The sequence below is a fragment of the Paenibacillus eucommiae genome (assembly GCF_017874215.1).
GTDB classification, from domain to species: domain Bacteria; phylum Bacillota; class Bacilli; order Paenibacillales; family NBRC-103111; genus Paenibacillus_AI; species Paenibacillus_AI eucommiae.
The window spans coordinates 346028-388397 of the sequence record NZ_JAGGLB010000004.1; the positions used below are offsets into that span (position 1 = coordinate 346028).

Below are 42370 nucleotides of genomic sequence, written 5' to 3' on the forward strand. Positions count from 1 at the left end.
TGTCCCACTAACAGTGATAGCATCGCCTGTACAATCATAAATTTCTAGATTGTCAATTGAAATAAATCTTACACCGCCAAAAACGTCTATTCCGCTACCACCTTCATGAGTCCCTCCACTAGAGTAATCATGAGTTAGTCTGTCCCCTTGAATTTTTCCATTTGTAACACGTGAGTAGATCTGATTATTTGCAATTTTTACAATTGCATAACGTTGAAATCCATTATTTCTTATTCTTAAAGTTGACCCATTTAAGTTGAGAGACATAAATTTTTGAGGAACAATAGAGTTTTCTTCATCGATAAGGTAAGTACCTTGAGGTAATATAACTTCAGCATAACCTTGTGTAGAAGCCCATTGAAGGGCTTTATTAATTCCAATTGAGTTATACACTGCATCTGTTTTATTAGAAAAATCAGATGAAGTATTTTTAACTCCCCATCTCTTTAACTCTAATACATAGGATCTGAATGTTTCACCCATTTCAGATTTCCATTCATCCAGTATATTTTTAAGACTTGTATCAGCATCTACATATACCGCTTCTGCAACAGTAACAGGGAAAGCATATTGACCATTAGCATTATCGAATATAGATTTAATTTTCCCCAGCATACTAAACCCTCATTTCTCCGATCATTATTTATTATGGAGTTATCCAGGTTCCTCCAGTTAATATAGCTGCTGGACTTCCTTTGCCGCTACTATCATCAACAACGCTACCTATAAATTGTGTTGTAAAATCGTAATATGCAACTAAATTCCCGTTATTGAATAATTTAACATAGTAAATCGAACCTGCTGCACGTTGCTCTCCACCAGAGTTTGAGAAAATATTTATATCGTCGGTACCCGCGTAAGACAAATTTAATTGCAATATTGTTACCACATCATTCGGGATTGGAATATTTTGATTTATAACACCATTTATATAAATGGAATTCCATCCGGCTCCTATGTTGTCTGAACCATTTGAAGATCTTTCATAGTAAGCATTAGCAATTCCACTCCTTGCATCCACTATAGATACATTACTAGGAACTGGAATGGGTAGGTGAAGAGCAAATTTCAACTCGATAGTTGTGAAAGTGAGTGATGGCAATTTCAAAAAGTCAGTGATTCCATTCATCGCTATTGCTCGATTACCAATTGTTTTTGTAGTTATACTTACGCCTTTAGACCTGTTATTTGAGGTATCTACTGCTTTTATTGAAAAAGTATAAGTGGTATTTGGTAATAATTGCGTTACTTTATATTCTAAAAATTGGAATTTAGAATAAGGGGGGGCTAAAGTAGCCATAATAGTTCCTCCCTTATAAACTTCATACTCACTCACATCTAATGATGCGCTCTGACCCCAATTTAATGTTAAACTTGTTTGCTGTACATTTGATATTGAAATAGTTGCAACCTCTGGATCTAATGGGGGAATATCATCTACAATTTGTACTTGTTGGCCTACTGTCCAATCCTCAAATGAAATTCCACTAATATCTCCACCACCAACAGGACTTCCATTAAATAAAAGAATATTCCCATTGTCACTAAGCTTATCTAACGTGGATTTATTTGCTTGAAGGATAATTGCTTTAATCCAACTCACACACTCATCTCCCTCCTCTAGCCTCACATAAAATCAATGAACTTGTCAGCATCCGCTGGATTCATTTTAGATTTAATCTTATTTATTATATTCAGTACTCTTTCTTTTGGTATGTGCTTTTGTAGGTAGGTCCATATATCTTAGCTTTCTCCCCCTCAATCGAATAATCAACATAAGAATTTTTCTAAGAACTGACCATATGGACAATCCTGAAAAAACAAGATTCCCTTTTCATAGAGAAAAAGGAAAATAACCGCTTGAATAGATCGAACGGCTTTACTGACATCCTTATGAATAAAAGACAAATGAAAAAAACCACCCGAAGATTCGAGTGGCTTTCGTACTTCATCCATGATAGACCCTTGGGCCTAGTCATCGTTAGGACGATTCTTTCTCCATTTATTAAAATCCAAGAACTCCCGAAACTGCTGTTTGTCGACTCCTGATGTCATTGCTTCCTTCACAATGTCGTACCATTCCTGATCAAGGTCACTGTCCTTCGAGACTGTTACATCCTGATCAATCAGCCTATCAACTGGAACTTTTAAAACACCGGCAATTTTTTCGAGAAACTGTATCGAAGGATTTTTCTGTATGTCGCGCTCCAAGTTGCTGATATATGATTTAGCAACACCCGCACGTTCCGCCAGCTCCGTAAGAGACATTCCCTTTTCTTTTCTCAGTTGCAGAACACGTTTACCAATCATTTCAGATCTTCCCTTTTGACAGTTATCTTGTGCATGTATGTTATTATAGCAGATTTCCTTTCAACGAACAATTCGTTATTTATACAGAACAAAAATAAAAATCATAATCGATAAAACCTAATAAGCTTTCTTCACACTTCTTCACATTAACGTGATAAAGCGGATTCACAAAAAAATATGCGCAAAAAATAAAAAAGACCGCTCTCCAATAAGCCCAACAAGGCCCGGGATATGCGATCTTTAAGTGTCAAAGTTACCGTCGCTTCCTAAAAAAAACTATGCCCAATAGAAATATAAAAGCTGCTATTGAATCCAGCACAACATCCCTGCCTGAAGGTGTCCTTCCAGGGACGAAAGACTGCAGCCATTCATCTAATGTGGCGAGAAAGAGCGTACAGAGCCACGCGTACCAAATGGAGCGCTTTCTGATCACCCTATAGAACAGGATGGCCAGAAACCCATAAATAAGTACGTGGGCGGATTTGCGAGCAATCGCATTCATAAGATAAGCGTCGGGTTCATTCAAACCCGTTATTTGCCGGATGACCAAAACAGTGTGTTCACCAGTGAATATCTGAAAAGATGTAAGTATATATACGGCGCCCATTGATATCGCTAACATAATCCACCAGAACCAAGGTTTCAGCAGTTGGGCTTTCTTTGCCTTAGCTCTACTTGGCGTTATCATTATGCCATTTGACAAAATCAATCACAATTTTATATTCATGAATTTGATCCTTTTCAATCCCTGATTGCTTCAAATCATAAATAAATTCCATCCACTCTTTGTCCAAATGATGTTTTACTTCCATTTCCGTGTTGATTTCAAGCAATGTTTTGAGATCTACCTTTAGTACCGCAGCAATTTTTTCCATCACATGAATGGAAGGATTCTGCTTGAGGTTTCTTTCAATATTGCTTAAATAGGATTTGGAAATACCCGTCCTTTCCGAGAGTTCGGACAAGGTCAGTCCTCTTTTTTTCCGAACTGAGGAAATATTAGTTCCAAGCATTATTCTTCAACTCCAAAGTTATACAAAGTTTAGTACACACTGCTAATGTATCACCTCCTTCAACGAAGTATAATGCTTCTGTATACAGTGTTTCTGTAGGTTAAAACTGCTGGAGTATTAGACGGATTAAGCACTAGTGAACTAAGCACTAATGCTTTTCTCCTTAACCCAACATTGCTTCATACAGTCAATAACCCTCATCTGCTCATCTATCGTCATTTGAGTTCCGGAAGGCAAGCATATGCCCTTTTTAAACAATTGCTCGGAAACACTTTCATTGGAACTGTGCGAATAATATTTGGCTCCTTCAAACAAAGGCTGCATATGGAGTGGTTTCCACACAGGACGGGCTTCGATATTTTCTTCCGCCAGTGCTGCCAGCAGTACTCCGATGGATACGCCTGCTTCCTTTTCCTCCAGGGTCAAAGTCGTCAGCCAGCGATTTGAACGTGTATGCTCAAGCTCCGGCATAAAGCGAACTCCCGGTAAATGGGCCATTTCCTGTTCATACCGATTGAATATCGTTCTTTTGACAGCAACGCGATCTTCCAAAATCTGCAGCTGAGCTCTGCCAATCCCAGCTAACACATTGCTCATCCGATAGTTATATCCCAGTTGGCTATGCTGATAATGTGCAGCTTGGTCACGTGCCTGTGTCGCCAAAAAGCGAGCCTGCTTCAAGCCTTCAACATCGTTGGAAATCAGCATCCCACCGCCTGAGGTTGTAATAATCTTATTTCCATTAAATGAATAGATGCCATACTTGCCAAATGACCCGCTTGCTCTCCCTTTGTAAGTGGAACCCAGCGATTCTGCCGCGTCCTCAATGACAGGAACATCAAAGGCTTCACATAGCGCAATAATTTCATCCATTTTTGCACTCTGGCCATATAAGTTAACGACGATAACCGCTTTAGGCAGCTTCCCTTCCTGGTCTGCTGCAAGCAGTGCATTTTTTAAGGCAACTGGTGACATGTTCCAGGTTTCTGGCTCAGAATCAATAAACACCGGTACAGCCCCCGAGTACAAGATCGGATTCGCGCTTGCGATAAATGTAAGGCTTGAACAGAAGACCATGTCCCCTTCTTGAACATCAATCAGCCGCAAAGCCAAATGAATGGCAGCCGTCCCCGAGCTCACTGCAGCAGCATCATTAACTCCGGCATAGGCTGCCAGTTCTTTTTCGAATGCATCGACATGGGGACCTAGAGGGGCAATCCAATTTGTATCAAAGGCATCTTTGATATAGTGAAGCTCATTGCCACTCATATGTGGCGCGGAAAGAAAGATTTTTCTTTTTGGCGTAAACATGCAGGTTTCCCCACTCCTTTTTCATCCTAATTTAGAACCTGAAAATTTCTCCATAGTCACATGATTCCCATGACTAACTCCTTCTGAGCGCAGCACTTTATTGAAGGTTAAAAATAGTATTTTCAAATCGAGAAGGAAGCTCTGATTTTCCACATACCAGACATCAAGCTCGAATTTCTCTTCCCACGAAATCGTATTTCTGCCGTTTATTTGGGCCCATCCCGTAATTCCCGGCTTCACCTCATGCCGCTTTGCTTGCTTTTCCGTATATAACGGCAGGTAATCCACCAACAGAGGTCTCGGCCCTACCAAGCTGATATCGCCTTTTATAACGTTTAGCAGCTGCAGCAGCTCATCCAGACTGTATTTCCGCAGCCGCTGTCCGAATGGAGTCAATCTGATATAGTCGGGCAAAACGTTCCCATCGCGATCTTTTGCATCTTTCATGGTACGGAATTTGTATAGATAAAAGGGCTTGCCATGCAATCCGGGCCGCTCTTGTTTAAACACAACAGGAGCTCCCAGCTTCAACCTGACCAAAACGGCAACGATCAGTATAACCACCGAAAAAAGCACTAATAAACAAATAGAAACCACCAAATCAAAAAGTCGCTTCATTAAATGATCAATCTCCTGTTGATATATTTATCCTCTTCTTCATAGCCATACGGGTTATTCGATTGCCACCGCCATGAATCCCGGCACATCTCTTCGATTCCTTTATCCGCGGACCATCCAAGCTCCTGCTCAGCCTTTGTCGGATCCGCATAGCAAACCCCGATGTCACCTGGCCTTCGATCCGTGATTTTATAGGGAATGGTCTGCCCTGACGCCTTCTCAAATGCAGCAACCATGTCCAACACACTGTATCCCCGCCCAGTCCCAAGGTTGTACGCATCTACGCCGCTGGCAGACATGACCTTCTCCAAAGCCTTTAAATGCCCCAACGCCAGATCGACCACATGGATATAATCTCTTACACCTGTGCCATCCATCGTCGGATAGTCATTCCCATAAATGCTAAGCTCCTTCAGTCTCCCGGCAGCAACCTGTGTCATATAAGGCATTAGATTGTTTGGTATACCATTGGGATCCTCTCCCAGTTGGCCACTTTCATGCCCGCCAATAGGATTAAAGTAACGCAGAAGGGCAATGCTCCATTTGTTGTCGGATTCGTGCAAATCACGCAAAATTTCTTCAATCATCAGCTTGGTACGGCCATAAGGATTCGTTGCATGCAGCTGCAAATCCTCGGAGATAGGTACCCGCTCCGGCGCTCCGTACACCGTGGCGGATGAGCTGAACACCATTTTTTTAACTCTGTATTTCTCCATCACCTTACAAAGCACGAGAGTACCCGAAATATTATTGTGATAATACCAGAGCGGCAAACGAACCGACTCACCGACCGCTTTAAGTCCAGCAAAATGAATCACAGCATCAATCTTAATTTGAGCAAAAACCTTCTCAAGCATTTCCTGGTCTAATAAATCCACTTGATAAAACTTAAAATCCTTACCAGTTATTTCCTTAACTCGTCTAAGCGACTCTACGCTGCTATTAGTCAAATTATCTACAACGACTATTTCATACCCGGCATTCAATAATTCCACACAGGTATGACTTCCGATATAACCGGACCCTCCGGTTACGAGTATGGCCATTTGTTTTTCCTCCCTGGTTTTGTTTGAGATCAACCTATCAACCTATCAAGCGATATAATTTATTGATTTCTTCCTTGTTGCCATAATCCCTAACGCTGCAGTTGTCGGCCAGCTTCTGTCTTAACTCCGCATTTCTATAAAGCTCTTCAATTCCTTCTACTAATCCATCCACAGACAGCTCGCAAATTGTTCCATCCAAACCATCATGAAGCTGACTTTTTGCTGTTGGAAAATTAGTAATGAGAGTAGGCATTCCAATAATTTGCGCTTCTGTAACCGTGACAGCTTTTCCTTCATATCGGGACGGCTGCACATATAAATCACATGCTTTTATGTACGGGTATGGATTCGTCTTTTTACCTAGCAAAATAAAGCTGTCCGTCAAATTATTTTCAGCAATAAGTTGTTTAAGCTTCTCTTCATATCCACCATATCCGATTACATACCACTTCATATTCGTCAGCCCTTTATCATGCAACTTTCTCAATGCCTGGACCGCCATATCAAATCCCTTCACATAAGATAGTCTGCCAACAGAAATCAGCTTAAACACTTCTTCCTTTTTTGCCGTTAACGAGACAGATTCTACAGCCATTTTCTTAATAAATGCTGGTGAGGTAATATTTTCAACCAGAAAGATTTTTTTCTCTAAAGACGGGTACTTAGTTAAAAATGATTTCGTACAAGCATCAGAGATCGATGCGATATAATCAAACTTGCTCCAAGCTTTGAGGTCTAATTCATTATCTATTTCCAATTCACTGTAATCCGTATGGATCCAGGCTATTTTCTTAGCTGCGTCGACCTTATTAGCTATCAAATCATGCGGCCAGGCATAACTGATGGCAAGATCATATTTTTTATGTATTTTAGGTATCAAAAAGGATGTATATTTCGAAACAAGCTGCATTTGAATGTATCCAGGGCCTTCTTTAAGCTTCCTTGCCCTTGCTTTCATACTTGCGATGAATTTGCACATGAGTCTGATGACGGTTATGGAGTAATGTCCCTCTTTAACACATTGCGTAACAGACTTTCTAAAAACCGTATATTTATCAACTTGTGGCAAAATATTGGCTTGGGCTGGAATTAAGCTCATAAAGTCGCCTGTATGATTACATACCAAAACATCTACATCATAGTTGTCGTAATCGAAGCTTTCCAGCATATTAATCAAGCTTCTTTCAATACCGCCGATTTCCATATCATAGACTGAAATTAATACCTGTTTTTTCATAGGACCCTCACAGTTAAATGACTTCCAATTTTTTGGTCGGAGTAGCGAAATCGATACTTTTATTTTCTCTTTTATTTAGAAATAAGGTATCAGCGGGAACATTTCCCTTTACGACACTACCGGCTGCAATCACAGCGTTATCCCCTATGATCGTATCCCTTAAAATTACTACATTGGAACCGATCCATACATTCTCGCCTATGATGACTTGACCGATGATTAAATGGTCGTCTGACTTATCCTTATAGTTATGGTCATGATCATTGATGCATACATTAGGGGCTATTTTAGTATTTCTCCCAATGGAGATCTTGTTTACGCAATTAATATTGCAGTTGTCATTAATAAATACTTTATCTCCAATGTTTAGCTCGCCTTTAAAATCAATTCGGATGCTGGCGTTTTTTCTTATAAATACGAATTTTCCTATAATCATTCTAGAGTTTCTATTAAAAATCTCTATTCTACTGTTTACTTGAAGTGAATAGATCGACGATTTAATATTCTTTGCATAGATGAACTTGTAAAAAAATCCCCTTATGATTCCAACTAAGTGCGAAATATTCATGATTACAGTTAAATAAACGCCTCTAGTTCTGCATTCTGCCCTAAGTGCAGCAACTATTTTTTTCAACATAGCTATCATTGTTATTTCTCCTTAAGAAACGGAATTTCTTTTATACATTTTCCTTAACCTGGCTATATTGTCACCCCCAATAAGCTTGGACAGAGCTAATTTGATTTGGCCCTTCAATCTTGCCTTCGGCGGTAGCCAGCTTTTATAAAAATAGTGCATGGCATAAGTATCTTCAGTTATAAATTTTCTACAGTTTATATAATCATAAGGAGAAAAATAGGTTTGAGGATAAAAGGCTCCTGTTCCCTTAATCTCTTGATATTCTCCATTTGATTGAAGTCCTAACCCTTCCAGAATCTTGGTTATGATAGCTACATTGGTTAAGTCATCATAGGTTCCGTCTGCTTTTATAAACCTTTTTTCTTCGTAAGAATCCAAAAATGTTTGTATTAGCTTGTTTCCTTTAGCTGCTCCTATCGTACTTGTAGCAATAAAGTCCTCCTGCTCAAACCCCCAGAATGAATCGTGATGCAGCAGATCATCGAATGGCTTGAACACTTCAACATCCGTATCCAAATAAATGCCGCCAAAGTGGTACAAAGCATGCACCCGCACATAATCACTGACAAATGCAAACTTTCGCGATTCATAAGCCTCCCTTACATAGGTATTGCAGGTTATATCAAAACTATTTTCATTCCACTCGACGATTTCGTAGTTGGGCAGGTTTTCTTTCCAGCTACTGATACATTTTTTTACTATATCAGGCTTTTCTTTCCCACCAAACCAGCAATAATGAATGATTCGAGGAATCTGTTCCTTCTTGGCCAATGTAATTCCCCTTTCAAAATTTTATATAGTCACTTTGATAATTCATCATTAAACTTATAACATTCTCGTAGAAGTAGTAAATAAAGTAGAAGAATAGTATCGAGTAATAAATGAGTTTCCGTTCTCTTTTGACAAATAAATGTACGATCCACGACATTAACAAAGGGATATATAATCCAAAATAAAAGATGAATCTAGCAAAAATCCAGTTTTGAGTAGATATAATCATAAAGACAAACCCTAGAAGACACATATTGACAATATAATCGCTCTTGGGAAAGAGGCTTCTAAGCTTATGTCTTCCCAAATAGGCCAATAGTATGGGAATTCCGTTTACCACAACCCGAAGTATATTGGCCCCCCCTTCTGAGAAATTTTTATATTCGCCATATTGACTGCTATCCAAAACAGAGAATAACACAGAGGAAAATTGATTAAATCCAATTACAATTAATATGGCAAGACTAAGCAGTGCAGTTGTGCTCCACGACCATGCCTTCCTTCTAACGATAAAATAAATCGGGATTAGAATTAACGCACTTTGGTGTACTTGCGCAGCTAGAATAACAACTAACATGTATCTTTTCCAGTCGCCGTTAAAGATGTATTTAGTTGCCGCAAAAATAATAGCCGCTGCCAAAAATTGCCTTACCCCATTCATCGAGGTTAAAAACATGCCGCTAGTAATATACACATAGATGCTGATTTCAAATAATTTGGAATATTTATATAAATTGATGAAAACAAGGACATTCGTAATTAGTGAAACTACAAAAATAAGTACTTGAGGATCATCCGATAGCTGTTGCAAGAACATTTGAAAAATATTAAAGCCAAGATCCTTCTTACCAGCTATATTTGCCCAGGTATATTCCGTAGTAGCGTATGAATGCATATAAAAGGTAGTATCGCCAACATTTTTACGAAGCCCGGAAACAAGGACCATAGAAAGCAATCCTATAAAAACTAGTAAAAAATTTGTTTGTGGAGGAGCCAGCGGGGATGATGATCTTTTTACAAACCACCTTGACCCCAGTGAGCAAACATATACTATCGTTAAATTAATATAGAAAATGGCCAAGCTACCAAGTCCCTTCATCCCATACAGCTTAATTCTATAAACTTATGTTTTTACAACAGTGGCCTTATTCGTATTTCGAATATACAAATAAAGTAAAATCCCAATAGGTGTAGCTAACAAAGTCGTCCATTTACAAGGTGATTCAAATAAAAACTTGTAATTACCAATCATCAAGTTAGCCGATACATAATGAGCAGATTCACGCAGCCTATCCTTGTAGGTAGGAGCATATCTCATGGCAACCTTCCTGAAAAACAAAAAGCCCCGCGGATTTTTCTTGTATTGCTTAATGATGTTAAGTGATGATCCATCCTCCAAATACTCGACATGACAAAGCACCTCATTCATAATAAGCAGCGGATAACGCTGGTCGATAAGCACGTATTTATAACTTAGCGGACAATACTTTTCTCCTGCAAAAATCGGATACGGCGGACACTCTCGTGTTAATTCAGAGCGATAAACCAGTTTTTTATCACCTTTGATCTTGTGTTTCGCATATAAATCTGTAATTGTAGAGGCTTTAATATGCTCTGGCAGCCTGGTTCCGATAATGTCCCCACCGGGAGTTGCATCTAAACCGACAATCCCCGCATACTGGTCACTGCCGTTTTCCTTCCAGAAAGTGACGATCGTCTCGACCGCGTTGTCCGCCATATAATCGTCTGAATCAATGCAAACATTAAGCTCCGTTTCGATTAATTCGTATGCTGTATTATGGGCACCATGCATGCCTTGATTTTCCTGGTAATGATAACGAATTGGAACGACTCCCTCGGCCATCCAGCCTTGTACCAGCTCTACGGTTTGATCGCTGGATCCATCGTCGATGATCAGCCAGACGAAATCTTTAGAAGTTTGCCTTTTTAAACTTTCGTAGCACAAATGAAGCGTATAAGCACGGTTGAATGTTGGCGTAAAAACAGTTAAAGTAACAGCCATAACAAAACCTCCACCAATCTAAGCTCGTCTTGAATGCATACCATGACCCCGGTAATAATCAGTTAACCATTTGGTCATGGAGCGGGTATCATATCCCTTGTTACGCAATAATTGTGAAGTATCCACGTGCTCGTAAGAGGATGATAAAATTTGATGCGCCCAATTGTCAGGCGATTCATTTAAATTGATAAATTGGATACGGCCCGTCACGTCAGTTTCTGTCGTAATAGTATCCGAAACCACACATTTCAAGCCTGCAGCCTGAGCCTCGATCAATACGACAGGCAACCCTTCAAAAAGGGATGGAAACAGAAATAAGTCCATACCCTGCAACAAATTCGGTATATCTTCCCTTACACCCAAAAATCGTACATGAGGAGTTAAGCCAAGCTTATCTACCTTTTTCTTAATTGCTTCTTGCAGATAACCTTCCCCGACCAGAACAAGCATGGATTCGGGGCATTTTTCATGAACAGCCTGAAAGACATCGATAAGGAAATGGTGGTTTTTCTGCTTGTTAAATCTTCCCACATGCCCCAAAACCAGCTTATTTCCAGCCTGCAGTTCTTCCCTGACCTGCTCCCGAACATCAGGATCATATTTAAAGCTATCCACATGAACAGCGTTATTAAGTACTGTTATGTCCTTGGAAGCAGCGGCTTTCTTCCCAAATAACCACTGACCTGCATGCTTGGAGCATGCAAAATATCGGTTAGGGTTATCCTTCATGGCATACCTGGCGTAGATCCGAAAAGGCAGCTTAAGATCGATACCCAAATCACTTAAGTGACTGTGGGCAATCCTGCAGGGAACGCCCGCTTGCTTGGCTGCTCTTAGGACGAAGCTGCTATTTTCGTTATTATGGGAATGAACCACCTGATACTCAGGGTGCTGGGCAAAAAATTCATCCAACCGATTGAAATATAACCGGTAGTTGCCAGGACGAATTTGGGGCATGGTATAAATCTTTCCCCCTAGCCGCAAAATCTCGTCGTCATAATGCCCTTTTTCTTCCCTGTGTACCATAAAATCAAACTGTATGTCGCTACGATCCATTTGCCGATAATAATTCATTAACATCGTCTCAAGTCCGCCGCGATTCATAATTGTTACTACTTGCAGCACACGCATAGTTTCCAAAGTCACATTCACTCCTATTTAGGCAGCCTTTCTAAGCCGATCAATTGCCAGCAGCATTAAATAAAATCCCAAGACAAAGCGGAATTTGGCACATAAATAAAAGACTTTCCAAACTACTGGAAAATAGGCCATATCCAATTGCCGAAACGAACTTTTCAGATGATTATCGTTCAGTATTGTACTGAGCTTTCTAATCTTTGTGAACACAGGCAGCTTGTTATTTATGCTGATAGTATTCAATCCAAGTCCTAGTGTATTCAAACACTTACGGTTATTTAATGCCAGGTAGAAATCAGACGAAAGCTTCTTATCTGTAATAAAGCCTTCAATAATACTGTAGAGTTGGTACCATTTATCCTTCAAGTCCGGCTTATACCCCGACGTTACGGAACCTGTATTTACCCGCCAGTAATGATAGTAGGGCTTGTTAAGAAAAACAAACGTTTTTGCATGGTAACTGGTATGAATATTAAAAAGGGAGTCTTCATTGGTGCCGACAATTTCAAGATCAATAAAAGCAAGCTCATTTTCTTTAATCATGTCAGCCCTATATAATTTGGACCATACAGTTCCCCACGCATCCAAATATTCAGGCTTGCCAATCTCATCCTTTAAAGGGCCAATAAGGCGCCGGAGCAGCTCGGCCTGCACCTCTTCATCACGGTAGCAAAGCTTCTCAGGCAGATTAAACTTCTTCTCCTTGGAATGCGTGCCAAACTCACGATAGTAGGTACACATTACAATATCAGCTTCTTCATGAATGGCAGTATCATGCATCTCTTTGTACATGTCCTTGTCGACCCAATCATCCGGATCGACAAAACCGATATACGCCCCGTTCGCTGCGCGGATGCCTTCGTTACGTGCTGAGGAGACGCCGCCGTTCTTCTTTTCAATAACGACTATTCGGTTGTCTTTGGCCGCATATTGCTGCAGAATTTCACCGCATGTATCCGTTGAACCATCATTAACGGCTATAATTTCGATGTCTTTCATCGTCTGCTGCAGCAAACTATCCAGGCATCTGCCCAAATAACTTTCGACATTAAATATAGGCACTACTATACTTACCTTCGGTTTCATCCCTATCCTCCATAAAGTAATCCATGTAAATACCGGTAAGCTCCATTCTCACCTGAGGAAGAGAGTAAGTACGAACCCGGTTTATATTTTCCAGCCCAATTTTTTTACGCAGCTCATCCGACCTGCTAAGCTGAATCAAGCGTTCTGCAAACTTGCCGTAATTCTGATCCGTTATGACATAACCATTCACGGTATCTTCAACAAGCTCCGAATGTCCTCTGTTGGCGCTTGCCACAATAGGCAGGCCGCAAGCCATCGCTTCCATAATGTTAACCGGCAGTCCCTCCCGCATGCTGGATGCAACAGCAACATCACATAAGGGCAGCAGCGAAGCAATATCTTTCCGGTATCCCAGGAAATCAACCCTATCCTCTACATTCAGCTTTTCGGCTAACTCCCTACAGCTGTCGAGCAGAGATCCACTACCTGCTAGCAGCAGTCTTGCCTGTGGAACTTCATTTTTAATTAAGGCCATTACCTGAATGAGAAACTGTTGGTTCTTGTTCTTATTGAACTCGGCAGCATAAAACAGTAAGAAGTCATCAGGCTTATAGCCTAACTCCACTCTAGCAGCATACCTCTGTATCTGATCGATGGATTGGAAGCGTTCCGTATTAATTCCCACACCATGAACACGTTCAATCCGCTTTGCTTTAAATTGGCGTTTAACTGCCAAAGCATAATCTTCCTCATTAATGGTAATGAGACAATCCGTGTAACGCGAAAAGATTTTTTCTATTGGATAATAAACCAGCCAATTGGTAAAAGGTGCCCCTATGCAAAAATGGAACCCATGTGCTGTGTAAAACACCATAGTTCCATTTCTCCGTGCTTCCCTTGCTGCTAAGCGTGCAAGCACACCACCCACAGGAGTATGACAATGGATGATGTTATATTCGTTTTCATCAATAATGGACTTCAGATCCGTGTAGGCCTTCATATTTTTCAGGCTAAATGGGGATCTTTGGATTGGAATATCAAATTTCCGGTCTACATACGGAAGATCCATGCTGCCGTTAGCTGCAACATGAACCTCCCAACCTTGCTCCTTAAACCAGCTCATGTACGGTAAATGAAAAGCTTTAAAGTGATAATCAATAGTGGCACAAAACAGCACCTTTTTGGGCATCCGGATCACCTATTTAATTAACTCTTTCTCTAAAATTTTGGAAAGATAATTTAATAAGCCATATCTTAAATCCTCACGCTGTAGGGCATACTCAATAGTCGTCTGAATAAAACCCATCTTCTCACCAACATCATGCCTGACTCCATTAAATTCATAGGCATACACCGATTCATACCGGTTCAATTCAGCGATTGCATCGGTAAGCTGGATTTCCCCACCAGCCCCTGGTACTTGATTATTTAGAATCTCAAAGATCCTTGGAGTAAGAATGTAGCGCCCCACAATGCCAAGGTTCGACGGCGCTTCCTCTTGCTTCGGTTTCTCCACCAAATGATTAATGCTGTACAAACGCTCTTCCATTTCGCGTCCGTCAACGATCCCATATCGGGATACCTCATCGTCAGTCACATGCTGTACACCAATGATTGAAGCATTGTAATATTCGAACTTTTCCATCATTTGATGCAGACATGGTTTCTCAGCCTGAACAATATCATCGCCCAGCAATACTGCAAAAGGCTCATTCCCAATAAACTTGCGGGCACACCAAATCGCGTGTCCCAACCCTTTTGGTTCCTTTTGACGAATATAATGAATATCTACCATGTTGGAGGACTTTTGCACTTCATTTAACAGCTCAAACTTTCGTTTTTCCAGTAGATTTTGCTCCAACTCAAAGGAGTTGTCGAAATGATCCTCAATCGCCCGTTTTCCTTTGCCCGTAACGATGATAATATCTTCAATACCCGAGGCTACAGCTTCTTCCACTATGTATTGAATGGTTGGCTTATCTACAATGGGCAGCATCTCTTTGGGCATCGCTTTTGTTGCAGGTAGAAATCGGGTGCCAAGCCCTGCCGCTGGAATGATCGCTTTTTTTACTTTCATAGTTATAAGCACTCCTTTATCAAAAATAATCAGACAATAGAAATTAATTTACGTGAGATCGGAATCACATTATTATTTGCCAAATTCAATAGCTGCTCCCTAAGGCTTACTTTATCAAGGGTAGTGTAGATGGAAATGATTTCATCAATTTCATCCATATATAAATCCGCACTTTTACCAATATAAATTTTCGGATATACCTGCTGCTCATGAACCTCATTTTCGTTCAGCAGCTCTTCAAACAGCTTTTCTCCTGGTCTGATTCCGGTAAATTCAATACCGATATCCTCTACTGAATTTCCGGACAGCCTGATTAAATTTTTGGCCAGATCCACAATCTTTACAGGATCACCCATGTCCAAAATGTAAATCTCCCCGCCTTTGGCTAAAGCTCCCGCTTGGATCACCAATCTGGATGCTTCAGGAATGGTCATAAAATAGCGGACCATATCTGGATGCGTGACTGAAACCGGTCCACCTTTTTCAATTTGCTGCTTAAATCGGGGAATGACACTACCCCTGCTCCCAAGCACATTGCCAAAACGAACGGCAACAAATTTCGTATCACTGATTTTATCCATATGTTGGACAACCATTTCAGCCAGCTTTTTGGTAGCCCCCATAACGCTTGTCGGATTTACTGCTTTATCCGTAGAGATCATGACGAAAGTACCAATCCCGCACTTGCTTGCCGCTTTTGCAACGTTCATCGTTCCAATAACATTGTTTTTCAACGCTTCTTCCGGATTGACCTCCATTAACGGCACATGCTTATGAGCAGCTGCGTGGTAGACAACATTAGGCCGATGCTTATTCATGATCAGTATCATTTTTTTGGCATCCTGGATGTCTGCGATTTCCGTTACAAATTCGATTTGTGTATCTTCGCCTATATCTTTTAATTCCATTTCAATGGAATAAATGCTGTTTTCACCGTGTCCTAGCAAAATTAATTTTTGAGGATTAAACTTCGCAACCTGACGGCATATTTCCGAACCGATGGAGCCGCCCGCGCCAGTTACCAATACGACTTTATTCGTTATGTACTCCGAAATAGTGTCTATATCCAGTTCAACAGGCTTCCGGTCCAGTAAATCTTCAACCTGCACATCGCGGAATTGATTCACGGAAAGCTTTCCAGTTACCAGATCTTCCAGCATCGGTAATATTTGCGTCTTTGCTTTCGTTTCCGCGCATTCCTCGAAAATAATGTTTAAATCCTTTTTACTTAAGGAAGGGATAGCGATAATGATGTTTTCGATATTTAATTTTTTAACTGCCCTTGCGATCCCATTAACCCCACTAATGACGGGCAGGCCTAAAATATCCAAATTACGAATTTTTGTGTTATCATCGATAAAAGCAACCGGCAATAATTCTGTCTGATTATTTTTAATTAATTGCCTGGCCACCATTGTACCGGCCGAACCTGCACCGACGATCAAAGTCCGTTTTTTATTGCTGCCCATTTTTATCGAGGTGTCCCTAAGCAGCCGCCTGCAGAAACGGGAACCTCCAATTAGAAGGATATGCAGCATCCAAGTAACGACAAGCAGCCGGATGTAAACATTCTGTACAATAATCAGTTGAATAACCGCAGCAGTTACAATAGAAAACGTGATAGCTTTGAAAATGTACAATAGCTCTCCAATACTCGCATATTCCCAAGCTTTCTTGTAAAGCTTATAAATTGTTGAAAATAAGTGATGACTAAGCAGCAAAGCTACGCAGCTAACGATTACGGGTAACGTGATAACATGGAAACTAGCACTAACTAAAAATTGGCTAAAAAAAATAGAAGTCAGTACAATGCATGAATCTACGATAATAAATAAAGACAATCTTTCACGGTACGTCAACAACATTCACCCTTTCACTAAAGTTTCTAAGTATAGAGTCTTTGACAAAAAACTGTATAGTTAAAAACTCTAATAGTACCAGGGCATCTAACCCTCCCTCACATCATACTTTCGACGACTCGCGTCTAAGGTCTATTCCAACCCACAGCATGATCGAGTGCTTCCATTGATAACGGTAAGGAGACATCACCGAAAATCCATCCGAACCGTTCTCAATTAAGAACGGTTCAAGAAAAATATATATAACGAAACAATTCTTTACAGAGAACGATAGAGCAAAAAAAACCCTACTAAAAACGATTTACATGTCTTATTATTTATATAATAGTTCTTTATACAGAACAAGTCAACAGAAATTTTTACATTTTGAGTACTCTAATAACGGAGTGATTTCACCATGAATTATATTATCATTACTGATTTCCACTGTCATAGCTTAAGACTCGCGCGTCTTAACGTGCCTTTATTTTTAATCACCAGAACCCGCTGGTCAAAGTGTTACTTCGATTTCACCATATGCCTTTGACCAAATAGCAAAAAGGAAGCAGGGGTTCTTTTAAGCAATTCAACTACCCAATACGAAATTAATATGGTCAATAAGATGTTAATAATGATGAATAAAATTTTAGAAAAAAACAATAAAGAAATTAATAATAATACTTTAATTATAGCTACATGAACAAGATAAATTCCAAATGAATTTATATAGATTTTAGATAAAAATTTCGTGTGATAATTTAAACCTATTTTCATTAATAAACCAATTGAACTGAACGAATAGAAGAAAACAGTAACTCTAAAATACTCCAGTAGTTCAACTGTTTTGTTAGCACTATGGTTGATAAAGGCTTCGACTATCAAAAAAATTGAAGAAATTATGTATACCATTACGAAACTATAAGTAGGTTTAGATTTAATAAATTCGAGTAACTTAGTATAATTTTGAGCAGCAGCAATTCCTGAAACAAAGTAAATCACCCATGCGAATAAACTTGATTTTAATATTATTTCTGGTGAAAACTGCAAAATACCTTTCGACATAATTACTTGATAACTAATAAATAATAGTAAAGTTAGACCGGATAACAGGAATATGGATTTAATACTTACATTTAACTTCATCAATATAGGGAGCACGACAAACATCTGAAACAGGAGAGGAATATAATATAATTGATAGAACGGTCCATTTCCGGTTACAAGTGTCATGAAAATTCCTTTATAGTTAATCGAATAATCCAGGAAAAGCAGCATTCCCAGAATAGTCCATATAATATAAGGTATCACAAGATCATTAACTTTGCGTTTTATTAAACCCAAATAATTGTTGCTTTTATTACTATGATAAGCAAGTATTCCAGATACAAATAAAAACGCAGGCACACAAAAGCGACTCAACTGATTTATTATTAAACTAAAATCAAGTGTAATACTATTTGAATCTACTTTAGTTAATGTGATGCCTGTTACATGAATCGCTACTACGCCAATCAAAGCAATTGCTCTTACAAAGTCTAATTCAGCAAATCTATTTTGCTTGGTTGTTGTAATCACTCTTATCCCCCATTCGTATTTAAGTCATTACTTTTCCATAACCAGCGGCTTCGGTTTTGCTACAAAACTTAATAATAATTTTTTGAAATATAAAAATTCTTCATTATTCCTCAATACAATTAAATAAATGAAATTGATTACTACTATATTAATTAAACAGTTAGCGCTGAGAGCAACTATACTGATGTTTTCTTTTAGGGACATGGTCAAAATGCTTGTAATCACTAAGGGTATCACAGCTACAAGCAAGAACTTAAAGTACATCTTGAAATAATCGATGAGCCTCATGTTAAATATATATTTATAAACCATTCTAGGTTTAACCCAAAAGATTATACCTACATTACTGATTAATGTGCCTAAAAACACACCAGGTAAACCGATAGCTTTGACTAGAAGAACAGATGCAACCAATTTAATAGTTGCTTCAAATAAAGGAGCAAATCTATCTTGATGATAAATGCCGCCTCCTTCTTTAAACCTTTCTACTGATGCCCGCATAAGCATAAAATAAAAGTTAATTAATAATACCTGAATAGTAAAATGATCCATTATCTGACCTTTTCCTAACCATAGAAATACAAATTGCTCTAAGGTATTAAATAGTGAAATAGTTACAAATGAAACAACCCAGAAACTTAGAAAGAATAACCTCTTATGCACTTTGTACGCGTCATTGTTTCCCTCTGCCAATAAATTTCCTACACTCGCAGTGACCCCCGAAAGCGCACTGGATATGACTCCCTGTGCAGCTCCTATTACCAGATTATAGCTGTTAAAAATCCCCACAACCGTTAAATTGATAAAAGAAGAAATTACAAGATTATCAATACCAAAAACCATCATACCTCCAATTTTATGGAGGAAGATTGCTTTTACATTTTTAGTTAATGATTTCCTCTCCTTCTCTTCGATGAGTCCTTTCGTTTTATTAATCCATTTATATTTATTATTGATATAAATGTTGATAAGCAAGTAGTAGACCCCATTAACAACGATTTGAATGCATATATATCCATAGATGCTTGGATACAGTTTAAACATTGCGATTTGCAATGCTGCTATTACCAGCTTGGAAAGCATGGTTGCTATTGCTACTTTATATCCTTCCTGAGCTACAGTTAAAATACATAATTTATAGGAGAATAAATAACTAAGAAGAGTATTAAGCAAAAACAAAATAAAATAAATCTGTGCTTCGAGTAGGCTAACATCATTTTTTATGAATACATTCAAGAAGGGGAGCAGGAATAACCCTGAAATGAAAATGACACAGCCGATTATTTTGTAAAACCTGGAATAGTAATTTAAATACCCCTTTATTTTTACTTGATCATTTTCAGCAAACGGTTTATATAAAGAATAAATAATTGCACTTCCGATACCTAACTCAACTATCGATAGCAAGCCTATAATATTAGTATATAAAGACGTTAATCCAAGAAGCTCAATTCCCAAAGTATCAATAAACACCTTGGTAATGATAAAAGATGGAAGCATTCCTATAATAAACGTCAACATATTAACAAAAACATTGATACTTGCCTTTTTAACTCTCATTTAGTTCACCGTCTCTAGTTCATTTGACTCGATTATAGAATAAACCTTATGTATTTCTTTTTCAGTTCCTATAATTTCTTGGCTTAATTTGAAACAAATGCTTTCTTTTAAGTCTTTGTCATCTATCAACCTCTTAATTCCGTCACCTATATCTTCTGAATTCATGTTCACAATCAAACCATTTTCTCCATGCCTGATTTGATTGTGAATAACTGTAAAGTTTGTTGCTACTATAGGCTTTTGTAATATTCTAGCCTCAGCAATCGCTAATCCATAACCTTCAAACCTTGATGGCTGAACATAAATATCACTCTGCTTTAAAAACACATACGGATTTTGAAATGTACCTAGTAGGATGAAAGTATCTTCTAACTTAAGCTCTTTAATAGTACGTTCCATCTTGCCTTTTAAGCTACCTTCTCCAATTACATACCACTTAAACTTATATCCCTGCTGTTTAAGCTTATAACAAGCCTCTATAGCCATATCGTATCCCTTTGCTTCGACTAATCGTCCGATTGTTAATATTCTTAGACCATCAAAACGATCATCAAACCCGCCTTCCTGTAATGCCATTGATTTTATAAGGCTTGGCGAAACTATATCATAGATAACACCCATTTTCATTTGGGCTGCTGGCATCTCGCTAACAAAGACCTCTTTATTATAATCAGATACAGCTATAACCTTATTAAACTGTTCATAGTATTTTCGATCAAACGATTTATTATAACCTGCCAACTTATAATCTGTATTCACCCAACAAATTTTCTTATCTGCGTCTACCTTCTCGGCTACATAATATGTTGGTGTGCCTTGACTATAAGCTATGGCAATATCATACTTATCGTTTACTTTATGTATGCCTTTTGAAATCCAATTCCAACTTATTTGAGCAGTATGCATTCTATTCCTTTTATATGGATTCCTGAGCGCAATAGATAAGCTTAATCTGATACACATGTCCTTGAATTTTCTTTTCTTGATCAACTCTGAGATGCGTACGATAGAATAATTTTGGATGCTTAACTTATTTACTTCATGAGGTACTAGTGGCAGATATAAACCTTTTGCAGAAAACATCAGCAGATCAACATCATATTTTTCAAAATCGAACAATGACAGTAACGAAACTAAACTCTTCTCCGCCCCTCCGCTATGTAAAGAATCTATGACAATAAGTATTCTTCTCTTCATTAATAAGTCACTCACCTTATTTACTGATGGATAATACCTCTTTCAAGTACTTTTTGGAAAATTGAATTTTTTCATTCAAAATCTTCTTACTCTCACTATAATCAACTTTTTTCATAAGTTTTTCTAATGAATAGTTCTCATCTGCTAATCTTTCATTTAGCTTTAAATCATCCAATAGATCTCTCATCCTTGTGTTTATAGCTTCCGTTCTATTCACGATAACAAAATCTTTTTCGTAAACAATGGAGAAAACAGCCGCATGAAAAGAATTAGATATAACAAATTGAGCATTTTTAACAAGAGCTATAAAGATCTCAGGTCCAGCATAATTAAAATACCTATCTGCATATTTTAGCTTACTCGGATTAATGTTATAGATTTTGCAATTCCTTTCCTTAGCAATCTCTAGAGCTAATTTTTTAATAAGAATGCTATTGTCAAAATCATAAATTAATATGTATTTTTCTCTAAAATCTATTTTACCCAAATTACTCCATTCTTCTTGCTCTAAAAGAAATACCGGATCTACCACATTAAAAGTATTGGTTACATTCATTCTTTCTAGTATTTTAACCCCACTTTTTTCTCTTACTCCTACACCATCCAATCTCTCTACCCGTTCTTTGATCACGGGAATATATTCTTCAGAAATGGTGTCAGTTGCAAAGCTTGCTGCATATGCTGCTTTTATTTTGTTACTGGGTGTAAAGTCCAAGTAAAAAGCTGGATCTTTTCCATTCTCATGCAGACAATTCCAAATCTGATCGCTACCGCATAAATAGGCATCCGCATTTGGCGTATTTTTTTTCAATTCATTATTAGATGTAAAGCGAGTTTTAGTAATAATTAAATGCTTTGAAGAAAACTCGTCGAAAGCTTTTTTTCTTTTTAAGCTGAGTATTCGTTTAGGCAGCTTTAAAGTTAAATAGATCGCTTTGGATAAAATATTTTTTTTCCACTTAGGATTATCAATACTGAACAACTTGTAATGATTACTTAAATATTTCGGTTTATAATCAATAATTTCAACATCATGACCGCAACATTTTAAATACCTTAATAATCCGTATGCTTGTAATGACGCACCGTGATTATAAACATTATGACAGGTTATAGTACATATTTTCATAAAGCTCACTTCCTAAACTTTTTAGTTCAACTGATCCATTCATACAAATTATCTACAATATCATGCCATCTTTCTTTATAGAGAACACCCTCACACAAAACTACGTAGCTAACACCGTTGCACCCGGAATCTGCTCAGCCCCACCCTTTCGAATCATTTTTCCTCGCTCTAGAACAATGACTTGATCCGCATTCTTTATAGTTGACAGCCGGTGAGCAATCACGATCATCGTTATTTTCCCTTTCAATCGGTCCAAGGCCTTTTGTATTTCTGTTTCGTTCTCTGTATCCAGAGCACTTGTAGCTTCATCTAATACCAGTATCGACGGTTTTCGCAAAATGGCCCTGGCTAGTACTAACCGCTGACGTTCTCCACCTGAGAGCCTGACTCCTCTGTCACCAATGAGTGTATCAAGTCCTTGAGGAAGCCTGCTTACAAATTCTGCTGCCGCTGCGAAATGGAGTGCCTCCCAGAGCTGCTCTTCGGTTGCGTCAGGTTCAATCATCATTAAATTTTCCCTAATGCTTTCATTGAACAATACGGGGTCCTGAGGTACATAACTGATAGATTTCCTCAAAGATAGTAGATTATCACTTGTTAGGGGGACTCCATCGATAAGCACTTGCCCATTCTCCGGCTCCAAAAGTCCCATAAGAATATCAATTAAGGTGCTCTTACCGGCTCCGGACTGGCCAATAATGGCTGTCATTTGTTTGGAACGGATTTGTAAATTAATATCTTCAAGTGCATAAGCCGGTTCTTCCCGGTTATAACGGTAATACATATCCTTGCATTCCAGATTTTCCTCCATAAGGATCGGACTTACATGCTTATATGCCAGATTGCTAGCTTTCATTTCTTTAGCCTCCTTACATTCATCTTGTAGTTTCACCAATGATTTAAATGCCGGTATAGCTGCTGCGATTTGCTCCAAACTGGACTGAATACCTGTAAAGCGAGGCCAAAGTCTGGAGAAAATAAGGATAATCATTAGTAATTGCTGCCCTTGAGTTTGGAATAAAGTTACAGATAAATAAATGAAACCTGCAATAATTAAGGAAAATGAAATTTTATAATACAGCTGTGAATTCATTCTGATTTTGGATTGCTCATATCGTTCGATGCCCATTCTTTGGCACCAGGCTTGCATCCAGCTAATTCGGGATTCCTCCAGCATATTGCTTTTAATTTCCTTGATGCCATTGAAATGATCTGTGATACCTCCGATATAGCTTCGAGCGAGCTCTGAGGTTTGATTGCCCAGCTTCTCCGACTTCCTAATAAAGGTCCGGGAAAATAAAGCAATAACTAAGCCACAGCCTAAAACAAAGAGTGTCATCTCAGCAGACAACCAAAAAGCTATGCCAACCTGTAGTAACGTAAAAGCTAAAGAAGCCAATAGCTGCAAAAAAGTATACGTCCCGCCCGTAACACGCCCCAGCTCATCAGTCAATGCATTAATCAAGTCTGTTTTTCGTTTTTTAATAAAAAACTCCCAATTCGACTGCAGTATAGCGCGATAGATTTCTAGTCTTATATGGTTAATAAAACCCGTGTGAATCTTTACATCTCTCAAGCTTAAGTTACGCTGCAGCACCGTCTGGCCAACACTCAATAAGATGTATCCACCTAAAATTAAAAGCAATCCCAACCATTGTGGAAGCTCCTGCAGAAATGAAAACATCCTGGCAAATGAACTCATGCCCGCATTTAGTTCCAAAATTCCGCTTATACTGAGCAAAGGGACTAATAAAAGAATTCCCATACCGTCAAGAAAGCTGATAATCAGCATACCAAATAGATTTAAGTACAGGATTTTCCCCGCGTAGGCATGCATTTTTTTGCTGAAATATAGAATATGCTCCATGAATTACATTCCTCCCTGCGATACAACACGCTTCTTTGTCTTTCTCCAGGCCCATAAGAAGGGACGCAAAGGGAAATATAAAAAGTGTAAATATGGAGGCAGCGCCAGAGTATCCGCATCCCCTGGGTAAGGAAATAACTGGCTTGCCAGGAATAACATTTTTTGCTGAATAGACATCAGATTAAATAGATGACGCTTGTGATACCTTGCCACATGTTCTGGAAGTGGCTCGTTATGCAGGTTCAGCATTTGATAAATATAAAAAAGTGCATCTTGAGCCAATCGTCTAGGACGTTTCTGCTTTGTTAGAACACTCATTTCTGCAGAGAGTGGAGTATTCAGCAGCTGTGAGGCTAATATAAGAGCCTGTGCTGCGACATCAAGCTGATGATATTTTTTGAGCAGCGGTATTAGCTTTGCATAATTTATATTTTGCTGATATATATGATCAATGTCCATTAACCAGCGAAGTCTTGACCAGCCATGTCGAGCACCATGGGAAACCAGAAAGAGAAATAAATCTTCTCTACCCAAATAATAGGCTGGCGTTTGGGTAACCGTACATGTTCTTTTTCGTTCCCATAGTTCATTAAAGCAGGGCTCTTTTCCCGGACCCGGACTTAGTCTCCAGTGAATTTCGATTTTAAGCTTTTTTTGATGATGGAAGAAGGTAATGTGATGATGCCTCCACTTCCAATCATTCAATACTGTTTGAATATAATCATCTTTGATATAGCCAAGCCCATCAAGCAGCTTCTCTGCTTGATGCAAATCATGTATAGGAATCAAGATATCTAAATCTCCAGAGGTTCGAAGGGAAATGTCTCCATAAAGATCGGCTGCAAGAACCGGACCTTTCAGGACGAGTGTGCGGATGTTGGACTCGGAGAATAGCTTGCATAGCTGTTCCATTTCTGCGCTAAAGTGAAGCATTTGAAATGTATTTTTTTGATATTTCTTTTGCAGAGCCTGAATAACATACGGGGGTATCCATGTTTGATCCATTTGTTGAAGCTTTGCATATAGCACAGGAAAAACCCGATGATGCCAGGCTAGCTGCAGAAAATGATCCCAGTCGATCTCGCCAAGCTCATCTTTCATGCCCGAATACATGCTTTCCACATTTCCCGCCTGTATGAATGAAAGTAATAAGCTTAATTCTCTAGGAAAAAGCGCCGTATCCAAATGGAAATCGCTGTTCATTCTGTTCACCTTCATTATCCTTTTTCACTAATATGTTTTGCGAATTTCCCTACGACTGCGAAGCGCTCTCTGCCTTCCGCTCCAGTGATATAGAAAGGTCCACTGCGAAGCCAGGCGTGAGCGACCATTTTTCTTGATTCATCCTTCGCTGTTCCTAAATAAAGCGTACTTTCAATGCTGCGTCTTTCCAGCATTTTCAAGGCAGCTATCGCCCTGACCAAACACTTGCTTTCCCAGAACGTATGTTCACTCACAATATGAATTGCATCGTGAACTTGAATCAATTGGAGCTTGGTCATATGAGGCTGTATGTCCGACGTTTCCTCCATTGAAGCGCCTAAAGAAGGCGCAACCTTGGCAAATGGCCGGGATATCAGTATACGTGCCCATCCTAAATAAAAAAAAGCCTCTATGAAAATGAACAACGTTTTTTTATCCAATGTAAATAACTTTCTTATTTTATTCACTTTGAATGAGTCCTTCCTTCATTAAAAGCTCCAGAAAAGAAAGCACCTGCTGCTCGCACTCCTCTTGCCCTACATGGTATTCAGACATCAGAGCGGTTACGATCTGTGAAGCGGAGACTGGCAGCGCAATCATATCCCATATTCTCCCCCCAACTTCACCCAAGTTGTAATACTTGCCATTATCAATGCTTAACATGACTTTTTCTCCGCCCATATTACTCACAATATTTCCTTTTCCCTGGACAAAACAATCATGAAGCGAAATTTTATTTTTAATCATCGGTTTTCCTCCATCTGCAACGTATTTAATAGTAGAGACACTAATTGATGAGCAGTAAAGCCTGATTCAGGTCTGCGTAATTGATACATACTGATCTGATTCACAATAGCTGCAGATGTATTGAAGTGCCACTCCATTAACCCCAGGCTGGGGACAAGAAATTGCCGAAAGGTATGTGTGAAAAGGGTCTGAAATCGATCAAGTCTTTCAATTCGAAGGATGTCAACCTTAGTATTTTCTTCTTTAACCAGCTCAATAACGCCTGCCAGCGGCAATGGATCAGGAAAGTAATTAGAGATAACCGGAATGCTGAACTTAGTCTCCCGGCCATACACAGAGCGATAATTACTCGTAGTCATGCCAAATTGCTGAATACTTTCCTGCCAAAGCTTTTGCTGCGGGAAAGAGGGGGTAACAAGGACGGATTGATCTTCCTGCGATAAGGATACAGCAATCAGATCATCACTTAATAATGGGTAGCCTTGGCTTATGAAAGCTGAAGCCAGAGTCGATTTCCCTGCACCTGACTCCCCAACAATCGCATATGCTTTGCCATTAATGGCCACTGCACTGCCATGCAAGGGATAAATACTCCTCTGCATCAATAATGCTGCCATACAGGTTCCGAGAATATAGAGCCGGATTAAATCTTCATCAGCTCCGTGAACAGGTGAAACCGATATGCTTTTACCGTCGTGGATACAATAGAAGGCATTATTCGGGATATAAAACATAACTTGATTGTCAATAATCACATATTGATTGGGAATACCTTCTAACTTCGCCCTGACTGCAGGCAAATCATTCCTGACAATTTCAACTTCTGCTGCATCGATATGCGGGCTCATTTGGAGAAGCTCCGGCAAAGCGATTTCGCTTATGATCCGTAGACCAAAAGCTTTATACATGATTTTCTTTTCCGTTTCTATCATAGTCTTCACTCCAAATGGTTCACATGGTTATGCTAAAAGCCCTAATACCAATGTTCCTGCATAAGGGCTTTTAACACATTTAAATCATAAAAGAAATTAGCTCCAAGTTAAATCTTCAAAAGGAGTGTCCGTGTGAAAAGTCGCATCCAACTTCGTTGGAGTTGTAACGTTAAGCATGGTTTGATTAACATCCAACACTTCCAATGCTGGAACATTCCATTCTTTCTTCATCATTTTTTCCATATATTCCACCTCCTTTCAAGCCATTTTTTTAATAAAGCGGTACACGATTAAGCTGCGAATTAATGCCCTGTAATCCGGATTGTCTGCAAACTCCGGACGGACTCCTTCACGAGCCATCGTAAGGGCTCTCTGAATTCGTTCTCCATCCAAAAATTCCAAAGCTCGCTTGTCTGTGCAAAGCTGCTGCAGCTCTTCTGTTATTGAGCCCCAGTGTGGAATTATACGATGAAGCCAATCAGCTCCCTGCACACCAAAAATGCGATGATTCAATCTTACGTTGTCTGGCAGCAAATTTTCTGTAGATCTCCGGACTAACGATCGGCCTACTCCATTCTGAACATACTGTTCCTCTGGAACGGATAAACAAAAGCGGATTAGCCTGATATCATTCGTTGGATCCCGAGTCCATAATGAATACCTCAAAGATAATTTTGTAGCGAACGTATTGGTCGTATTCCAGTTAAAGAGATCATCAAAATGCTTCCTTCTTAACTCATACATATTTCTACTGGAATACCAGCCCGCTTGACCCATGCCATATTCCTTTAGCTTGTTATATACATTCGTTCTTCTTGCAAATTCCGGATTAATCAATACAGGAAAGTGATTTGGACTGCCTATTGAAAACAACCGCTCCATAAAGGGAAATGCTACTCTTGCGATCAGTGGCAGTCTGCGCAATCTATTTCCTCCAACAACTCTACTGTAGTGATTCAGTTCATAAGCCAGGCGGACCCATTTCATTTTCTTTAAAAGAACAGCATAGTAATTCATCGCCGTGCCCCAAGAAATGGTCATGTTCCCTCTTGCGCCGCTAAGAATGACGCCAACATTTTGCTCACGTGCTTTTTCGAATATCCCCTTTAACCAGGACGAATTCTCAAAAAATTTATAAGGCATTTCCATCATATCCAAGAAATCGTCCACTTCAGAGTAAGAATCTTTTCCTTCCAGATCGAGGTAATGATCTGTGATGCCTCCCACATGCTTTACAGTGGATTGAATGAAGGGACTCTCATTCGTCATCAAATTTTTAGGCGTATAATCCTTGAAATCTTTAGCTGGAACATAACTATAGGTATGCAGCTTTTTATTTTCAGCACGCAGGGCTTTTGCAGCAAAGCTGACCACCGAACCCGAATCCAAACCTCCACTGAGATGAGATCCAACTTGCCGGTTCGTGCGCAATCTGGACGTTACAGCTTGTTGGAAAACTTCCTGAAAAGCCTCCACATATTCTTCATTCGACTTTAGCTTTAGCGGCTCTCCTGGAGTTATCGTACTATATCTCCTAAGGATCACTTTATCTCCATGTATTAAAATGCTATGGGAAGGAGGCAGCTGCTCAATACCCAGATACACCGTTGATGAAGTATCCACAGCGTCAACCATGGAGGAAATAGCCAAGTATTCTGCAAGCCATTGCTCATTGAGCCGCCTTTTCACATAGGGCAGCGACAAGAGTGGCTGAATAACTGTACAAAAAGCAAACCGTTCATGATTGCGGAAAAAGTAAAGCGTCCGGCCTCCAGAGAAATCTCTGGCCCCAAAAAGCTGCTGTGTGCGCTCATCCCAAATCATAAAGGCAAAGTCGCCCACTAAATATTTAGGTGCTTCCACTCCCCATTTAGTATAAGCAAGTAGAATCAGCTTGCTATCCGTCATCAATTCTCTCCGGCTGTGCTCCACCTGCAGGAGATTGAATAATTCTTGCCGGTTATCAATGATCGCATCTGCCGTAATGACCATTTGGCTTTCAGAGTCGTAGTATGGCAAACATTCATAGATAGATTCTTGCGTTATATATTGGGCATGGCAGCCGAGAAAAACTTTATCGCTCTTCCAGGTATGAACAAGGTCCGCTGGATATTTCTCTAATTCAACCATCATGGAATGGCAATGCTCTGTATGTACAGGCTCTTGATCGAAATGATAAATACCGGCTATAGCGCTCATTGTAAACTCCTATCTAAACGACGTTTTTTATTTTGCTCCATACAACTCCCAGCAAATTAGCCTTCGCAAACATAAGCTCATCCTTCACCTTCTTGGCTATGCTGCGCTTCAGCTTTCCATGCTCAACAACAAGCAATACTCCGTCACATATGGCCGCCATAATTTTGGCATCGGTTAACGCCAAAGCCGGTGGGGTGTCGATGATGACCATATCATAGCTTTCCTTCAATTCAGCTACCAGTGAAATCATTTGTTTAGATGCCAGCAGCTCGGACGGATTTGATGGTGTAGGTCCTGAGTAAATAATGGACAAATTCTCCACATATGAGTCCCGCTTGATTTCGTTCAGTGTGCTCTGACCTGCCAGAAAGTTCGATAAACCTATGATGTTCTCCCCGCCGAATGCAAGGTGAATGGACGGTTTACGCAGATCAACATCCAGCAAAATCACTTTTCTTCCGATTTGCGCAAAAGCTACCGCTAAATTTAATGCCGTTGTCGTCTTACCTTCACCTCTGTTGGCCGAAGTTATCGCAATCGTCTTGACCTCGCGATCAAATTCAGAGAATTCGATATTAAATCTCAAGGATCGATAAGCTTCGGAAATCAATGAATTGGGATTAAGCTGCATAATAATCATCGAATTAGTGGATAGTTTTGGCATATTGGGTCTCTCCTGCTTTTCCTCGAAGTCTGTTTCCTTTGCCTGACCTTAAATCCTTCTCTTTCATCTTAGGTATTACAGCTAAGGCCGATGTTTCAAAAATCTGCTCTATGTCCTCGTCTGTTTTCAATGTATCGTCCAATGCATCTAACAGGAATATAATACCGATAGCAAACACTAACGAAACGGCAAAACCCAAAATAACATTTCGATTTGATTTTGGATTAAGCGGTACAGGATGCTCCTGAATCTTTGCCACATTTAAAATCGTTACGTTATCCACTTTCATGATCTTGGGAATTTCCGAACGAAACACTTCAGAAACGGCGTTAACGATTTCCACTGCCTTTTGATGGGACAACTGCCGGGTAACGATCGTCATCACTTGCGTAGTAGTTACATCAACAACATTGACGCTGGCGACCAGTTGTTCCGCAGTCATTTGTAAATCTGGATACTTCTGAACAACTACATCCATAATAGCTGGGCTTCTGATTATTTCTTTAAACGTATTAATCAGTGCAATGTTAGTACCAATAGCCCCATAGTCGATCTCTTCATTACCTTTTTTGTTTTTTTCCTCGTTCGCTATAGTTTTATTGACGATTAATTTACTAGATGCTTGATAGATAGGCGTGTAACTTGTATTATTGTACAAAGTCGCGAGAGTAGTAGCTACTAGAACACATACAATAACCAACCACAGACGTTTCTTTATAATCAGAAGATACTCTTTCAGATTAATTTCCATCATTTTCCTCCAAAAAATCCTCTCTCCCTTTTCTTTCATTCAGCATATTTATGCTTGAATCAAGGAGGTATGTTTTATGAACGTATTGCAAACTCTAATAGGCAAAACACCACTAGCTTTAGAACCACTATACTATTAAAATCATATTCTCTTTAAACTCACATTAATTCTTTATAAAGAACGATGGGGCAAAAAAAATTAGTAATTTTGCATTTCACTTATTTACTTGAGTTGAATATTGTTCATATCCTTATATTAGTTCTTTATAGTGAACATGTCAACGCAAAAATATGTGACAATTTCCCATCATATTCTAAATTCCATTTCCATATGGTCTAATCTGCCTTAAAGGTCCCCCCTTTCCTTTGTTTTTGCATCATTTCTACTTATCTCTCGCGGCTTCCATACCCCCCTTTTTCCAATTGCAGTTCTTTAAACGCTCTGTTCTTCTGCTCCTGGAAGAACTGCCTTACCTCCTCAATCGTAATTCCCATCTTCCGAGCTTTCCAAATAAGCTCTTCCCATTCGTCATCGATTTCCACATTGGCTAACTCATTCTTAATCATTACTAATAATTCCTCCCAGAAATGCTCTCCAGGCAGCACAGCCATCCTAGTAAATTTGTTCACCTTAGACCTGTAACTTTGCGTCCTCACTTTTCAGATAAGTTAGCCGTTATCTGGGATAACATGGAATAATACTTTCATTCCATATCTTACTAAGACAGACTCGAAAAGTATGTCGAATCATGTTGTAGGTTTATGTATTTTTTTAACATATGCATTTGAGCGGGTAGATCACAAGCTTTTTAATAAAAATATTTTATTATAGCGGGTTCGACTAAACATTTTATGAACAAAAACTTTAACCTCTGTATTTCGATCATTTTAGACAATCTTTCCGCAAAAAAAAGGATTCTGCTAGGGATATGGAGAACTCCCTTATTATTCCGGTTGATTCTAATAAGACATATCGCTGAAAGGGAAACTCTTTATGCTCGGATCTGAGCTTTACCGAAATATACTGGACGGAGACTCCGTAGTAGAAGCTTTAGCCCACCTAAAAGACTACGTAAAAAAAGCACTGGAATGCGACCATCTCTGTGTTATGCTGACCGAGGAGAATCGGGAGCACCGAGAGGGAGAACAAGCAAAGACCGTGCTTCATACGATTAGTTTATCGCAAGCGGCACTTACTACGATACGTATCATGGAAGAGGAAAGCCGCTATTTTACGAAATGGACCGGTGAAAGCGAATGCCGGATTATATTCCGCGATGATCACGAGGATGGGACGGTTCCTGATCCGATCCGGCTTACCTTTCTATCTCTGGGATTCAAGACCATCTATGCATTTAGCCTGAAAAACAAGCTAACTAACGGAGTTCTACTGTTGATCTCCCACAACGCCGTGCAATTGGATGAAGGAAAGCTCCAAATATGCCGCTTTATTAGCAAGCACATGAAGCATTTGGTGGAAAAAATCCAGTTTCGCAAGCATATTGTGCAGCAGCAGGCATACGAGAACATTTTCAACACGCTCAGAATGAAAGATCTCTATACCATAAATCATAGCTATAACGTAGCTTTCTATTCAACACTGCTAGGAGCACGGATCGGACTTGACGATGAGCAACTAGAGCAGTTGAAAATGTCCGCGCTATTACATGATGTAGGGAAAATCGGCATTCCCGATTCCATTTTGTTCAAGCCTGGCCGGTTGACGGAGCTGGAGTTTGAAATTATCCGCAAGCACCCTACTATTGGCTATGAGCTGCTAAAGGGGCTGCCTGAAATTGATTATGCCCTTCCCGTGGCCAGATGGCACCATGAGCGTTTGGACGGCACAGGGTATCCCGATGGCTTATCTGGTGACTCCATTCCATTATGGGTAAGAATTGTAACGATTGCTGATGCTTTTGATGCTATGACCTCTCATCGGGTCTACCAGGAATCAATGCCTCTGGAAAAGGTGAAGGAGCAAATGCAGTTATACGCAGGCAAGCAGTTTGACGAACAATTGACAGCTATATTTTTAGAGATCATTGAAGAACAAAGCAATTTGATAAATTCTCCACTTACAGCCGAAAGGAGGATTAGTGAATGAATGAACGTCTAGTTGTAGTGGATGACGAACCCCATAATATGGATATTTTACGAATTTTTCTTAAATCCTTGCATTATACCGTCTATGAAGCCGTATGCGGGTCAGAGGCTTTGGAGATGATCGATCAAGTAGCACCCGATCTGATCCTGCTTGACGTAATGATGCCCGATATTTCAGGGTTCGAGGTATGCAGGCAATTGAATGAACGTCCGGATTTTGACATTCCAATCATCTTTCTTTCTGCTAAAGTACAAAAGGAAGATGTTTTACGCGGGCTTCATGTAGGCGCGCATGATTATTTGACCAAGCCGTTCGACCTCGATCTGCTAGAGAAAAAAGTCGCCCTCGCACTCCAGTACCGGAAGAAGCTTGTCTCCCTGCGGAAAGATAATATCAGACTCGAATCGATGGCCTTTAAGGATGGGTTAACCGGACTGTTTAACCGCTTTTATTTATCTAATGTGATGAGAAAGCATGAGGAAGGGCTTATCCGCTTTCAGACGGTTATGATGCTTGATATTGACCGGTTTAAAGAAATTAACGATGTTTATGGCCATCTCTACGGAGATACCGTATTGGAAAGTGTAGCGAGGATTATCAGCGCTGCCACTGATCCAAGGACGGATATTGTAATCCGCTACGGCGGAGATGAGTTTCTGGTGCTGTTTAGTGAAAGTGGAGAACGCAGCGGCACTGTGGCAGAATCTATTCGAACCGCTATATCGGCCTTATCGTTTGAGCCGGAGGTCAAAAGTATGTTTTCAATAACAGTCAGCATCGGTCTGTTTCAGGTTACAAAGGAACAGCCCCTTGAAATCCTGTTATCCCGTGCGGATTATGCCTTGTTTAAAGCCAAGCATTCCGGCCGCAACCAAATATCCAACGAATAGAAATTTGCATTCACAACCTATTCATCCCATTTTTTCACATAAATTGGAGGGACTATTAAATGGAATTGAAGAGCATGAAGAAATTGTTTCATATGACGAAAATGATCAATTCCCGTTTTGAACTGGAGGAAATTTTGCAGCTGTTAGTGGAAGCGGTAGCCAGTGAAATCGCCGAAGCGGATCTGGTTGGTTTCTTCATGAAGCAGCCGGATGGCAAGTTTCTTGGAGTTGCCGGCAACAAAATGCCGATCGATATCACAAAGCTTGTTATTGATCCTAACGAAGATTTATTTGCCAAAGGCATATGCCTAAGCCGGACTAAAGGATATATCGCGGATACAAGCAAGGATTTGCGCGCCGACAAAAACAAGGTCGAAATCCTTAAAATCAAGTCACTGCTCGGTATTCCGGTTTTGGTGGATGATGACATATTTGGCCTTGTTTTCATTCATGATTTCGGCAAGCCGATGAACTTAACGGAAGAGCAGATTGAAGTGGCCGAAGCATTCGTCAACATGGTTAGCGTTGCTATCCACAATATTCAGATGTTCCGGCAAACGAATGAACTGCTTAGCAAACAGCAGCTGCTCCTTGATGCGACGAATGTACTGTCCAAATCTCTGTCCACAAACGACGTACTGAATGCTTGCTTTTATTACATGGGTAAGGCGGCTAATTTACAGGATGTCGGAATCCATTTATATAACGAGAAGGAACGGATCCTAAAGCCTTATCATCTTTCGTCCCAGAGTCAAATCACGGAGGATGAATGGAAAAATAAACATAAGGATCAAGAAATTCGCCTTAGTATTGACAATGATTTGTTATTCAGTGAGGTTGTAAGAAACAAGAAGGCTGTGGCCATTCCAGATGTATACGCCGACCCACGTCCTAATCATGAGGCGTGCCGCGCGTTCGATATTCACAGCCTGCTCGCTGTGCCTTTACTTGCCAAAGGGATGGTGCTTGGCGTCGTGGCTATTCCTTCTATGCATAAGCCCACGACTTATTCAGAAAGCCAAATTGAATTCTGCCAATCGATTGCCGATGTGACCGCTACTGCGCTTTCCAACGCCATTTACGCCGAGAATTTGGACAGTGCTGTCAAAGAAAGCACGGCAGAGCTGGAACATGCCAATCTAAAGCTTGAGGAGCTTGTTAAAGAGCTTCGTTATTTAAATGAGCTTAAAAATGATTTTATTTCTTCCCTATCGCACGAACTGCGAACACCAATTACAGCCATCAAAGGCTCCGTAGATATTTTAAAAAGGGGCATATTAGGCGCACTCAGTGAAGCCCAGGTTGATTTGATCGAGACCTTAAATAAAGCTATCGAACGGTTATTGAACCAGGTGAATGAATTCCTTGATTTCACAAAATTGGAAAACGGTCGCTTTGATCTTTCGCGCGAAGAGACCGTCATTGATGAAGTAATCAGCGAAGCTGCTCGTATTCTTGGTCCGCTGATGGACAAAAAACGTCAAACCTTTATTGTGGAAAGCGACCCCAATATCAGGTTCAATGTAGACCGCCAGCGAGTTCTTCAGGTGCTGCTTAATCTAATGTCCAACGCCAATAAATTCACCCCTGAAGGGGGAAGCATTACGATAAGAAGTCAGGTGGAAGACGGAAATTTGAGTATTGAGGTTGAGGATAGCGGCATAGGCATACCCTTCGAGAAAACAAAACATGTTTTCGTTAAATTTTTTCAAGTTAACAATCAGATGAACGGGACCGGCTTGGGACTTGCCATCTCTAAGCAGTTGGTTGAGCTGCATGGTGGACGCATCTCGTTCGAAACTCAGGAAGGTCAGGGCACTACTTTTAAATTTACGATACCGACAAAGGAGGCAGGCCTATGAGAGCCATAGAAATAGGGTTGCAGTTGCTTGTTGAACGCGGTGTCCGCCATATTTTTGGTATACCTGCTGGCTCGATTAATGCGCTGTACGATACGCTGTTGGACATGCCTGAGCTTCGTCCGATTGTAGCGAAGCATGAGACAACAGCGGGGTATATGGCCACCGCTTATACACGAATTACTGGTACTCCTTCGGTTTGCGTCGGTTCTAGCGGACCAGGGGCGACAAACCTGATTTCTGCGGCTGCCAACGCTTGGAAGGAGAAGCTGCCGGTACTGTTTATCACCGGCTCTGTCCCCTCTACAAAGCTCGGAAAAGGCGGAGCACAGGAGCTTGCTGCTGATCCGCTCTTTGAGCCGATCACGAAAACGAGCTCCCTAGCGCTTGATGCCGAAAGCTTGCCGAATCTATTGGCTGAAGCCTTATATACAGCAACAAGCGGTGTCCCAGGTCCCGTTCATATAGCCATTCCTATAAATATACAAATGACAGAAATTGGAAACCCCTCTCTCCCTCTATGGATTAAGCCTAGGTCTATCGAACTAGACGAAACTGCTCTACTGAAGGCCATGGATCTAATCGCAGCAGCCGGTCCGCGTGGCTGCCTGTTGCTTGGCCATGGAGCCAAGTCAGCGAGGTCGGCAGTTGTCCGCTTCGCTGAGCGTACGGGCTGGCAGGTAGCAACAACACCGCGTGGAAAAGGAGTTTTCCCTGAAGACCATCCTTTATCTCTAGGTGTCTATGGCTTATCCGGGAATACTCAAGCGATTAACAAGCTGAACAGTAACGATCATGAGCTTTTATTAGTTATTGGCTCGAGCCTGGGCGAACTGGCCACAAGCAATTGGGAAAGTAGGCTGCAGGAAAGTGTAAAGCTGATTCAAGTAGATATTGATGTCAATGAATTCGGTAAAACCTACATACCGGACGTTGCTGTACGAGGTGATGCCTTGATGGTATTGGACCGGCTTCTGGCGGGACTTCCCTGGCAATCCTCCCCTTCTCCTGAAGCTGCACCTGTCAGAAAACCCCTCCCTATTGAGGCAGACTCGGAGGAGTGGAATACGATGACCGCAATCCGCCAGATTGGGGCGTGTGCAGCACCCGATACACGCTTTTATATCGATATCGGTGAATTCATGACTTATTCCATCCAGAATTTGTGCATTACGGCCGACCAGCGTTTCGATATTGACATAAACTTTGGGGCTATGGGTTCAGGCATTGGCGGTGTAATTGGAGCTAAACTAGCCGATCCAACCCGTCCAACCGTATGCATTACCGGAGACGGCTGCTTCTTTATGCACGGATTTGAAGTACTTACTGCCAAGCAGTATGGCCTTCCGATTGTTTTTGTAATCATAAACAACGCCCGTTTGGGTATGGTCTATCATGGACACATGCTGCAGTACAAGCGCTGCCTGGATGATTTCTCGCAGCCTAGAGTTGATATTGCAGCTGCTGCAGCCTGCCTTGGTCTGCGCACTGTTCAAGTGCACTCTCTAGCTAATCTTCAGCCCCATCATATGCGGGAATGGTTGAGTTTGCAAGAACCCATCATCGTTGAAGTTATAGTAGATGGAAACGAGGTGCCTCCAATGGGCGAGCGTGTGAAGTTTTTGGAGGGTGCGACTTATTAGTTGTTAAATATCAGAGCAGCATGTTTGTATTCAGAACTCGATAATCCTTCATGAAAATGCTGGACATGTTTGAATGATATTATAGCAATCAGTATCAAATAGGCTACCATACTTCGGTAGCCTATTTTTCATTCAGGAAAGCATATTAATTTTTGACTTCAGATTTATATTATTTATTTTATTTCGTTAATTCCTGATTGTTGATATTTATTTCATCTGCTTTTAATTGTAATTTGGCATTGTATAGCTTGTTGTTTTTGATCTCATACTTAGGAGCCCCTTTACCTCCGTATAAGGTTGAGATCCCTTTTGCTGCTATGTTAGTAGTAATGATATTGCCTCTGATAATAGCACTTAGAATATCAAAAGGTTTATCCTTGTCCAGAATGTTATTGAATCTAATAATTTCTGTGCTGGCATTAGTTATATTATTGGCTGTGATTGTGTTGTTTTCAATATATATCTTCTTTGCTGCATTAATATGAATTGCTGAAGCATTTCCTAAGACTTCGAAGTTTGAATTTTTAACAGTGACGTCGGCGTCGGCATGTGTAATGGCTAATCCAGTTCCTTTAGTTTTGAATTTACATCCATTAAATTCGAATTTGCCTGAAGTAATGGCAGCGACTTCACCTACTCCACTTTGAGAAGCTTCGAACACACAATTATTATAGGTTCCTCTCGGAACTGATAAGTTATATTTAGCGTTATAGCCAATGACTTTTAAATTATCGAAAATGCTGCCATCTGCCACACTTCCTCCTAATGCACGCAAAAGCGGTTCACCAATAATAGTGATATTTTTTAAGTGAACGGGTTGTCCATCCAAGGTCATTCCAGAATGTGATTTATTATTATTATAAATTGTTATATTAGAAGCTTCGACACCAAAGGCTTTATTACTCGAAATTCTAAACATAGAATCTGTAAATATCATACCATCAATTTTCAAGTTGGGGCCTACAAAGAGCGTAATTGAATTATCCATCCTATTATTTATAAAAGTTGCATCGTGACTAGCATTGATACCCGAACCATCGAAGTGGTTATCCTTAATTAATGAATTAGTAAATGGGGATGAAATTGCCAACCCGATTGCACCTTTGGAGGCAAAATGGTTGCCTTCAGCAATACCGTCATGACCGTCGTAAAATATAAGATCGTATTTACTATTATTATAAAATTTGTTGTTTCTAATGACGATTTCACTATTTATATATCCGTTTTCACCAGCTCCGCCTTCTACATCAATTCCAGCCATGGGTGCAACACCGCCAATACCGCCAATATCATGGAAACTATTATTTTGGACTACAACATTTTTAGCCCCGCCAATCGTTAACCCTTGTCTGCGGTTGAAGGATGACTCCGAATTTTGAATAATAATGTCTTTCGATTGCACTCTGTTCCAAAGCTCCACATAGTTACCTTGTTGAATGGTTCCGACAAAAACAAGTCGAATAGAATCGGCTCCAGTCGGAATCGGAATATACACATTCTGCCTTTGGTTCTTTGCACTAGAGAGGAATTTTCCGTCTGCTTTATAGAAGTGAATATCGAATATATTCGAAAGCTTCTGTCCATTATCGATAATTAGAGCACCTGTAAAATCAAATGTGGGATCGGAAATTTTCCAACTTTGTTTTGTTCTGATTTTAGACGAATCTGAAACAAGCTTTCCTTCTTCGTTGATGCCGCCAGATTCAAAATTGTCTTTATATATACCCTGTCCATAGGCACCACTTCCACCAATGCAGATGCCGTCACCTGTAAACTTTTCAGTTTTTATACCATCAATTGTCACATTAAAGGCACCGGCTGTTAGTATTCCATAGCCTCCTTCATGAGTGCCCCCACTAGAGTAATCATGCGTATCTCTGTCACCGAGGTACGTTCCGCCCTTAATCATCACGTTTTTTACACCGACACCAACAAATAGCGTCACATAGTAGGGATATCCATTTGGTTCTTTTTGAATAATGGCCTTATCGTCAAGGATAAATGTCATGTCGCTAACCATATGAATGCGGTCATTTTTGTCATTGCCGGATCCAGTTCCTTTAGAGATCATGTAAGTACCTGCTGGTACTTTAAAAGTCGTTTTTCCATTATCATGCGCCCACTTCAGTGCGTCGTTCAGACCCTTTGTCGTCTCCGCAGGATGGGTTCCATCATTGTGAACTCCCCAATCTGCAGGGATTAATTGATAAACCGAACTGGCAGCAGCAGCAGCCTTAGCCCCATTAAATTGAATCATATTTTTAATAGTAGATTGAAAATCACTTTTTTGAAAGAATAGAATAAAAGGAATTGCTAATAAAACGGAAAATAAAGTAAGATATTTTTTTTTCATAATATAAAATTACTCCTCTTTACATACACGATTTTTTAGTTTGGTTATGTTCATGTGAATTAACTGCTCAGATTCTTGCCCTCTATTATTCGACATAATCTATAAAATTGTCCATCTATTCACCTCTCAATATAAAATATGATATCATATATTACAATAAAATAATGGAATATTATGTCACAATTTGTAGGTTTAAAATATATATTTAAGTTTTCTCTTTTGTCTCATCTTAGGGTGGTATATCAGCAGCTATGTAAAAGAAGGTTTATCCCCTTATATTACAGTATTATGTCCATTTGTACACCACATAAACTCTCATACGGAGATGATGAAATTATTCATATGAAAACTTATTGAAATAATTCAAAAATTCGCAGTAGATTCTGTGTGAAAATAACTCAACTGGTTATCCCATGAACGCCTCAACCGCCTTAATTTTTCAAAATATTCTTTAAATTATTACCATATACACCTCTATAAATCCATTCGTAGAGGATGAGTTAACCTTCGCTTCTTGCTTGAACAAAGTAAAGTTTTTGTTGTCCTAACTTCATTGGATACGTCGTCACTCCGACTCCTCTCTGAATTCCTATTTTTAGCATTTGGAGTTAAGCTGTCTATATGACACCTTATTTCTAGCACATCAATCTCAGGATTTCTCCACCAGTTTAGCTTGGCAAGAACACACTACAAAAAAAACCACTTACAAAAGTAAGTGGTTTTTCTAATTATATAGGCCCGGTGGGATTCGAACCCGCGACCAGATGATTAAGAGTCAACTGCTCTACCAACTGAGCTACGGACCTGCATTTAAATTCATTTTTTCTTTATAAAATTGGTTGCGGGGGCAGGATTTGAACCTGCGGCCTTCGGGTTATGAGCCCGACGAGCTACCGGGCTGCTCCACCCCGCGTCATTAAAAAATCTTTAATATAGACCTATAAAATAGGTCCGCTTGGCAACGTTCTACTCTCCCAGAACCCTGCGGTTCAAGTACCATCGACGCTGGAGGGCTTAACGGTCGTGTTCGAGATGGGAACGCGTGGCTCCCCTCCGCCATCATCACCAAACGGTAAGCTTCGGTTAAGAAGCTTCATACAGGAAATGTTATTCCCTGAAAACTAGCAGCGAAACGAACGATTGATTGAAACCCGGCATACCATGTACATGGCAGCCTTGGTCTTACATGTGTGGTTAAGCCCTCGACCGATTAGTATTCGTCAGCTGCATGCATTGCTGCACTTCCACCTCGAACCTATCAACCTCGTCGTCTACAAGGGGTCTTACATACTGGGAAATCTCATCTTGAGGGGGGCTTCGCGCTTAGATGCTTTCAGCGCTTATCCCTTCCGTACATAGCTACCCAGCTATGCCTCTGGCGAGACAACTGGTACACCAGCGGTACGTCCATCCCGGTCCTCTCGTACTAAGGACAGCTCCTCTTCAAATTTCCTACGCCCACGACAGATAGGGACCGAACTGTCTCACGACGTTCTGAACCCAGCTCGCGTACCGCTTTAATGGGCGAACAGCCCAACCCTTGGGACCTACTTCAGCCCCAGGATGCGATGAGCCGACATCGAGGTGCCAAACCTCCCCGTCGATGTGGACTCTTGGGGGAGATAAGCCTGTTATCCCCAGGGTAGCTTTTATCCGTTGAGCGATGGCCCTTCCATTCGGTACCACCGGATCACTAAGCCCGACTTTCGTCCCTGCTCGACTTGTTGGTCTCGCAGTCAAGCTCCCTTCTGCCTTTGCACTCTTCGAATGATTTCCAACCATTCTGAGGGAACCTTTAGACGCCTCCGTTACTCTTTAGGAGGCGACCGCCCCAGTCAAACTGCCCACCTGACACTGTTCCCCTACCGGATCACGGTAGCGGGTTAGAACCTAGATACGATCAGGGTGGTATCCCAACGTTGCCTCCACCTAAGCTGGCGCTCAGGCTTCAACGGCTCCCACCTATCCTGTACAGATCGTACCGGGGTCCAATATCAAGCTGCAGTAAAGCTCCATGGGGTCTTTCCGTCTTGTCGCGGGTAACCTGCATCTTCACAGGTATTAAAATTTCACCGGATCTCTCGTTGAGACAGCGCCCAAGTCGTTACGCCATTCGTGCGGGTCAGAATTTACCTGACAAGGAATTTCGCTACCTTAGGACCGTTATAGTTACGGCCGCCGTTTACTGGGGCTTCAATTCATAGCTTCAGGCTTACGCCCTGACCACTCCTCTTAACCTTCCAGCACCGGGCAGGCGTCAGCCCGTATACTTCGCCTTGCGGCTTCGCACAGACCTGTGTTTTTGCTAAACAGTCGCTTGGGCCTTTTCACTGCGGCCCCCTCGGGCTATTCACCCTACCGAGGCACCCCTTCTCCCGAAGTTACGGGGTCATTTTGCCGAGTTCCTTAACGAGAGTTCTTCCGCGCGCCTTAGAATTCTCTTCCCACCCACCTGTGTCGGTTTGCGGTACGGGCACCTTCGCCTGGCTAGAAGCTTTTCTTGGCAGCTTGAACTCATGACCTTCGGTACTGCAATTTTCCCTCCCCATCACAGCCCAGCCTTCACGATGTGCGGATTTGCCTACACATCAGCCTCACTGCTTGGACGAGCATCCATCAGCTCGCGTCACTATCCTTCTGCGTCACTCCAT

Annotated in this window: 37 protein-coding genes, 2 tRNA genes, 2 rRNA genes and 1 riboswitch (1 of these 42 only partly in view); of the genes, 4 read left to right on the top strand and 37 right to left on the bottom strand. The window is 40.5% G+C overall.

Translation table 11 applies throughout. The features are described 5' to 3' along the window. The 32 genes from J2Z66_RS09425 to J2Z66_RS09580 form a co-directional block, all read right to left on the bottom strand. A protein-coding gene (locus J2Z66_RS09425) for a right-handed parallel beta-helix repeat-containing protein (protein ID WP_209971134.1) crosses the window boundary here: on the bottom strand, window positions 1–615 show its start. It extends 1989 nt beyond the left edge of the window; only the first 615 of its 2604 coding nucleotides appear in the window; it begins with the start codon at window positions 613–615; the stop codon falls past the left edge of the window. A 31-nt stretch (window positions 616–646) separates the two neighbouring features. Further along, window positions 647–1603, bottom strand: coding sequence for a fibronectin type III domain-containing protein (locus tag J2Z66_RS09430; RefSeq protein WP_209971135.1), 957 nt, complete (start codon window positions 1601–1603; stop codon window positions 647–649). A 368-nt stretch (window positions 1604–1971) separates the two neighbouring features. After that, the gene (locus J2Z66_RS09435; RefSeq protein WP_209971136.1) at window positions 1972–2310 is read right to left on the bottom strand and encodes a helix-turn-helix domain-containing protein; all 339 of its coding nucleotides are present in this window, start codon (window positions 2308–2310) and stop codon (window positions 1972–1974) included. A gap of 253 nt (window positions 2311–2563) precedes the next feature. Next, window positions 2564–2998, bottom strand: a complete 435-nt coding sequence (locus tag J2Z66_RS44020) for a VanZ family protein (protein WP_376774372.1) — start codon at window positions 2996–2998, stop codon at window positions 2564–2566. Beyond that, on the bottom strand, window positions 2982–3323 hold the full coding sequence (locus J2Z66_RS09445) for a helix-turn-helix domain-containing protein (RefSeq protein ID WP_209971138.1): 342 nt from the start codon (window positions 3321–3323) through the stop codon (window positions 2982–2984). Before J2Z66_RS09445 ends, J2Z66_RS44020 begins: the two co-directional genes overlap by 17 nt. Window positions 3324–3464: 141 nt before the next feature. Beyond that, complete coding sequence (locus J2Z66_RS09450; protein WP_209971139.1) at window positions 3465–4634, bottom strand: aminotransferase class I/II-fold pyridoxal phosphate-dependent enzyme; 1170 nt, start codon at window positions 4632–4634, stop codon at window positions 3465–3467. A gap of 21 nt (window positions 4635–4655) precedes the next feature. Then, entirely contained in the window at window positions 4656–5252 is a 597-nt protein-coding gene (locus J2Z66_RS09455) for a sugar transferase (protein ID WP_209971140.1), read from the bottom strand. After that, window positions 5252–6298: a UDP-glucose 4-epimerase GalE gene (gene galE, locus J2Z66_RS09460; protein ID WP_209971141.1), complete on the bottom strand. Its 1047-nt coding sequence runs from the start codon at window positions 6296–6298 to the stop codon at window positions 5252–5254. Before galE ends, J2Z66_RS09455 begins: the two co-directional genes overlap by 1 nt. 37 nt (window positions 6299–6335) lie before the next feature. After that, on the bottom strand, window positions 6336–7535 hold the full coding sequence (locus tag J2Z66_RS09465; RefSeq protein WP_209971142.1) for a glycosyltransferase: 1200 nt from the start codon (window positions 7533–7535) through the stop codon (window positions 6336–6338). A 13-nt stretch (window positions 7536–7548) separates the two neighbouring features. Beyond that, window positions 7549–8181 (bottom strand): acyltransferase, encoded by a 633-nt coding sequence (locus J2Z66_RS09470; protein ID WP_209971143.1) that lies wholly within the window; start codon window positions 8179–8181, stop codon window positions 7549–7551. A 12-nt stretch (window positions 8182–8193) separates the two neighbouring features. Then, window positions 8194–8943: a glycosyltransferase family 32 protein gene (locus tag J2Z66_RS09475; RefSeq protein WP_209971144.1), complete on the bottom strand. Its 750-nt coding sequence runs from the start codon at window positions 8941–8943 to the stop codon at window positions 8194–8196. Window positions 8944–8956: 13 nt separating this feature from the next. After that, window positions 8957–10024 (bottom strand): EpsG family protein, encoded by a 1068-nt coding sequence (locus tag J2Z66_RS09480; protein WP_209971180.1) that lies wholly within the window; start codon window positions 10022–10024, stop codon window positions 8957–8959. A gap of 42 nt (window positions 10025–10066) precedes the next feature. After that, window positions 10067–10966, bottom strand: coding sequence for a glycosyltransferase family 2 protein (locus tag J2Z66_RS09485; protein ID WP_209971145.1), 900 nt, complete (start codon window positions 10964–10966; stop codon window positions 10067–10069). A gap of 18 nt (window positions 10967–10984) precedes the next feature. Then, on the bottom strand, window positions 10985–12097 hold the full coding sequence (locus tag J2Z66_RS09490) for a glycosyltransferase family 1 protein (RefSeq protein WP_245375419.1): 1113 nt from the start codon (window positions 12095–12097) through the stop codon (window positions 10985–10987). A 27-nt stretch (window positions 12098–12124) separates the two neighbouring features. Further along, window positions 12125–13189, bottom strand: coding sequence for a glycosyltransferase family 2 protein (locus tag J2Z66_RS09495; RefSeq protein WP_209971147.1), 1065 nt, complete (start codon window positions 13187–13189; stop codon window positions 12125–12127). Then, window positions 13152–14318: a glycosyltransferase family 4 protein gene (locus tag J2Z66_RS09500; RefSeq protein WP_209971148.1), complete on the bottom strand. Its 1167-nt coding sequence runs from the start codon at window positions 14316–14318 to the stop codon at window positions 13152–13154. The genes J2Z66_RS09495 and J2Z66_RS09500 overlap by 38 nt, the downstream gene beginning before the upstream one ends. A gap of 9 nt (window positions 14319–14327) precedes the next feature. Further along, complete coding sequence (gene galU, locus J2Z66_RS09505; protein ID WP_209971149.1) at window positions 14328–15206, bottom strand: UTP--glucose-1-phosphate uridylyltransferase GalU; 879 nt, start codon at window positions 15204–15206, stop codon at window positions 14328–14330. A 29-nt stretch (window positions 15207–15235) separates the two neighbouring features. Continuing rightward, entirely contained in the window at window positions 15236–17065 is a 1830-nt protein-coding gene (locus J2Z66_RS09510) for a polysaccharide biosynthesis protein (RefSeq protein ID WP_209971150.1), read from the bottom strand. A gap of 498 nt (window positions 17066–17563) precedes the next feature. Further along, the gene (locus J2Z66_RS09515; RefSeq protein ID WP_209971151.1) at window positions 17564–18619 is read right to left on the bottom strand and encodes an acyltransferase; all 1056 of its coding nucleotides are present in this window, start codon (window positions 18617–18619) and stop codon (window positions 17564–17566) included. 27 nt (window positions 18620–18646) lie between these two features. Next, window positions 18647–20179, bottom strand: a complete 1533-nt coding sequence (locus J2Z66_RS09520) for a lipopolysaccharide biosynthesis protein (protein ID WP_209971152.1) — start codon at window positions 20177–20179, stop codon at window positions 18647–18649. Further along, entirely contained in the window at window positions 20180–21376 is a 1197-nt protein-coding gene (locus tag J2Z66_RS09525; protein ID WP_209971153.1) for a glycosyltransferase, read from the bottom strand. 16 nt (window positions 21377–21392) lie between these two features. Next, window positions 21393–22505, bottom strand: coding sequence for a polysaccharide pyruvyl transferase family protein (locus J2Z66_RS09530; protein ID WP_209971154.1), 1113 nt, complete (start codon window positions 22503–22505; stop codon window positions 21393–21395). A 100-nt stretch (window positions 22506–22605) separates the two neighbouring features. Next, window positions 22606–24372, bottom strand: a complete 1767-nt coding sequence (locus J2Z66_RS09535) for an ABC transporter ATP-binding protein (protein WP_209971155.1) — start codon at window positions 24370–24372, stop codon at window positions 22606–22608. Between the two features lie 3 nt (window positions 24373–24375). Next, window positions 24376–25575 (bottom strand): nucleotidyltransferase domain-containing protein, encoded by a 1200-nt coding sequence (locus J2Z66_RS09540; protein ID WP_209971156.1) that lies wholly within the window; start codon window positions 25573–25575, stop codon window positions 24376–24378. Window positions 25576–25589: 14 nt separating this feature from the next. After that, on the bottom strand, window positions 25590–26042 hold the full coding sequence (locus J2Z66_RS09545) for a lasso peptide biosynthesis B2 protein (protein ID WP_209971157.1): 453 nt from the start codon (window positions 26040–26042) through the stop codon (window positions 25590–25592). Next, window positions 26035–26322 carry a lasso peptide biosynthesis PqqD family chaperone gene (locus J2Z66_RS09550; protein ID WP_209971158.1) on the bottom strand — a complete coding sequence of 96 codons (288 nt, stop codon included), beginning with the start codon at window positions 26320–26322 and terminating at the stop codon, window positions 26035–26037. The genes J2Z66_RS09545 and J2Z66_RS09550 overlap by 8 nt, the downstream gene beginning before the upstream one ends. Next, window positions 26319–27254 (bottom strand): phosphoenolpyruvate carboxykinase (ATP), encoded by a 936-nt coding sequence (locus tag J2Z66_RS09555; RefSeq protein WP_209971159.1) that lies wholly within the window; start codon window positions 27252–27254, stop codon window positions 26319–26321. The genes J2Z66_RS09550 and J2Z66_RS09555 overlap by 4 nt, the downstream gene beginning before the upstream one ends. 96 nt (window positions 27255–27350) lie before the next feature. Further along, window positions 27351–27497, bottom strand: a complete 147-nt coding sequence (locus J2Z66_RS09560) for a paeninodin family lasso peptide (RefSeq protein WP_245375399.1) — start codon at window positions 27495–27497, stop codon at window positions 27351–27353. A 15-nt stretch (window positions 27498–27512) separates the two neighbouring features. Next, window positions 27513–29453, bottom strand: coding sequence for an asparagine synthase-related protein (locus J2Z66_RS09565; protein WP_209971160.1), 1941 nt, complete (start codon window positions 29451–29453; stop codon window positions 27513–27515). A 13-nt stretch (window positions 29454–29466) separates the two neighbouring features. Then, on the bottom strand, window positions 29467–30117 hold the full coding sequence (locus tag J2Z66_RS09570; protein ID WP_209971161.1) for a CpsD/CapB family tyrosine-protein kinase: 651 nt from the start codon (window positions 30115–30117) through the stop codon (window positions 29467–29469). Then, window positions 30098–30868, bottom strand: a complete 771-nt coding sequence (locus tag J2Z66_RS09575; protein WP_209971162.1) for a YveK family protein — start codon at window positions 30866–30868, stop codon at window positions 30098–30100. Before J2Z66_RS09575 ends, J2Z66_RS09570 begins: the two co-directional genes overlap by 20 nt. A gap of 386 nt (window positions 30869–31254) precedes the next feature. Further along, window positions 31255–31434: an anti-repressor SinI family protein gene (locus tag J2Z66_RS09580; RefSeq protein WP_209971163.1), complete on the bottom strand. Its 180-nt coding sequence runs from the start codon at window positions 31432–31434 to the stop codon at window positions 31255–31257. Between the two features lie 28 nt (window positions 31435–31462). Then, a riboswitch (cyclic di-GMP riboswitch) is annotated at window positions 31463–31552 on the bottom strand. Window positions 31553–31861: 309 nt separating this feature from the next. Here J2Z66_RS09580 and J2Z66_RS09585 point away from each other — a divergent pair. Genes J2Z66_RS09585 through J2Z66_RS09600 form a run of 4 tightly spaced genes read left to right on the top strand, consistent with a single transcriptional unit; the run spans window position 31862 to window position 37366 of the window. Then, on the top strand, window positions 31862–32974 hold the full coding sequence (locus J2Z66_RS09585) for an HD-GYP domain-containing protein (RefSeq protein ID WP_209971164.1): 1113 nt from the start codon (window positions 31862–31864) through the stop codon (window positions 32972–32974). After that, a complete protein-coding gene (locus J2Z66_RS09590; protein WP_209971165.1) occupies window positions 32971–33864 on the top strand; it encodes a diguanylate cyclase in 894 nt (297 codons plus the stop codon). Before J2Z66_RS09585 ends, J2Z66_RS09590 begins: the two co-directional genes overlap by 4 nt. Window positions 33865–33923: 59 nt before the next feature. After that, entirely contained in the window at window positions 33924–35726 is a 1803-nt protein-coding gene (locus J2Z66_RS09595; RefSeq protein ID WP_209971166.1) for a GAF domain-containing sensor histidine kinase, read from the top strand. After that, window positions 35723–37366, top strand: coding sequence for a thiamine pyrophosphate-binding protein (locus tag J2Z66_RS09600; protein ID WP_209971167.1), 1644 nt, complete (start codon window positions 35723–35725; stop codon window positions 37364–37366). The genes J2Z66_RS09595 and J2Z66_RS09600 overlap by 4 nt, the downstream gene beginning before the upstream one ends. Window positions 37367–37544: 178 nt before the next feature. Here J2Z66_RS09600 and J2Z66_RS09605 read toward each other — a convergent pair whose 3' ends face one another. From J2Z66_RS09605 to J2Z66_RS09625, 5 genes are all read right to left on the bottom strand, one after another. Continuing rightward, on the bottom strand, window positions 37545–39719 hold the full coding sequence (locus J2Z66_RS09605; RefSeq protein ID WP_209971168.1) for a right-handed parallel beta-helix repeat-containing protein: 2175 nt from the start codon (window positions 39717–39719) through the stop codon (window positions 37545–37547). Window positions 39720–40452: 733 nt separating this feature from the next. Then, window positions 40453–40525: transfer RNA gene (locus tag J2Z66_RS09610), tRNA-Lys, on the bottom strand. Window positions 40526–40555: 30 nt separating this feature from the next. Next, a tRNA-Met gene (locus J2Z66_RS09615) sits at window positions 40556–40632 on the bottom strand. Window positions 40633–40672: 40 nt separating this feature from the next. Next, window positions 40673–40789: ribosomal RNA gene (gene rrf / locus J2Z66_RS09620) — 5S ribosomal RNA — on the bottom strand. Window positions 40790–40909: 120 nt separating this feature from the next. After that, window positions 40910–42370 (bottom strand): 23S ribosomal RNA (locus tag J2Z66_RS09625); the annotation flags it as partial.

What these genes read in the sequence shown, in the direction of transcription:
- J2Z66_RS09435 (WP_209971136.1), bottom strand. Translation starts at nt 2,310, where the DNA reads ATGATTGGTAAACGTGTTCTGCAACTGAGAAAAGAAAAGGGAATGTCT.
- J2Z66_RS44020 (WP_376774372.1), bottom strand. Translation starts at nt 2,998, where the DNA reads ATGATAACGCCAAGTAGAGCTAAGGCAAAGAAAGCCCAACTGCTGAAA.
- J2Z66_RS09445 (WP_209971138.1), bottom strand. Translation starts at nt 3,323, where the DNA reads ATGCTTGGAACTAATATTTCCTCAGTTCGGAAAAAAAGAGGACTGACC.
- J2Z66_RS09450 (WP_209971139.1), bottom strand. Translation starts at nt 4,634, where the DNA reads ATGTTTACGCCAAAAAGAAAAATCTTTCTTTCCGCGCCACATATGAGT.
- J2Z66_RS09455 (WP_209971140.1), bottom strand. Translation starts at nt 5,252, where the DNA reads ATGAAGCGACTTTTTGATTTGGTGGTTTCTATTTGTTTATTAGTGCTT.
- galE (WP_209971141.1), bottom strand. Translation starts at nt 6,298, where the DNA reads ATGGCCATACTCGTAACCGGAGGGTCCGGTTATATCGGAAGTCATACC.
- J2Z66_RS09465 (WP_209971142.1), bottom strand. Translation starts at nt 7,535, where the DNA reads ATGAAAAAACAGGTATTAATTTCAGTCTATGATATGGAAATCGGCGGT.
- J2Z66_RS09470 (WP_209971143.1), bottom strand. Translation starts at nt 8,181, where the DNA reads ATGATAGCTATGTTGAAAAAAATAGTTGCTGCACTTAGGGCAGAATGC.
- J2Z66_RS09485 (WP_209971145.1), bottom strand. Translation starts at nt 10,966, where the DNA reads ATGGCTGTTACTTTAACTGTTTTTACGCCAACATTCAACCGTGCTTAT.
- J2Z66_RS09490 (WP_245375419.1), bottom strand. Translation starts at nt 12,097, where the DNA reads ATGCGTGTGCTGCAAGTAGTAACAATTATGAATCGCGGCGGACTTGAG.
- J2Z66_RS09495 (WP_209971147.1), bottom strand. Translation starts at nt 13,189, where the DNA reads ATGAAACCGAAGGTAAGTATAGTAGTGCCTATATTTAATGTCGAAAGT.
- J2Z66_RS09500 (WP_209971148.1), bottom strand. Translation starts at nt 14,318, where the DNA reads ATGCCCAAAAAGGTGCTGTTTTGTGCCACTATTGATTATCACTTTAAA.
- galU (WP_209971149.1), bottom strand. Translation starts at nt 15,206, where the DNA reads ATGAAAGTAAAAAAAGCGATCATTCCAGCGGCAGGGCTTGGCACCCGA.
- J2Z66_RS09520 (WP_209971152.1), bottom strand. Translation starts at nt 20,179, where the DNA reads ATGAGAGTTAAAAAGGCAAGTATCAATGTTTTTGTTAATATGTTGACG.
- J2Z66_RS09525 (WP_209971153.1), bottom strand. Translation starts at nt 21,376, where the DNA reads ATGAAGAGAAGAATACTTATTGTCATAGATTCTTTACATAGCGGAGGG.
- J2Z66_RS09530 (WP_209971154.1), bottom strand. Translation starts at nt 22,505, where the DNA reads ATGAAAATATGTACTATAACCTGTCATAATGTTTATAATCACGGTGCG.
- J2Z66_RS09535 (WP_209971155.1), bottom strand. Translation starts at nt 24,372, where the DNA reads ATGGAGCATATTCTATATTTCAGCAAAAAAATGCATGCCTACGCGGGG.
- J2Z66_RS09540 (WP_209971156.1), bottom strand. Translation starts at nt 25,575, where the DNA reads ATGAACAGCGATTTCCATTTGGATACGGCGCTTTTTCCTAGAGAATTA.
- J2Z66_RS09550 (WP_209971158.1), bottom strand. Translation starts at nt 26,322, where the DNA reads ATGATTAAAAATAAAATTTCGCTTCATGATTGTTTTGTCCAGGGAAAA.
- J2Z66_RS09555 (WP_209971159.1), bottom strand. Translation starts at nt 27,254, where the DNA reads ATGATAGAAACGGAAAAGAAAATCATGTATAAAGCTTTTGGTCTACGG.
- J2Z66_RS09560 (WP_245375399.1), bottom strand. Translation starts at nt 27,497, where the DNA reads ATGGAAAAAATGATGAAGAAAGAATGGAATGTTCCAGCATTGGAAGTG.
- J2Z66_RS09565 (WP_209971160.1), bottom strand. Translation starts at nt 29,453, where the DNA reads ATGAGCGCTATAGCCGGTATTTATCATTTCGATCAAGAGCCTGTACAT.
- J2Z66_RS09570 (WP_209971161.1), bottom strand. Translation starts at nt 30,117, where the DNA reads ATGCCAAAACTATCCACTAATTCGATGATTATTATGCAGCTTAATCCC.
- J2Z66_RS09575 (WP_209971162.1), bottom strand. Translation starts at nt 30,868, where the DNA reads ATGGAAATTAATCTGAAAGAGTATCTTCTGATTATAAAGAAACGTCTG.
- J2Z66_RS09580 (WP_209971163.1), bottom strand. Translation starts at nt 31,434, where the DNA reads ATGATTAAGAATGAGTTAGCCAATGTGGAAATCGATGACGAATGGGAA.
- J2Z66_RS09585 (WP_209971164.1), top strand. Translation starts at nt 31,862, where the DNA reads ATGCTCGGATCTGAGCTTTACCGAAATATACTGGACGGAGACTCCGTA.
- J2Z66_RS09590 (WP_209971165.1), top strand. Translation starts at nt 32,971, where the DNA reads ATGAATGAACGTCTAGTTGTAGTGGATGACGAACCCCATAATATGGAT.
- J2Z66_RS09595 (WP_209971166.1), top strand. Translation starts at nt 33,924, where the DNA reads ATGGAATTGAAGAGCATGAAGAAATTGTTTCATATGACGAAAATGATC.
- J2Z66_RS09600 (WP_209971167.1), top strand. Translation starts at nt 35,723, where the DNA reads ATGAGAGCCATAGAAATAGGGTTGCAGTTGCTTGTTGAACGCGGTGTC.
- J2Z66_RS09605 (WP_209971168.1), bottom strand. Translation starts at nt 39,719, where the DNA reads ATGAAAAAAAAATATCTTACTTTATTTTCCGTTTTATTAGCAATTCCT.